This window comes from Bradyrhizobium nivariense, assembly GCF_029846695.2.
Lineage (GTDB): Bacteria > Pseudomonadota > Alphaproteobacteria > Rhizobiales > Xanthobacteraceae > Bradyrhizobium.
The window spans coordinates 1-46,558 of the sequence record NZ_JARWCR020000074.1 but is presented as its reverse complement, the minus strand read 5'-3'; the positions used below and the strand labels follow the sequence as shown (position 1 = coordinate 46,558).

The following is a 46,558-nucleotide window of genomic DNA, read 5'->3' as shown; positions in this document are numbered from 1 at the left end:
ATCAAGGCATTCCGGCAGCAACGTCGTCTGCTGGCGATCCACCCCTTGAACGAAACCCCGCATCAATTCCCCCCGCGATTCAGCAAGAGAATCATAGCATCGACGGAGTTTTTACACAGCCTGGACCAGTTACGGACTGGCCGGTTACGGTCTTGGGTCGCGGCGATGGGCAGCAGCGTTCAAATTGTTGCGCTCTGGTCCCTCTTGGTGCGCGCTTCGCCGGCGAGGCGGACCAGCATCTTGCGCAGCCCGGTGCCATCAGCCACCCGCTCCGGGAAGTCCAGCCGCAGCGCGGTCTGGCCGTCCTGCATGTCGAGGCCCTCCGGATCGCAACCGGTGCAGCGCCAGTCGCCCTCGGCCGCGCCGAGCAGTTTTGTGGCATAGAGGCCCATGGCGTCGCGGTGGTCGGCATTCATGTGCTCGACCGCCCCCTCCTCCGCCGCCAGCAAATCCTCGGCACCGGCGAGGTCCGTGAGGAATTGCTCCGGCTTGAGATCGACGATGCGGCCGAAGCCGGCGACCAGATGGGTTCCCGTGGGCCGGATCCGGAAGAAGGAGAAATCCTTAAAGGAAACAAATGCTTCCGCCGAGGGATGGGCATTGAGATACCGTCGCCGGAGCAGATCCTTGTCGGCACCGGCCGGCTCGGCGCGGCCGGACAGCATGATCCGGGCGCCTTCCAGCGGATCGCCCGCCGCGCGTTCGTCCAGCATCAGGGACACCCGGCTATCGGCCAGAATGTTCCTGGTGTGCACGGCCAAGCCTGAGATCAGCAGGATCGGAGAGCCATCCGGATGGCTGGCCAGGTTGACCAGGGAACAATAGGGATCGCCGCTGCCGGCCATCAGCGTCGCCAGCGCCCCCTGCCGGGACCGCCGCAGCAGCGATTTGGCGAGCCTTCCGGGGTCGAAATCGGCGGTCGGTTGCATCGGCTTTCTCGGGTCAGGTGGTTGCATGGAGGGCCTTTTTTCGGGTAAACCCGGGCCCGGTTATGGGTCGGGATGCGGCGAATCTGCCGTGTTTCGTGGAACTTGGTCACACTTCAGCCTAGCTTGCATTGCTCGGTGACAAGGTTCGAATGCCAACATCGGCACCCATGTATGCGGCGCATCAGTGGATTGCTCGCCGTTTTCAAGCCACGACCCAAACGGAAAGCAGAAAGCAGAGGCTCATGCCCACAATCGCTTTGGTCGACGACGACCGCAACATTCTCACATCCGTCTCGATCGCGCTGGAGGCCGAAGGCTACCGCATCATGACCTACACCGACGGTGCCTCCGCGCTCGACGGTTTCCGCACCACCCAGCCCGATCTTGCCATCCTCGATATCAAGATGCCGCGCATGGACGGCATGGAGACGCTGCGCCGGCTGCGGCAGAAATCCGACCTGCCGGTGATCTTCCTGACCTCCAAGGACGAGGAGATCGACGAGCTGTTCGGCCTCAAGATGGGCGCCGACGACTTCATCCGCAAACCGTTCTCGCAGCGCCTGCTGGTCGAGCGCGTCAAGGCCGTGCTGCGCCGTTCGGCGCCGAAGGACCCGACCGTCACGCCGAAGGAGAACGACGCCAAGGCGCTCGACCGCGGCCTGCTGCGCATGGATCCGGAACGGCATACCTGCACCTGGAAGAACGAGCCGGTGACGCTGACCGTCACCGAATTCCTAATCCTCCAGGCGCTCGCGACCCGGCCCGGTGTGGTGAAGAGCCGCAACGCGCTGATGGACGCCGCCTATGACGACCAGGTCTATGTCGACGACCGCACCATCGACAGCCACATCAAGCGGCTGCGCAAGAAGTTCAAGGTGGTCGACAACGAGTTCGAGATGATCGAGACCCTCTACGGCGTCGGCTACCGCTTCAAGGAAGCCTGAGGCGCACGCGCCTCCACGAAAGACTGAGAGCATCCTCGGTTCTGATTCCATCGGGACCGGGATGGCTCTAGGATGCGGGGACCTTCGCACGAGCTGTCCTAACGCGGGCGTGAGCATTGCTTGACCGAACGCAGCCTGACGAGAACCAGAACGCCGAGGACGTCACCGCCCGCGGCGCTCCGGATCAATTGGCCGAGGACAAGCCGGCCGTGCGAGGCTGGCGGCCGCTGAGCTGGCTCAAGCGCGCCGGGCAGTTCTTCTTCGCGCTGTCCTTCTCGAGCCTGACCCGCCGCATCGTCTCGCTCAACCTCGCCGGCCTCGTCGCGCTGGTGGCGAGCATCCTCTATCTGTCGCAGTTCCGCGCCGGTCTGATCGACGCGCGCGCGCAGAGCCTCCTGGTGCAGGCGGAGATCATCGCCGGCGCGATCGCGGCCTCCGCGACGGTGCAGACCAACGCCATCACCATCGATCCCGACCGGCTGCTCGACCTCAAGCCGGGTGAGACCTATGGCGGGTCGGACGAGTATTCACCGCTGGATTTTCCGATCAATCCGGAGCGCGTGGCGCCGGTGCTGCGCACGCTGATCTCGCCGACCAAGACGCGCGCCCGCATCTACGACCCGAACGGCAGCCTGCTGGTCGACAGCCGCAGCCTCGAGACCGTGGTGCGCTTCCCCCTGCCGTCGCTCTCCGCCGAGAAGCCGGGCATCGTCGAGCGCGGCATGGTCGCGGTCCGCACCTGGCTGAACCGCGGCGACCTGCCGCTCTATCGCGAGCTCGGGCCCGAGAACGGCAACGGCTATGCGGAGGTGGGCGACGCGCTCCAGGGCCAGAAGCGCTCGATGGTGCGGGTCAATGCGCGCGGCGAGGTGATCGTCTCGGTCGCGGTCCCCGTGCTGCGCTCGCGCGCCATCCACGGCGCGCTGATGCTGTCGACGCAAGGCGACGACATCGACCAGATGGTCACCGCCGAGCGCCTGGCCATCCTTAAAGTGGGCGGTGTCGCCGCCGCGGTCATGATCATGCTGTCGCTGCTGCTCGCCAGCACGATCGCAGGTCCGGTCCGCCGCCTCGCCGACAGCGCCGAGCTCATCCGCCGCCGCATCAGGACCCGCGTCGAGATTCCGGACTTCACCCGTCGTCGCGACGAAATCGGCCATCTCTCCGGTGCGCTGCGCGACATGACCAGCGCGCTCTACAGCCGCATCGAGGCGATCGAAATGTTCGCCGCTGATGTCGCGCACGAATTGAAGAACCCGCTGACCTCTTTGCGCTCCGCGGTCGAGACGCTGCCGCTGGCGCGCAACGAGAACAGCCGCGCGCGCCTGCTCGAGGTGATCGAGCACGACGTCAAGCGGCTCGACCGGTTGATCTCGGACATCTCCGACGCCAGCCGCCTCGATGCCGAACTACAGCGCCAGGATGCGATCCCGGTCGACCTGCGCCGCCTGCTGACGACACTCGTCTCCGTCGCCAATGAAACCAAGCTCGGCCATGACGTCGCGGTCGAAACGCGCTTCGAGGGCCGCAGCCCGACCGACAGTTTCGCCGTGACCGGCCACGATTCGCGGCTCGGACAGGTGGTCTCCAACCTGCTCTCGAACGCACAATCCTTTTCCGAACCAGGCAACAAGGTGCGCCTCACCTGCCGCCGCGTGCGCGGAGAGATCGAGATCGTGGTCGACGACGACGGCCCCGGCATTCGCGACGACGCGCTGGAACGCATCTTCGAGCGCTTCTACACCGACCGACCTCATCAGGGCTTTGGCCAGAACTCCGGCCTCGGCCTGTCGATCTCCAAGCAGATCGTCGACGCCCATGGCGGACGCATCTGGGCGGAGAACCGCCCCGGCCCGGCGGACGAGGACGGAGCGCCTACTGTTGTCGGCGCACGCTTCGTGGTGAGGCTGCCGGCGCTATGAGCGACGGCGGCCCCAGCATTCACGCCTCCGCGGTCAAGGTTGGAGATCTGGCGGTGCTGATCCGCGGGCCCTCGGGCTCCGGCAAGTCGCGCCTTGCCTTCGATTTGATCATGGCGGGACGCAGCGGCGTGGTCGAAAGGGCCGTTCTGGTCGGCGATGACCGTGTCCATCTGGCGACACTCGGCCGCGAAATTGAGGTCCGCCCCGCTCCGTTATTGGCCGGCCTGATCGAGATCCGGGGGCTGGGAATCCGCCGCTGCGACTTCGTGGAGCGAGCGACCGTCGGCCTCGTGGTCGATCTCGACGGAGCGGACGCGGAGCGGCTGCCACCGGCAGAATCCCTGAAAACAAGCATTTTCGGTGTCGAAATACCGCGAATCCCGGTCGCCCGCGACTATTCGCCCCTCCCTCTGGTTGTTGCGGCCTTGACCACTACCAAGAGTTAATCTTCCGTTAGCCCTTCAGGCGATTGTTTGAAGGGAAATGGTAACCATATGAACCCCACTATCGCGACCGAATAGACCGGCGCAGCTCCCCTCATCCATCCGTCTAGATTCAGGGAGATACGCAACATCCCCCCTTGCGCGGGGGCTCTGGATGGTCAAAGTGGCGCGTTCGTGCGGTGCACCAAAAGCGCCCGCGAGGAGTTTTCCGATGATTGGTCTAGTACTTGTGACCCACGGGCGCCTTGCCGACGAATTCAAGGCAGCGCTTGAACATGTCATGGGCCCACAAAAGCAAATCGAAGCGATCACGATCGGCGCCGAAGACGATTCCGATCTCTGCCGAAGCGACATCATCGAGGCGGTTAACCGCGTCGATTCCGGCGACGGCGTCGCGATCCTCACCGACATGTTCGGCGGCACGCCGTCCAACCTGGCAATATCCTGCATGAGCCGGCCGAAGGTCGAGGTGCTCGCGGGCATCAACCTTCCCATGCTGGTGAAGCTTGCCAAGGTGCGCGAGGAGCGTCCGCTGCCCGACGCGATCGCGATGGCCCAGGAAGCCGGCCGCAAATACGTCACCATCGCCAGCCGCGTGCTCGCCGGCAAATGAGCGACGAGGCGCCGCAAGCCGGGACGGGCGCGACCGCGGGCGCGATCTCCAAAGACCTCCTGATCATCAACAAGCGCGGCCTGCACGCGCGGGCCTCCGCAAAGTTCGTCCAGGCCGTCGAGCGCTTCAACGCACAGGTCTGGGTGACGCGCGGCGGCGAAACCGTCGGCGGCACCTCGATCATGGGCCTGATGATGCTCGCCGCCGGGCCCGGCACGACCATTACGGTCGCGGCTGCCGGCGATGATGCCGAAGCCGCGCTCGCGGCGATCACCGAACTCGTCGAGAGCAAATTCAACGAGGAAGGGATTTAGGCGGCTTCGCCTCGATCACTTCGCCGCCGGGCCGATGTAGATGTTCCAACTCATCGACGGACCGGCCTTGCCGTGGGTGAAGCGGCGCGTCGTCATCACGATGCGCTCGGCGTTCGGCGCAACCTCGGACACCCATTTCTCGAACGCCGGCAGGCGGCCGTCGGTCGGATCGAACACCCCGATGAAGCCGTATCTCTTGACGTCATCGGGCGAGGTCAGCCCGGAACCCCAGGCTTCGAGCGGCGTGAACGCGGCCGGATGATCCGGGCTGTAGAACACCATCGGCTGGATCGATTCCATGGTGCCGGCGACGACCGCCCAGCGCGAGGCGAAGCGCGCGTGCCAGGCCTGCGTCAGTTCGCGCGCGAGATCCGAGCGCGCGCCATAGGTCGCCGTGTTGCCGGCGTTGGCGGCCATCTCGCGCGCGGCGATCCAGGGCGAGGCAATGAGCGTGGCGACGCTGAGTACGAGCCAGATCGCGACAATGTTGAACAATGTCGCGCTCTGCACCCGCAACGCCGGGATCGCGACCAGCGCCAGCGGCACCAGGAAGAACAGCGAGATGCCCCAATCGGTCTTCATGTAGATGCTGAAAGCCAGCGCGCCGAGCGCGGGCCCGACCGCGACGATGATCTGAACGATCCAGACGTTGCGCGCCTGCGAAAGGTTCACGCTGGAATTCGCGCCGCGCGCCCAGGCGCGCGTGACGATGCGCAAGGGCGCACGCAGGAGCAGCCTGAACCAGTGCGGCACCAGCGCCATCGCCAGCGCGGCCAGCGCCACCGGCAACGCCAGCAGCGCGACATTATGCAGGGCATAGCCGGCCACGAGCTGATGCACCTGGCCGCTGTCCTCGAGGCTGTAGGTGTCGCCCGCATAGGTCAGCGGCACGAAATGCGCCTGCGCCAGCCAGACGACGTGCGGGATCATCGCCACGACCATCGTCGCGATCGCCACCCATGGCGCCGGCGACGACAGGAACCTCATTCGCTCCGGATGGATCAGCGCGGCAAGCCCGATGGCGCCGATCATGGTCAGCACCCAGTATTTGGTCATCAGCGCCAGCGCGCCGGCAAGTCCGAGCCAGACTCCGGATTGCCAGCTCCGCTTCTCGAACGCATTGAGATAAGCGAGCACGAGAAGCGGCAAGGTGACGAGCTGGAGCAGGTCGGGATTGTACTTGAAACCCTTGAAATTGAAGATCGGGTAGAGCGCGACCATCACCACGACCAGGAACGCGCGCCGCGCATCCACGACGCGCAGCGCGATGAGCCAGCAGATCACCATCCCGACGCTGACGGTCGCCATCGCCAGCGCATAGGTCGCCCAGTCGGTCGGCGGGAGCGCTGTGAACCAGAGGCCGGCGACCCAGCCCGACAGCGGCGGGTGCTTGCCATAGCCCCACAGCAATTTCTGCCCCCAGCCCCAGGCTTCTGCGACGTCCATGTGAACGTCCTGCGCGGCCTTCAGATTGATCAGGATGAAGGTCCAGAGCACCGCATGGAGGATGGCAAGCTGGATCACCAGCCACAGCCGCGCCTCGGGGCGGGTCGCGCTGGCAACCAGCCATGCCCGAAAGCGGGCATAGCTCACCCGGGTCTTCGCGCGCGCTCGGGCAGACGGGATCGAGGTCGTGGACATGGGCCGTTGCGTAGCGCGTTTTGGGCCTTCGTGGAATCAGCTTGGCGTGAACAAAGACCCTGAAATTACAGCAATATGGTTGCCGCACGGGGATGTGAGTGGTATCCCGCGCCCATGACGACCGTCCCCATTTCCAACATCCGCAATTTCTCCATCGTCGCCCATATCGACCATGGCAAATCGACGCTGGCCGACCGCCTGATCCAGATGACCGGCGGCCTCACCGACCGCGAAATGGCCGGCAAGGAGCAGGTGCTCGATTCCATGGACATCGAGCGCGAGCGCGGCATCACCATCAAGGCGCAGACGGTGCGGCTCGCCTACCGCGCCAAGGACGGCAAGGACTACATCTTCAACCTGATGGACACGCCCGGCCATGTCGACTTCGCCTACGAAGTCTCGCGGTCGCTGGCGGCCTGCGAGGGTTCCCTGCTGGTGGTCGACGCCAGCCAGGGCGTCGAAGCGCAGACGCTCGCCAACGTCTACCACGCGCTCGATGCGGGGCATGAGATCGTTCCGGTGCTGAACAAGGTCGACCTTCCGGCGGCAGAGCCGGAGAAGGTCAAACAGCAGATCGAGGACGTCATCGGCATCGACGCCTCCGACGCCGTAATGATCTCGGCCAAGACCGGCCTCGGCGTGCCCGACGTGCTGGAAGCGATCGTCACCCGCCTGCCGCCGCCGAAGGGCGATCGCGAAGCGACGCTGAAGGCGCTGCTGGTCGACAGCTGGTACGACGTCTATCTCGGTGTCGTCGTGCTGATCCGTGTCGTCGACGGCGTCATGAAGAAGGGCAGCCGGGTCCGCATGATGGGCACGGGCGCGGCCTATGACATCGAGCGCGTCGGCTTCTTCACCCCGAAGATGACGCAGGTCGACGAGCTCGGCCCCGGCGAGATCGGCTTCATCACCGCCGCGATCAAGGAAGTCGCCGACACCCGCGTCGGCGATACCATCACCGACGACAAGAAGCCGGTGACCGAGATGCTGGCGGGCTTCAAGCCGGCGATTCCCGTGGTGTTCTGCGGCCTGTTCCCCGCCGACGCCGATGACTTCGAGACCTTGCGCGCGGCGATGGGCAAGCTGCGGCTCAACGATGCCAGCTTCTCCTACGAGATGGAGACCTCGGCCGCGCTTGGCTTCGGCTTCCGCTGCGGCTTCCTCGGGCTGTTGCATCTGGAGATCATCCAGGAGCGGCTGTCGCGCGAGTTCGATCTCAATCTGATCGCGACCGCGCCGAGCGTGATCTACAAGATGAGTCTGACCGACGGGCAGGAAATCTCGATTCACAATCCCGTCGACATGCCGGACGTGGTCAAGATCGCGGAGATCCAGGAGCCCTGGATCGAGGCCACGATCCTCACCCCCGACGAATATCTCGGCAGCGTGCTGAAGCTGTGCCAGGACCGCCGCGGCTCGCAGAAGGAGCTGACTTACGTCGGCTCTCGCGCGATGGTGAAATACGATCTGCCGCTCAACGAGGTCGTGTTCGACTTCTACGACCGCCTGAAGTCAGTCTCCAAGGGCTACGCCTCGTTCGACTATCATCTCACCGACTACAAGCCGGCCGATCTCGTCAAGATGCAGATCCTGGTCAACAACGAGCCGGTCGACGCGCTCTCGATGCTGGTCCACCGCACCCGCGCCGAAGGCCGCGGCCGCGCCATGGTCGAGAAGATGAAGGAGCTGATCCCGCCGCACATGTTCCAGATCCCGATCCAGGCGGCGATCGGCGGCAAGGTGATCGCCCGCGAGACCGTGCGCGCGCTGCGCAAGGACGTCACCGCAAAGTGCTACGGCGGCGACATCACCCGTAAGCGAAAACTTCTGGAGAAGCAGAAGGAAGGCAAGAAGAAGATGCGGCAGTTCGGCAAGGTCGACATCCCGCAGGAAGCTTTTATTGCCGCGCTGAAGGTGGATAGCTGAGGCGGGGGTCCGCGCCGTTGCGACCAGGGTGACAGCAAGAGTTTCGGGACGAGACCGTTCCGACCCGAGCCTTTCGTGGTCGACAAACAAAAAAACGCAAAACAACCCCATGCACAGTAGGCATGAGGTTGTTTGCATTCAGTTTTTCTGATTACACGAAACCCGTTTTGACACGTCGGGCAAAACACGGGCAGAATGGCATCATGGCCGCGGCTGCGATCGGAAGTGGAATGCCCCGGGGCTGATTGGGCAGATCAGCTTGACGACGAACCATTCACGGCCAGTGAATTCGTAGAGAACACGAAGCTAAACAGCGAGATCGGGCGGCGGCTTGCGGAAGCTGGTCGCCTGCTCGAAGGCGAAGGCTAGGCGCAGCAGCTTGTGCTCGCTCCAGGCTGTCCCTGCGAGGGTGATGCCGAGCGGATAGTCGGGCGTGTCCTTGTCGTCGGTCCCCGAGACGAAGCCTGCGGGCACCATGACACTGGGATAGCCTGCTTTGGCGGCGATCGCTGCGCCCATAGCGCCGGGGAACAGGACAGCGTCCAGCTTGTGCTGCTTCATGTAGGCGTCCATACCACGCGTCTTAGCCGAGAGCAGGTCCATGGCGCGGGCTGACTTGTACTCGCGCTCGCTCAGATCGCCCCTCGTCCCGTCGGCGGCGAGGAACAGGTCCTGGCCAAAGCGCAGTGCCCTGCCGGCATTCGCCTCGTTGAAGGCAACCACATCGGCGACGCACTTGACGTCGGTGTCGGTCGCCCAGTCCTTCAGGTAGAGGTTGAGATTACGCTTAAGCTCATAGAGGAAAACAATCGGCCGTGCGACCGCATTGCCTTTGTTGCCGCTCAGAGGATTGCGATTGAGCACAGCCATGGTCGTGCCTGGTCCGCTCAGCCAGCCGGCCGCCGGCATGCTGGCCCGCACGATGCCGGCGCCCATATCCTCCAGCACCTTAATCACGCCGGCCATCAGCTTGGCCCCGTCCGGCGGCAACTTGCCGTAGTAGCAATCGTTCAGCGGATCGGCGGGGTCGCTCGGCACGCCGATCCGCGCGCCCTTCATCGCATCGCGCGCGAGATCGGCGGTGTAATCGGCCGGCCTACGCTGCCGCTCCGTCGTGGGGTCGAGCGGGTCCTTTGCAGCCAGCACGTTCAGCAGCATCGCCGCGTCTCGCACGGTGCGCGTCATCGGCCCCGCTGTGTCCTGGCTGTGCGAGATCGGCACGATGCCGGCTCGGCTGATCAGTCCGACCGTCGGCTTCACGGTGACGAGGCCATTCCGGCTCGCCGGATGCAGCAGGGAGCCGGACGTCTCGGTGCCAATAGAGGCCGCACACAGACCTGCCGCCACGGCGACCGCCGAACCCGAACTCGATCCGCCCGGGTCTATGAGCGGGATACCGTGATCGTCGGCGAGCGCCGGTACGTAGGGATTCCTGACCTGGCCGCCGAGCGACGAATAGCCCGAGGGCATGTCGATAGCGAGCATATTGGCGAACTCCGTCAGGTTCGCCTTGCCGAGGATCACCGCGCCTGCGTCACGCAGCAGCTTGATGAGGGTGGCGTCGTCCCTGGCGCGCGCGCCCTCCAGCGCCAGCGCGCCGGCGGTCGTCGGCTGCTTGTCACCGGTCGCAATATTATCCTTCAGCAGGATCGGAACGCCTGCTAGCGGCCGTTTGGCCGAAGGCTTCGTACCGTCGAGCCTGCCCGCCACCGTGAGCGCATCGGGATTGAGCGCGCGGACCGAGTTGAGCATGGGCCCATTGCGGTCGTAGGTCTCGATGCGCGCGAGATAGGCTTTAGTCAGCGCCGTGGCGGTGATCCGGCCTTCGGCCAAAGCGTCCACAATGTCGCGCATGGGCGCGTGCTCGAGCTTCTGCATGGGCGGCCCCTCGGCGTCGGCAGCAGCCGCGAAAACACGAACATTGCTGCGGGTTAGCTTCTTCATGACGTGACTCTGGGCGCCACCTCTGATTGTGCTACATTCTGGTAGCATTAATCCGGATTGCACGACCAGCGGATTGCCAAGGCTGCCGCGTAACTTCCGGTCTTGACCAGAGACTTCGCTGGAGCGATCCATGCAATGCACGATCCGGCCGGCGCGTGATGAGGACGCCGAGGAGATCAGCGGCGTGATCTTGCGTGCGCTCCGCGAAACCAATGCGAAGGACTATACGGACGAGATCATCGAGCGCATCGGACGGAGCTTCAGTGCAGACTCCGTGCTGCAGCTGATCGGGAAACGGGCCGTCTTCGTCGCCACTCTTGGCAGCCGCGTGGTTGGAACAGCAAGCCTTGACGGAAGCGTGGTCCGTACAGTCTTCGTGGCTCCCGACGTTCAAGCCAGCGGTATTGGCAAGCTGCTGATGGCCGCGATCGAGCGCACCGCGCGCGAGCGAGACATTGCCTCGTTGACTGTTTCCTCCTCGGTCACTGCCGAGACTTTCTATGCCTCGCTCGGGTTCAACGCCGTGCGCGACAGCTATCATGGTGACGAACGCACGATCATCATGGAGCGATTGCTCGATGACGCTCGTAGGATGGGTTGAGCTCTTGCGAAACCCATCGCTCTGGCGGGCGGACGTAGTATCATGACGTTTGATGGGTTTCGCTTCCGCTCTACCCATCCTACGATCCAGACCGATCGAAGCTGCGGAGGAAGCGAAGCTAAGATACCAAGGCCAGTTTCGCCTACCGCCGCGCGGCGAGCACGTTCGAAGGAGCCGTTTGCAACGCTGCGCGCCTCTCGACGAGGGCATGATCGAACAGTTCGAGCACCAGGCCAAAGGCTGCCAGTTCCTCCTCCTCGACGGCGCCGTCATCGTAGCAGCCGAGCGTTTCCTCGATGATGGCGTCGACCTCCTGCTGCATGGCCAGCAGTTCGTGATCGAATTCCGCGGTGCGCACCTTGGAAACCATGGCCAGAATTCTGTTGCGATGGCTGGTGTTCTCGTCCCTTTCATCCCGATTTAGATATTGACGCAGCCAAGCGCCGGCCGAACCAATCCCGGAGAGAAGCAGGAGCGCAAACCAGAAGTAGTCGCCATATCTGTCGAGGAAGGTGCGCTCAGTTCCGTCGATCACGGCCGCCGCTCCCCGGTGTACCGGCAGCTCGGCTTCTTTCTCGGTGTCCGGCTTGGTGATTTGCGCGGCGCCAGGCACTTGCCTTGCAATCGCCTGCCGGAGCGCGAATTGCTGGCGGTAAAACGCCGCCACTGTCGTTTCGGACAAGGCTTTCCGTGCGACGATCAAATGGCTGACACTGACAGTCTCCACCTTGTCATCCGGCCAGGCTGGACTCGCATTGAAAATGCTTGGCGGAATTTCCTCCGATTCATAACGCGGATGCTTCAAGGCGATTGCTTCCGATGCGTCGATCGCGAGAAATTTCGGCTCGCCGCGCCTCCGGGCGGTTGCGGCGACCGCGTCGGCGGTTATCTTGCTGTCGAGCGGGCCGACCGCCATGAAGGCGTCGAGGGTCGGGTCGCGCGCCAGTTCGTCGATTTGACCCGTGCCGAATTGGGTGACCGTGACCTTGTCCGGCTGCACACCGGCGGCGCTCAGGATGACTCTCAGCAACGCGGCGTTTGCCGGGGTCGCGCCGATCACCCCCACCTTGCGCCCGGCGAGATCGGCGACCTCCTTGATTTTCGGCGCGGGCTTTCGCTTGGAGCCCTTAGCCGCAGGTCCCGGAGAAGACCACAGCACGACGAAATTCTTGCGCAAGATGACGACTGTTTGCGCGTCCGCCGGCATCTCCAGATCGCCGCGACCGACCGCAAGGTCGGCCTTGCCGGCACCGAGCAGAGCGAGAGCTTCGGCCGCCCCGGCAGTCGCGATCGGAGACAGTCTCACGGTCCTGCTTTCGTTGGCAAAGGCCTCGGTCATCGCCTCGACCACTTTGTGATCGTTGCTTCCAGGCGGTCCGACGGCAATCCGGAGAGTTATCGGCCGCAGCGCATAATACAGTGTGCCCGCAGCGGCTCCGAAAACGAGAAATCCAATGGCCAAAATCAGCAGTAGGGTCTTCCCCCTTCTCCGCCCTCGGCGGGCTGCGTCAGTGCGTTTCATCGGGGCATCAGACGAGGACATTTGCCGCTGCCGGTTGGAGGCCAAAATCGCTGCCTGTTCTGGAAGAATATCATGTTCTTCTCAAAGGCGATAACGTCCGAGCGGCCGGACTTGTTTCTTGGGCCGGCGCGCGCTTCTGGAAGCTTGCGCCATCATCTCTGGATTCAGCACTTCAGGTTTGCGCTCCCCGGAATGGCGGCCTCACCACCTTGATCCTCCCCGCCAGATAGATCACCATCGCGTCTCTTGCCGCTCACGACAGAATGGGCGAGGAAACGCGCATGAACGCAACGCCCGGAGTTGGCCTCGTCGAACGTGCCCGCGCACTTGCGCCGCTCATTTCGGGCGAGGCTGACGAGATCGAGCGGACACGGCGGCTGACGCCGGCTGTCGTCGACGCGCTGATCGAGAACGGGCTCTATCGCGCGCTACTGCCGCAGAGTCTTGGTGGCGCCGAGGCTGCGCCGGAAGCCTTCATGCAGATACTGGAGGAGATCGCGAAAGCGGATGCCTCCACCGCCTGGTGCCTCGGCCAATGCAGCGTCTGCGCGATGATCGCGGCTTCGCTCGACCACGACACCGCGCAGGAGATCTTCAACACACAGCCCGGCATCCTCGCCTGGGGCGCGATTGCGCACGAGGCGCGGGCGGTCGAGGGCGGCTACCGCGTCACGGCGCGCTGGGATTTTGCCTCGGGCTCACGGCAGGCGAGCTGGCTTGGGGCGCATGTCCGAATTGTCGGCAGCGACGGCTCGCCGCGCAAGAATGCCGACGGGTCGGCGGAGGTGCGCACCATTTTGTTTCCTGCGACGAGCGCCGTGCTGCACGACGTTTGGCAAGCGATCGGGCTTGCCGGCACCGGCACCGATTCCTACGAGGTGAGCAATCTCTTCATTCCCGAACGTTTCACTGCGTTTCGTGACGTGCCGTCCGCGCTGCGCGAGCAGGGGCCGCTCTACAGGATCGGCACCGGCTCGGCCTTCAGCCTCGGCTTTGCCGCGGTCTCGCTCGGCGTGGCGCGCGCCACGCTGGATGCGGCGATCGCGCTGGCGCGTGGAAAGCATCCGTCGCTGGCGGCAAGCGCCATGCGCGACAATCAGGCGGTCCAGGGCCTGATCGGCCGCACCGAGGGTGATTTGCGTGCCGCGCGCGCGTACCTGTATGCCACAGCGAATGCGATGTGGCGCGATCTCGGCGCGACCGGGGAGTTCAGCGCGGCGCAGCGCAGCGCTATCAGGCTCGCCGCGACCTGGACCATCCACCAATCGGCAAAAGTGGTCGACACCGCCTATCACATGGCGGGTGCGACCGCGGTGTTCCGCAGTCATCCGTTCGAACGCCGGTTTCGCGACATGCACGCCATCGCCCAGCAGATCCAGGCGCGCGACACGCATTACGAGGATGTCGGCAGGGTGATTTTGACGAGCAATTGAAGGCCGGCGGGCTTGCTCAACCTCTCCCCGCTCTTTGCGGGGAGAGGTCGGATCGTCCCCGGCGATGCGAAGCATCGTCCGGCGCGATCCGGGTGAGGGGCAAGGCAACATGCCGACCAGAGCAAAGGTCGATCCGACGCGCATGATGGGCGCATATACTTCGAGCCGAGCTCGCGGAGGCGCCCCTCACCCCACCCTCTCCCCGTAAGAACGGGGCGAGGGAGTGAAAGAGCAGCGCGTCCCTTACCTTAGGAAATTCATGGCGAACTGCAGCATCACGCCACCAGCGCGGCGTCCTCGTCGTCCACGGCATCGATGCCGCGCTGCGCAGCCAGCAGGCTGACGATCTCGGCGTTCGGCCGGGCCTTGCTGAACAGAAACCCCTGGCCTTCGTCGCAGCCTTCGGCCCGGAGGCAACTCAGCTCGGCTTCGGTCTCGACGCCCTCGGCGGTGATGATGACACCGAGGCCTTTGCCGAGACTGACGATGGAGCGGATGATCGCCTGGGCCTCGCGGTTGGCGCCGAGATCGCGCACGAAGGACTGGTCGATCTTGATCTTGTCGAAGGGAAAGCTGCGCAAATAGCTGAGGCTGGAATAGCCGGTGCCGAAATCGTCCATCGAGATGCGCACGCCGAGCGCGCGCAGCGCATGCAGCGTCGCCAGCACCTGGGCGCTCTTCTCCAGCAGCAGCGTCTCCGTGATCTCGAGCTCGAGCCGCCGCGGCGGCAGGCCGGAATGCTTCAGCGCGTCCGTGACCACCGAGAGCAGATTGCCGCTGCGAAACTGGAGCGGCGACAGATTGACGGCGACGCGGACGTCGTCCGGCCAGGTCGCGGCATCGAAGCACGCGCGGCGCAGCATCAACCCGCCGAGCGGATTGATCAGCCCGGTTTCCTCGGCGACCGGAATGAACTCGGCCGGCGAGACCATGCCGCGCTCGGCATGCGGCCAGCGCACCAGCGCCTCGAAGCCGGTGATGCGGCCGCTCTGGAGGTCGATCAGCGGCTGGTAGTACGGCCGCAGCACGTCGTTCTGGATCGCGTCGCGCAGCTCGACCTCGATCTTGCGCCGGCTCTGCGCTTTGGCGTCGAGCGCGGCCTCGAAGAAGGCGAACGTGCCGCGGGCATCCAGCTTGGCGCGCGACAGCGCCATGCCGGCGCTCTTGAGCAGCTTTTCGGCATCATCGCCGTCGCCCGGCGCCATCGCGATGCCGATGGAGGCGCCGATCACCACGGAATGGCCGTCGAGCAGATAGGGATCGGCGATGGCTTCCAGCAAGCGCTTCGCCAGCAGCACCGCGTCCTCAGGGCGCGTCAGGCCGCTCTGCACGATCGCGAACTCGTCCGAGTTGAGCCGGGCCAGCGCGTCTTCCTCGCGCAAGGTCGAGCGCAGCCGCTTGGCGACGCCGCGCAAGAGCTTGTCGCCGACCGCGTGTCCCAGCGTGTCGTTGACCGCCTTGAAATTGTCGAGCCCCAGCATCAGCAGGGCGACCTTGTCGGTGCTGCGCCTTGTATGCAGCAGCATCTCGTCGACCTGCTGGCGCAGCAGATTACGATTGGGCAGGCCGGTCAGCCCGTCATGCTGGGCCATGAAGGCGAGCCGCGCCTCGGCGCGCTTGCGCTCGGTGATGTCCATCAGCGCGAGCAGCACCGCGGGCCGCTCGGCATAGGTCAGTTCGCGGGAATAGATCGCAAGGTCGATCAGAGCGCCGTCGGCCTTGACGTGCTTCCAGGTGCGCCCAGCCTGCTCCTCGCCGGTCGGATCGGTGGTCCAGGGCGGCTCGCTGTCGAAAGCCTGCAAGGAGCGGATTTTCAGCCGCTCGAAGTCGATCCGGCTGTAGCCGTAATGGGCGACCGCAGCATCGTTGACGCCGAGGATGCGCTCGTCGTCCAGCGCGCAGACGATCATGGGGACTGGATTGCCGTCGAACAGCAGGCGGAACGAGGCCTCGCGCTGCTTCAACTCGGTGATGTCGACGCGCAGGCCGACCACGCCGCCGTCCTCGGTCAGCCGCTCATCGATCAGGATGACGCGGCCGTCCGCCAGCTGCTGCTCGTGGCGCGCGCCGGGCTGATAGAGTTTTTGCAGCCGCTCGGCGATCCATTCTTCCTCGTGGCCGGCAGCCTCGGGATAGTCGCCGCGGGCGACACCGATGCGTAGCGTGTCCTCGAGGCGGGCGCCTTCCTCGAACAGATCGGCGGTCTTGCTGTAGATCTCGGCGTATTGCTTGTTCCAGAGGACGTAGCGGCCCTCGGCATCGAGAAACACGATGCCCTGCGGCAGGATCTCGATGGCCTGGCGCAGGCGCTCATGGGATTTGCGCGCTTCCGCGATCGCGGCCTCCGCCTCGGCGCGGCTCTGCAGAACTTCGTCGCGTTCGGGCCGAGGATGAGGCGCGCGCGCGAAGCGCGGCTTGCGCGGCCGTTGGCCGGTGTGGGCAAGCACGCTTCCGTTTCGTCGTTTTGTTCTTCGAGACCCCAAACTCAACTTCACTCGTCCCAGTCGCGCCCAGCAACCGCCAGTTTTGGAGCAAGTGTCTGAAAAAAAAGTAATCTTGGGTGGGTCGGCGTTGGGCGCACGGTCCGGCGGCCGCAAGGAAAGCAGCCCTTATTGCCCGTTTGCGAGGCTTGGCAGCGTCGACGGGCGCGCCAGGCGCATCGCGGCGTCGCCACCGGAGAACGAGATGGCACAAAATTGCGCGCTGCCTTGAATCATTTCCGAAATCGCGCGCGATTGCATGCAGAAGGGAATGAGTACGCATCCCACGCACGAATTTTGGTCAATGCGTGAGAGGGTTATCGCGTCGTTAAAAATCGGCCGGCCCCGCGCGAGGGAATTGCGACTTTTGGACGATATTTCAGCCGAAGGACGGTTTCTTAACCCTGACGCAGCGTTGGGATATAAGGATGTCAGCATGAGTCCCCGCCGCCTCGCCCCTCTCCTGCTCGTCATGACGCTCCTGGCCGCCGGCGACGCGCTGGCCCAGGACAAGGGCAGCGTCACCCCAAAACCGCTGCCGCCGCTCACCAATCCGAACGATCCCAAACTTGGCGCCAAGGAGCTGTTCGCACGAAAGCTGCTGCCGTCGAAGGGACCGGCGCATGTCATCGGCTCCTACGTCAAGGGCTGCATCGGCGGCGCCGAGCAGATGCCGCTCAACGGCGACAATTGGCAGGTGATGCGGCTGTCGCGTAACCGCAGCTACGGCCACCCCGAGATGATCGCGCTGATCAAGCGTCTCGCGGCCAGGGCGCACAAGGACGCGGGATGGCCGGGCATCCTGGTCGGCGACATCGGCCAGCCGCGCGGCGGGCCGGCGCTGTCAGGCCATGCCAGCCACCAGATCGGCCTCGATGCCGACATCTGGCTGACGCCGATGCCGGACCGTCGCTTGTCGCGTGATGAGCGCGAGGAGATGTCGGCGGTGATGATGGTGCGGCAGGACCGGCTCGACATCGATCCCAAGATGTTCACGCCTGGTCACGTGCTGGTGCTGCGCGACGCGGCGCAGGAGCCGGCGGTGCAGCGCATCTTCGTCAATGCCGCGATCAAGAAGGCCCTGTGCCGCGAGGCCAAGGGCGACCGCTCCTGGCTGTCGAAGGTACGGCCGTGGTGGGGGCACGACTATCACTTCCATATCCGCATGCGCTGCCCGGCGGGCGCCGGCGAATGCGAGGGCCAGCCGTCGCAATCCGAGGACGAAGGCTGCAAGCCCGCCGATCTCGCCTACTGGTTCAGCGACGCCGTGCTGCACCCGAAACCGCCGCCGGAGCCACCGAAGCCGAAACCGCCGATGACGCTGGCGCAGATGCCGGCCGCCTGCAAGGCCGTGCTGCACGCGGGCGATGCGAAGCCGTAGAGCCACTGCCGTCGTCCTGGCGAAAGCCAGGACCCATTACCCCAGGGAGAGGCTGTGGCGCGAAGCTGTCAATCACATGTCTTCGCTAAACTACTCCCTGGGGTAATGGGTCCTGGATCGGCGCTCGCTCCGCTCACTTGTCCAGGACGACGATAGCTGGTTCACGCCGCATGAATGCGATAGAATGCGCTGCCGCTGTGCCGTAAGCCCGCGGCATCCCGGGATGAGCATCCCTTTCAACGAAGCCTGACCGCCAGCCCGCGCCTGCGCGTGGCCAACGATGAGATTTCACATGCGCATCCTCGCCTTCCTCGCCGCGGCCAAAGGACGGCACGTTTGCCGGCTTCACTGGCATCAAGGCGCCGAAGGCCGGGCTCTACACGGTCAGCCTGTCCACGGGCGCGTGGGTCGATATGGTCCAGGACGGGCATTTCCTCAAGCCGGTGGCGTTCAGCGGCGCGACCGATTGCGACGGCATCCGCAAGATCATGAAATACGAGCTGTCGGCGCAGCCCGTCGTACTCCAGGTCAGCGGCGCGAAGGACAATTCGCTGTCGATCGCGATCCTGCCGGCGCAATAGGCGGATGTTGTTGTTTGCGCATGATCTTTTCGGAAAACCGCACCACACTTTCTCCGGCTCATGCGCTCGGTCGCCTTTGACCTGGCGCCCCAGCCTGCTATCTTCGCAGATGCGATATCCCGGCCGGCCGTAAGCCGCTGCGGGGACCCGTGGAACAGCGCTTCCGCCCGTCGCAACGCATGACCCACCCAACGCCAGATTTGCGCGTGCTTCTCGCGCGCGCGAACTCGCACGGAGCGCATCCATGATTCGAATTGCCGGACTTTTCACCGCCTTCGCGATCCTCGCGGCCGCAAGCTTTTCGCCTGCCGCCGCCGAGGACAAGACCATCACCGTGTTCGCCGCCGCCTCGATGAAGAACGCGCTCGACGAGATCGACGCGGCCTACACCGCCAGGACCGGAGTCAAGTTCAGCGTCAGCTATGCCGCGAGCTCGGTGCTGGCCAAGCAGATCGAGCAGGGCGCGCCGGCCGACGTGTTCGTCTCCGCCGACACCGACTGGATGGACTACGCGATCTCCAAGAAGACCATCAACGAGCCGACCCGGGTCAATCTGCTCGGCAACAGCATCGTGCTGATCGCGCCGAAGGATACAGAGATCAACAACGTCACCATCGCGCAGGGTTTTGATCTCGCAAAACTCGCCGGCGACGGCAGGATCGCGACCGGCGATGTCAAGTCCGTGCCAGCAGGAAAATATGCCAAGGCGGCACTGGAGAAGCTCGGAGCGTGGCAGGCGGCGGAGCCGAAATTCGCCATGGCCGAGAGCGTGCGCGCCGCGCTGACGCTGGTGGCCCGCGGCGAGGCCAATCTCGGCATCGTCTATTCGACCGATGCCAAGGTCGAGCCCGGCGTGAAGATCGTCGGCACCTTCCCGGCGGATTCGCATCCCGCGATCATCTATCCCGTCGCCGCGACCACGATTGCGAAGGGCGAGACCAGCGACTACCTCGCTTTCCTGCGCTCGTCGGCCGCCAAGACTATCTTGGAAAAATACGGTTTCAAGTTCCTGATCAGTCCCTCGACTTAGTTTCTGCGACGTGATGTCTGCGACTTGATGTCCGAGATTTCATCCGCCGAATGGACGGCGATCCTGCTCTCGCTCAGGGTCGCCGTCGTTGCAACGCTGGTGGCGACGCCATTCGGCATCGCGCTGGCATGGCTGCTCGCGCGGCGTGATTTCTGGGGCAAGTCGGTTCTCGATGCGCTGGTGCATCTGCCGTTGGTGCTGCCGCCCGTTGTCACCGGCTATCTGCTGCTGCTCACCTTCGGCCGCCGCGGCCTCGTCGGCGGCTTCCTCGCTGACACGCTCGGCATCGTCTTCGCCTTTCGCTGGACTGGTGCTGCGCTCGCCTGCGGCCTGATGTCGTTCCCGTTGCTGGTGCGTCCGATGCGGCTGTCGATCGAGGCGATCGACCGCCGGCTCGAGCAGGCCGCCGAGACGTTGGGCGCCGCGCCCTGGAAGGTGTTCTTCACGGTGACGCTGCCCTTGGCGCTGCCCGGCGTGCTCGCCGGCATGGTGCTGGGCTTTGCCAAGGCGATCGGCGAGTTCGGCGCCACCATTACCTTCGTGTCGAACATTCCCGGCGAGACCCAGACCATTTCGTCGGCGATCTATTCGCTGATCCAGACGCCGGACGGCGACGCCGCCGCGGGACGGCTCGTGATCGTCTCGATCGTGCTGGCGCTCGGCGCGCTGATCGCCGCCGAGTGGTTCGCCCGCCGCGCCACCGCGCGCCTGCACGGAAACTGATCATGCTGCGCGTCGACATCGAAAAACAGCTCGGCGAATTCTCGCTCACCGCCTCCTTCGCGAGCGAAGGCCGCGTCATCGGCCTGTTCGGCGCGTCCGGTGCCGGCAAGAGCTCGCTGGTCAACATGATCGCGGGGCTGCTGCGGCCCGACCGCGGCACCATCGTGATCGACGGCGAGACCGTCGACGACACCGCGGCCGGCATTCATGTCCCGACCTGGCGCCGCCGCATCGGCTACGTGTTCCAGGATGCGCGGCTGTTTCCGCATCTCAACGTCGCGCAAAATCTCGACTATGGAAGGCGGATGAACGGCCTCGCCTCCGATCCGGCACAACACAAACGCATCATTGACTTGCTCGACATCGGCGCCCTGCAGGGTCGCCGCCCCGGAAAGCTCTCCGGCGGCGAGCGCCAGCGCGTCGCGCTCGGCCGCGCGCTGCTGTCCAGGCCGCGGCTGCTGTTGCTCGACGAGCCGCTCGGCGCGCTCGACGAGGGCCGCAAGCTGGAGATCCTGCCCTATCTGGTGCGGCTGCGCGACGAGGCCAACGTCCCCATGGTCTATGTCAGCCACGACGTCGCCGAACTGCGCCAGCTCGCGACCCAGATCGTGATGCTGAAGCAGGGCCGCGTGACGTCGTTTGGCGGGGTGAAGGTGCTGACGTGAGGGGCTTGTGACGTGACCGGTCTTTTGCCCGTCGTCCCTCAGCTCGCGAACAGCGGCCGCGCGGCGTCGGCCAGAATGCCATGCGCCCGTCTGACGTTGTCGAGAAACTGTCGCACGCTTTCCTGCCAGGTGAAAGTCAGGGCATAGGCCCGGCATTTTTCGCGCGGCAGCTGCAAGGCGGCAAGCGCCGCGCGGCGCAGGTCGGCATCGAGACAGCCGCAGCCCGACGTGCCGATCACGTCGAGCGGCCCCATCACCGGGAAGGCCGCAACCGGCAGGCCGCACGCCAGCGCTTCGAGGATCACCAACCCGAACGTATCGGTCAGGCTCGGAAACACGAAGACATCGGCTGACGCGTAGACGTCGGCGAGCGCTCGCCCGGTTCGCGTGCCGAGAAAATGGACCTGCGGAAACCGCGCCTGCAGGCGCGCACGCAACGGCCCGTCGCCGACCACGACCTTCGAGCCCGGCAGGTCCAGGGCAAGGAAGGCCTCGAGGTTCTTCTCGACCGCGACGGCCGACATACAGGAACACCGGCCCCGGAAAGGTGAGTGGCTGCACGCTGCGGGGACGAAACAGCTCGGCATCGACGCCGCGGGACCACGGCATCAGGTTGCGGAAGCCATGCGCCTTCAGCGCCTGCTCCAGCGTCGGCGAGCCGACCATGATGCCGTCGCCGCTGTTGTGGAAACGGCGCAACGCCGCATAGCTCCACTTCAGCGGCACCGGCAGCCGCTCCGCCAGATATTCAGGAAAACGGGTGTGATAGCTTGTCGTGAACGGATAGCCGCGGGTCTGGCAGACATAGCGGGTGATCCACCCGATCGGCCCCTCGGTCGCGATGTGCACGGAATCCGGGCCCATGCTTTTGATCGCGCGCTCGATTCGCCCCACAGAGGCCAGCGCAAGGCGGATCTCCCGGTAGCCAGGCAGCGGCACGGTGCGGAAATCATCCGGCGTGAGGAAGCCGATCCTGGCGCCGAACGAAGGCGCTTCGCTGGCGAGATATTCGAGCGAGCGCACCACGCCGTTGACCTGTGGGCGCCAGGCGTCGGTTGCCACCAGCACGCGCATCAGGCGACCGCCCGTGCGAACGGCACCACGCTCGACGAGCCCGACATCTGCTGTGGCCGCGCCTCGACCCAGCGGATGATCTCGAACCGGCCGTCATGATGCTCGACGACACCGGTACAAGATTCCACCCAATCGCCGGTGTTGATGTAGCGAATGCCGAACTCGTCATGCATGGCCGCGTGGTGGATGTGGCCGCAGATCACGCCCTGCGCATCGTGCCGCCTTGCTTCCGACGCCAGCACCTCCTCGAAGCGGCCGATGTGATTGACCGCATTCTTGACCCGCAGCTTCGCCCAGGACGAGAACGACCAATAGGCAAGCCCGAACCGGCTCCGGATCCAGTTGAGCCAGACGTTGGAGGCAAGCGCCGCGCGATAGCCGACATCGCCGAGCAGCGCCAGCCAGCGGGCGTGGCGTACGACGAGATCGAAGTGATCGCCATGGACGACGAGATAAGCGCGGCCGTCGACGCCCCGGTGGATCGCGTGCTCAACCACCTCGACGCCGCCGAAGGTCGAGCCGACATAGTCGCGCACGAACTCGTCGTGATTGCCGGCCACATAGACGAGCCGCTTGCCGCGCCGCGCAAGATCGACGAGCTCCTGCACCACCGCATTGTGCGTGCCTGGCCAATACCAGCTCGACCGCAGGTACCAGCCATCGACGATGTCGCCGACCAGGAACACGGTGTCGGCGTCATGGTGATGGAGAAAGTCGATCAGCTGCTCGGCCTGGCATCCCCTCGTCCCAAGATGGACATCGGAAATGAACAGGCTCCTGACCTTGACGACGTCGGGCGGCAAAGCCGCCTCCCTGTCCAGGCGCTGCGCCGATCGGTCGCCGCTATCGCGCAGGAATGCCATCGCGGCAGCTTCCGCCAATCCCGCGACCGCCTTCGTCACATCGCGGTTGGCGCGGCGCCGGAAGATCGAGCGATGCCAATAGACGCCGACGGCAAGAACCAGGAGCGCGAACTGGGCGCCACGATGCCGCCCGTCGGACGCCGCGACGCCGAACTGAAGGCCGGCGAGCAGAATCAGCACCGCGGCGGTGAGGTGCTCAAGCGCGTGCGAACCGGACCGGAACCGGGACAACAGGGGTCTCATGCGATCTCCTCCACAGCCTTGGGGGCGGTGATGGCGCGCGACGACGCGAGGCGCGGCCGCGCGATCGCCCGCGCGTAAAAGCGAAGTCCGAGAATAATCGCGACCTCCACGGCGACGAGGATGGCGACCACCCAGAAGCCGATGCCGACGGGATCCTGGCCGCTGCCGCGCAACGCATAGCCAAGGCTCAGAAACGGCATGTTCCAGATCACGGTGCCGATCGCGGTGGCGGTGACGAAGGCGCGTGGCTCCAGCCGCAACACGCCGGCCGGCAACGCCAGATAGATCCGCACGGTCGGCAGCGTCTGGCCGATCAGCGTGACCCAGAAATGGTTGCCGCGGTAGGCGTTGGTGAGCTTCTGGTAGAGCGAGGGCCGCAGCAGCACGTATTTGCCGTAAGTCCTCACCAGTCGCTCGATCCGCTGCGAGCCGAGCGCGCGGCCAAGCCCGTACCAACCGATCGCGCCGACGACCGATCCAACACTTGTCGCCACGATGGTCATGGCCAACATCGCGCCGTCGGACACGGTGAGACCGAGCAGCATCAGCAGAACGTAAGACGGAAGCAGCGGAATGAATTTCTCGGCGATCGCCAGGCAACCGATGCCCAGCAGGCCGAAGTGCAGAAACATTGCGATCGTGCTCGACGTGTCCATGGTACCTCGATCACGCGTGGGGGGGACGGCGGCTGATCCGGTACACCGAGGCCGGAGGCAGGTTGCGATAGGTTTGCCCGATGCAGCTTGCCTGCAGGTCGAGGTGGTCGAGGATCTCATCAGGGACAGGACAGCGCGGACCGTAGGTGATCTGGTAGAGCGCGCCGCCCGGACGGAGATAGGCAAACGCGCCGCCGAGAATCGCCAGCACTTTTCCCGGCGGCATCGTGAGCAGTCCGAGTCCGCTGACGACGGCGCCGACCGGCGCCCCGTCGAACAGTTTTTCTCTCACCAGCCAGGCCGCATCCATCCACAGCACGCGCGCGCCGGGGAAGCGCTGCTGCAGCAACGGGATGAAATCGGAGCCGTATTCGACCAGCGTCAGATCCTGCTGCCGGACGCCGCGATCGAGCAATGCGCGGGTGAACACGCCGGTGCCGGGGCCGAGTTCGATGACGGGGCCGGTGTCGGCCGTGATCTCCTGCGCCATCAGCGACGACGCGGCGGGTCCTGACGGCGCAACCGCTGCGACACGCAGAGGATCGCGAATCCAGGCGAGGAAGAACGGCAGGATGTCAGCAGACGACATGCCAGCTCTCCCTCGTGATGCAGTCGATTTCGCAGACGGGAGTCAGTACCAAGGCCATTCAAATGTCTTTCGCTTGCTCGTGTCCGCCGTCGAATGCGGAGCCACGCGCGAGGTGAGCCATGTCGAGCCCGGCAAGATGATCAAGCCTGACCCGATAGTGGCTTCAGTCTCACGTCAACATTGCGAGAGTCTGTCGCGAATGCGCGTCTTTCAGAAAAACATCCGCGACGTTCTCGCTGGATGGAGCCGCAAGGTTGCCGCAATGATTTGGACAAAAAACCGGCAGCAACGAGCGCGAGGGGCGCAACACCGTTCGGTCGAGTGAAGATGCTGGCCTAAGGCGGCCGTAGCCCGGATGGAGCGGAGCGCAATCCGGGGTTCTGCTGCGCCGATGCGGTGGTCCCGGATTACGCTGCGCTCCATCCGGGCTACTCACCGTCATTGCGAGCGTAGCGAAGCAATCCAGAGTCTTTCCGCGGAGGCAGACTGGATTGCTTCGCTGCGCTCGCAATGACGTGTGGAGAGTTCAGCGTTTCCGCCGTTTCGGCTTCACGGTGCCGAACACATCCGTCAAATCCTCAGTTGCTGGCGTCGCATCGTCATCCAGATGCAGGCGGCTCTCCACATGCAGGAAATGCTCGCGAGACACGGCGATGGCGCGGGCGACGTCGCGGGCGCGAAGCGCCTCGACGATGGCGCCGTGCTCGTCGACGGCGCAGATCGAATCGGTGGCGGGCTCGTAGACCGAGACCATCACCGAGGACCGGCTGAGCAGATCGGCGAGGAAGTGCGACAGCTCCGCATTGCCGAGCGCCTCCACCAGATGAACGTGGAACGCGCCCGACAGCCGCACCGAGGCGGCACGGTCGCCGCGCGTTGCGGCGGCGCGCTCCTCGGCGAGATGCGCCGTCAGCCGCTTGATCAAGGCATCGTCGACATGGCGCACGAGTTGCGTCAGCACGCCGGCCTCGAGCACGCGATGCGCCTCGTAGACGCTGCGGACGTCGTCGAGCGTCGGGCGCGGCACGCGGGCGCCGCGATTGGGGATCATCTCCAGCCGCCGCTCGGCACCGAGCCGATGCAGCACCTTACGGATGCGCTCGCGCGAGACGCCAAATATCCCGGCGAGCGGCGGCTCGGCGAGCTTCGCCCCGGCCTTCAGCTTGCCCTCCAGCAGCGCGTGCAAGATGGCCTGATAGACCGCCTCGTCCTCCGCCGGATTGGCCTTGCCGTTTCTCTTGCCGTTTCCCTTGCCGTTTCGCCTGTGCTGCGTCGCCATGGCGGTAGCTAGGCCTAAAGGCTGCGCAGCGTCACCTCCAAAAAATGTGCACATTTGCCGCGCGGCGATGCAGGCCTCGTGCAGGTGTCAAAATCATCGTTTACTTAAGTTGTTGATTTATATCTATTTTCTGAAAATGTGCACATTTGGCATGGCGCTTGCTGCGTCTTCGTTGCAAGCTTTACGCACAACAAACGGGACATGCCCATGCACACCCCCTCCCGACGCAGCGTTTTGACATCCGGCGTGGCCTTGGCCGCGATCATCGCCGCCCCGGCGCGGCTGCGCGCCGCGCCCAGGGAGATCGTCGTCGGCGGCCCCGCGGGCGCCGCGAAATATTTCAACGCCGATTTGTTTCCGGTGCTGGAGAAGAAGCTCGACTGCAAGGTGCTCTACGAGGGCACCAACTCGCTGACCAATCTCCAGAAGATGCAGGCCGACAAGGCGGCGCCGAAAATCTCCGTCGTCATAATGGACGATCCGGTGATGCTGCCGGCCGCCGCCGACGGCCTGATCACCAAGATGTCGGCATCGTCCATCGCCAACCTCGGCAAGCTGGTCGACGGCTCGGTGCATCAGGACGGCATGTGGGCGAACTATCAGCGGCCCTGGGCCGGCATCGCCTATTCGACCAAGCGCATGAAGACCGCGCCCGCCAAATGGTCCGACCTGTGGGACGCGAAATACGCCTCCAAGGTGATCGTGCCGTCGCTGTCGAACACCGAAGGCTTCTGGACGCTGCTCGCGGCCGCGCATCTCGAGACCGGCAAGCCCTACAAGGAGGCGCAGTACGAGATCGACGCCGCCTTCAAGAAGGCGAAGGAACTGAAGGCCAACCTCTTGAACGTCTACACCAACGCGCCGCAGGCCATCAATCTGATGGAGCAGGGCGAGGCCTGGATGATCGGCGGCCAGTTCTCCGCCTACACACTGATCCGCAAGGCGGAGGGATCACCGGTCGATCTCGCCGTGCCCCAGGATGGCGGATTTGCGATGCCCTCGGGCATCGCGAAGGTGGCCGGTGCACCGGCCGGCGATCTTGCGGATGCCGTGATCGATTTCTTCCTGAGCCCGGAGGCGCAGACCATCCTCGCCGACAAGGCCTTTGTTGCGCCGACCAACAAGGGCACGCCGACGCCGGCAGGCTTCCCCGATCCCGCCTCGCTGTTCGCGCCGGACTGGGCCTTCGTCGCCAAGAACCGCGCCTCCTGGGTCGACCGCTGGAGCAAGGAGATGACATGAGCGAGAGCAGCCCGCATCTCGTCGTCCGCAGCGTCTCCAAAAAATACGGACCGACGACGGTCCTCGACCATATCGACCTGACCATTCGCCGCGGCCAGCTGGTGACGCTGCTCGGCCCTTCCGGCTGCGGCAAGACCACCCTGCTACGCGCCATTGCCGGCCTGGCGCAGCCCGACACCGGCAAGGTCGAGCTCGCCGGGCGCGACATCACCCACGTGCCGCCGCACAAGCGCAATGTCGGCGTGGTGTTCCAGAGCTACGCGCTGTTTCCGCATCTCACCGTCGCCGGCAACATCGCATTCGGGCTGAAGGTGCGCGGCGCGGCCAAGCGCGAGATCGACGCCGCGGTGGAACGCGCGCTGTCGCTGGTCAGGCTCGGCCATCTCGCGGGACGGCGCATCTCGGCGCTGTCGGGCGGCCAGCAGCAGCGCGTGGCCCTGGCGCGCGCCATCGCGGTCGAGCCTGACGTGCTGCTGTTCGACGAGGCGCTGTCCGCGCTCGATCGGAAATTGCGCGAGGAGATGCAGGTCGAGCTGCGCCGCCTGCTCCAGGACGTGAAGGCAACCGCGATCTTCGTGACGCATGACCAGGACGAGGCGCTGACCATGTCCGACCGCGTCGCGGTCATGAACAAGGGACGGATCGAGCAGCTCGCCGAGCCGCGCGAGCTGTATCTGCGGCCCGCAAGCCTGTTCGCACTCAACTTCGTCGGGCTCTCGACGCGGATTGCCGGCACAGTGCTGGCGGCTGGCAACGGCAAGGTCGAGGTCGAGACCAAGGTCGGCCGCTTGTCGGCGCTCGGCAATTTCCAGGCGGGTTCGCCCGTCATCGTCGCAGCGCGCCCCGAGCAGCTTCGGATCGGCGAGCAAGGCGAAGCGAATACGGCCGCGGGCCGGGTCCGCTCCGTGGTGTTCCAGGGCTCGCGCACGCTGGTCGAGGTCGATGCCGGGGCCGGCGAAAGCCTGCTCGCCGAACTCTCCGGGCGCGACGGCGCGATCCCTGATGTGCATGACGAGATCCGCCTGAGCTGGCCGGTGACCGAGACCTTTGCATTTCCGATGGAGGCGCAGGCATGACCGAGGCGGCCCTTCCGGCGCCTGTGGCAGCGCCTTCGATCGATCGCGAGCGGCTCGCCGCCATCGGATTCGTGCTGCCGTCCTTCGTCATCATCGCCGGCGTGTTCGCGCTGCCGCTGGTGCTGCTGCTCGGCGTCAGCATCGTCGATGCCAACGGGCTGACCTTCGCCAACTACAGGCGCCTGCTCGGCACGCCCTATTATCTGGGCGTGGTCTGGAATTCCTTGCGGCTCGGGCTGCTGACGACCCTGATCGCTTTCCTGATCAGCTATCCCGCCGCCTTCGCGCTGGCGCGCGCCCGCGGCGCCTTGCGCTCGGTGCTGCTGGCGACGCTGTTCCTGCCGCTGGCGGCCAGCGTCATCGTCAAGGCGTTCGCCTGGACGATCCTGTTGCGTAGCGACGGCATCGTCAACGAGACGCTGATCGCACTCGGCATCATCGAAGACCCGATCCGGATGATCTTTACCGAGACCGCGCTGATCGTCGGCGCCGTCAACATCTTTCTGCCCTTCATGATCCTGCCGATCTACGCGATCGTGGCCCAGCTCGATCCGCGCTATGCGGAAGCCGCCGCGACACTCGGCGCTTCGCCGCTCGTGACGTTTGTCCGCGTCATCCTGCCGCTGACCCTGCCCGGCATCATCGCCGGCGTGGCGCTGGTGTTCTCGCTCTCGGTCTCCGCCTATGTGGTGCCGACGCTCCTGATCGGCGAAAAATATCCGACGCTCGCGACCGCGATCGCAAAGGCCTATCTGCTGGCGCGCGAACCCGGCTTCGGCGCCGCTGCCGGCGTCGTGCTGCTGGCGATAGCGATTGCCGTCGTTGCGTTCAGTGCGCGGCTGTCGCGGGAGCCGAAGTGATGACACGCGCCGCGATCATCGTCTGCTGGGTGATGGCCATCGGGCTGGCCCTGTTCCTGATCGCGCCGCTGCTCGTGATCGCAGCGGCAAGCTTCTCGCCGACGCCGGTGTTCGACCTGCCGCTCACGGGTGCATCGACGCGCTGGTACGGCAAGATCGGCCGGCTCGACGGCTTCTGGCCGTCGCTGCTGCTGTCGCTTCAGATCGCGCTGCTGTCGACGGCGATCTCGCTGGTCTGCGGAACGCTGGCCGCGATCGCGATCGCGCGCGGAAAGCTGCCGGGCGCAAACATCTTTGCGACCGCGCTGGTTTCGCCGCTGATGATGCCGGGCCTCGTGCTCGGCATCGCGCTGCTGCAAGGTTTTCGCGCCGTCGGTTTCACCACGCCCTGGGCGACGCTGCTGGTCGCGCATCTCGTTATCACGCTGCCCTACGTCGCGCGCACGATGATCGCCGGTCTCGCGCGGTTCGACTTCACGCTGATCGAGGCGGCGCGGACGCTCGGCTGCACCTATCCCGGCAGCGTGCTGCGGGTGATGGTGCCGGCGCTGGCGCCATCGTTCCTGATCGCCGGGATATTCTCGTTCCTGGCCTCGTTCGACAATTATCCGGTGTCGATCTTTCTCGCCGACGTCCGCACCAAGACGCTGCCGATCCGCATGCTGCAATATATCGAGGAGGCGCCCGACCCGACGCTCGCGGCGCTCTCCACCCTCATCCTGTCAGGCACGGTGATCCTGCTGTTCGTCAGCGACCGCGTCGTCGGCCTGCATCGCATGGCCGGAACTTCGGACTGATCCATGAGCGAAGCGAATCAACCCGTCTCACAACGCGACTTCGCTGGTTATCGCGGCAAGCCGCCCAACCCGCACTGGCCGAACGGCGCGCGCGTCGCGGTGTCGCTGGTGGTGAATTTCGAGGAAGGCTCGGAGTTTTCCGTCAACGACGGCGATGCCGGCAACGAGGCGATCTACGAAGTGGTCCACAAGCTCGACGGCCCGGATTCCTGCATCGACAGTCATTTCGAATACGGCACGCGCGCTGCATGGTGGCGCATCATGGACCTGTTCGACGCATACGGTGTTAAGGCGACGGTGAGCTCCTGCGGCCGCGCGGTCGAACGCTCGCCGGAGCTGGCGCGCGATGCCATTGCCCGCGGCCATGAGGTGTCGGCCCATGGCTGGCGCTGGCAGAGCCACGCCGACATGGACGAAGTCAGCGAGCGCAAAATCATTGCCAGGACAGTGGTGGCGATCGAGCGCGCCACCGGGCAGCGCCCGGTCGGCTGGCACACGCGTTCAGCGACTTCACCGAACACGCGGCGCCTGCTGGTCGAGCACGGCGGGTTCCTCTACGACAGCGACGCCTATAATGACGACCTGCCCTATTACAGGGAGGTTGCCGGCAAGCAGCATCTGGTGCTGCCCTACGCTTTCGACACCAACGACATGCAGTACTACAACGCCTCGCGCTTCAACGGCGCCGACTTCGCCGACTATGTCATCGACGCGTTCGAGTGGCTGAGGCGCGAAGGCGAGACGGCGCCGAAGATGATGTCGATCGGCCTGCATCTGCGCATGATCGGCCGCCCCGGCCGGATCGGCGCTCTGGAGCGGATCCTTGCGCATGTCACCGGCAGCAGTGCCGCCTGGGTCGCGCCGCGAGCGGCAATCGCGCGACATTGGGTGACGGCGGTGCCGGCTGAGTGATCCTCGCCGACACCGTTACGGATAACCGCCACTACCAGCCGCGATCGACGTTACGCACCTCGCCCGTCCGGGCGTCCACGTAGACCTGCATCCAGCGGCCGGCGCGGTCGCGGCCTTCGATCTGCCATTCGTCGCCGAGGAACTCGGTGTGCGAGACAGTCATGACGCCGATATCGGTGGCGACATCGAGCGCGGCCTGCATCGATACCTGGTCGCCTGTATCATAAGCCATCGCCGGCGCAGCCGATCCGAGGCCGATCGCGACGATGGCCGGCAAGATGAGTTTTCGCATGGACTGCTCCTGTCGAATAGTTTGACCGTTACGCCCTAAGAACAAGCGGCACCGGCCGGCGTTCCGGCTATCCACTTCACGAAACAGCGGAAACTTTCGGCGGTTGCGGCGATTTGGTGGCGGTTCCCGCGCTGTCGCCACCGGTCTCCGCCGTCGTCCTGGCGAAAGCCAGGACCCATTACCCCAGGGTGGATTCGTTGGAACGGATCGTCACCACGAATCTTCACAAAACGGCTGCCGGTGGTAATGGGTCCTGGCTTTCGCCAGGACGACACTGGGGAGGCATATCGTTTCAACGACTCTCACAGCCACGACGCGCGAAACGCCGCTAAATCCCCGCCACCGAGGTCCACAGCTCCGCCAGCTTGCGCCGTAGCGCTTGCCTGCGCGTCAATACCGCGGGCGTTTCCTCGTCCTCCGGCAGGCGGAGGCCGACAACGTTGACGCGGCCGCCGGAGATGCTGCGCGCGACCAGCACGATCTCGTCCAGCGCAAGTTCGGCGCCCTCTTTCGGCGCCCGGTCGAGATGGACGTCGAAATAGTCGGCGAGCGTCAGCTTGCCCTCGTCCTCGCTCACCTTCACGCCGTAGATCTCGGCGAGCTCTGCGAGCGTGTGCTCGCCGGAGACCATGAAGTCGCCGAGCAGATGCGGATCGGGCGCGGTGCTCGCTTGCATGTCGACGAAGAAGCGGTCGAGCGATTCGGCCTTTTCCGGCGGCGCCAGCAGATAGATGTAGTCGCCGGGTGCGATCGGCTCGGCTTCCGTCGGCGTCAAAATGTTCTCGTTGCGGATCACCAGCGTCGGCTTCGACCAGGACGGGATCAGGCCGCGGCGGAAATACAGGCTCTTGGGCCGCACCGGATAGCCGACGAGCTGCTGCTCGAGCTGGCCGGGCAAGTCCAATTCGACACGCCGCGGGCCGCGCTCGGCGCGCGGCAGCGCCACATGCAGCTTGCGCGCGGCCGGCGCCAGGGTCCAGCCTTGCAGCAGGAGCGAGATGATGACGACGACGAAGGCGACGTCGAAATAGAGATAGGCCTTCGACAGTCCCACCAGCATCGGGATCGAGGCCAGGAAGATCGCGACCGCGCCGCGCAGGCCGGTCCAGGCGATGAAGATCTTTTCACGCCAGTTGAAGCGGAACGGCGCGAGGCACACGAACACCGCGATCGGCCGCGCCACCAGCATCAGCACGAATGCGACACCCACTGCCGGCAGCACGCTGGCGCCAAGCCGGCTCGGCGAGACCAGTAGGCCCAGCAGCAGGAACATCACGATCTGCGCCAGCCAGGTCGCGGCGTCCAGGAAGGCCACCACCTGATTATGTGCGCGCGTCGGCCGGTTGCCGATGATGATGCCGGCGAGATAGACCGCGAGGAATCCCGAAGCGTGCATGATCTGCGAGCCGCCGAAGATGACGAGGGCGGCCGTGGTAACGAAGGGCGCATGCAGGCCCTGTGGCAGCGCCACCTTGTTGAGCGCGATGACGACCAGACGGCCACCGAACACGCCGACGATGGCACCCAGCGCCGCTTCCAGCACGAACTCCATCAACACGTGGCCTGCCGTGCTCGATCCCAGCGAGATGTATTCGACCAGCATTAAGGTGAGGAAGATCGCAAACGGATCGTTGGTGCCGGATTCGGCCTCCAGCGTCGCTCCGACGCGCGGGCGCAGGCGCAGGCCCTGGGTGTGCACCAGCAGGAACACCGCGGCGGCGTCGGTCGAGGCCACCACGGCGCCGACCAGCAGCGCCTCCGTCCAGTTGAGGTCGAGCGCGTATTTGGCACAGGGCGCCGTGACCAGCGCGGTCAGCAGCACGCCGACGGTGGCAAGCACCACCGATGGCGCGAGCACGGTGCGGATGCTGGCAAAGCGCGTCTTCAGGCCGCCGTCGAACAGGATCAGTGCGAGCGCGACCGAGCCGACCAGATAGGTGGTGCGGACGTCGTCGAACTGGAGCTGCCCGGGACCGGAATCGCCGGCGAGCATGCCGATCGCAAGGAAGACGAGCAGCAAGGGCGCGCCAAAGCGCAACGCAAGCAGGCTTGACAGGATCCCCGCCAACACCAGGACGGCGCCGAGCAATATGGCGAGGCTGACAGAGTCGAGGGAGGCCATCCACCTTCCGGGTACAAATCGCTGGAATTGCATCCTTATCGTCGGCGGACTCCCGCGCCAACCCATTTTCTCCCGCTCGCGGCAATCCGCCCGCATTTTGCAGGCTTAACGCGCATCACATGCGGGTGTATCGGTGGTCCGGCCGCGCCCTTTGTGGGATTCTGCGGCGCCCTCGAATCAAAGCCTCCCGCCCGCTTCCCGACGAGACCGATGGACATGGACCTCAAAGACTTCATGGAGTTCGTGCAGACCACCGCGCGCAGCGTCGGGGCGGAAATCTCCTCGCCCTGGTTCTACCTGCAATTCGGGCTCATTCTGACCGCGGCCGGCATCGCCTATGCCGCGGAAGCCGCCGTTCGCAGCCGCGTCGACATGACCTCGCTGGCGATGCGCTGGCCGCTGCCGCTCCGGCACTTCGTCCGGGTGATGGTCTCCAGCGCCTCGACGGCGGCGTTCACCCTGCTCGTGATCGTCTCCCGCGTGGTGATGTACCACGCGACCTGGCCGAGCCGCAGCTATCTCTTGATGGTCGCCGCCAAGCTGGGCTTCGCCTGGCTCGCGATCCGGCTGCTGACCTCGGTGCTGCGCAACGCCTTCATCGTCAAGATGGTGTCGATCACGGCCTGGTTCGTCGCGGCGCTCTCCATCCTCGGCCAGCTCGATGCGACGGTCGACCTGCTCGATTCCTTCGCCATCGTGCTCGGCGGCCTGCGGCTGACGCCGCTGCTCGTGATCAAGGCCGGCGCGCTCCTGCTCATCGCGCTCTGGCTCACCAATATCGCCAGCAATTTCGCCGAGAGCCGGATCAACTCGACCACCGATTTGACCCCGTCGGTACAGGTGCTGCTGGGCAAGATCATCCGCATCGGCCTGCTTGCAGTCGCGATCGTGATCGCGCTCGGCTCGGTCGGCATCGATCTCTCGGCGCTCGCGGTGTTCTCCGGAGCGGTCGGCGTCGGCATCGGTATCGGCCTGCAGAAGATCGTGGCCAATTTCATCTCGGGGATCATCCTGCTCGCCGACAAATCGGTGAAGCCCGGCGATCTCGTCACCATCGGCGACAACACCGGGCGGATCAGCGCGATGAAGACGCGCTATATTTCCGTTGCCGCCGGCGACGGCCGCGAGTTCCTGGTCCCCAACGAGGACCTGGTGACGCAGAAGGTCGTCAACTGGACCTACACCGACAAGAACACGCTGGTGAAGATCGCCTTCGGCACCAATTACGACGCGGACCCGCGCCTGGTCTGCAAGCTCGCCGCCGAGACCGCCGCCGCTCATCCGCGCGCGCAGAAGGGCAAGCCGCCGAACAGCATTTTGACCGAGTTCGCCGAAGCCGGGATGAAGTTCTCGCTGACCTTCTGGATCGCCGACCCCGACGGCATGGACAACGTCAAGAGCGACGTGATGCTGTCGCTGTGGGACGCCTTCAAGCGCGAGGGCATCCGGGTTCCCTACCCCGTCCGCGAAATCCGCATCCGCGGCGGCGCCCTGCCGGTGGAAACCACCGTAGAAGTCCCGAATTAGGCCCGCTTGCGGACGCATGGCAGGCTTTGGCTTGCATGAAGGCCCGCGATCATTAAATTAGGGCCCGAAATCAAGCCTTTCCGCCGACATCGAAATCAGCCCGAGCCCGTAAAGACCGTATGATGAGCTACGTCGAAGCCTCCGATACCTCCCTGCGCAAGACCGGACAGATCAAGCTGCATGGGCCGAGCGCCTTTGCCGGCATGCGCAAGGCGGGAGCGCTGGTGGCGAAGTGCCTCGACGAGCTCACCGACATCGTCGGGCCCGGCGTTCCGACCGAGCGCATCGACCAGTTCGTCCGCGACTTCGCCTTCAGCCACAATGCCTATCCGGCGACGCTGATGTATCGCGGCTATCGCTATTCGACCTGCACCTCGCTCAACCACGTGGTCTGCCACGGCATGCCCGGCGACCGTCCGCTGAAAGAGGGCGACATCGTCAACATCGACGTCACCTTCATCGTCGACGGCTGGTACGGCGATTCCAGCCGGATGTATGCGGTCGGCCCGATCGCGCGCAAGGCCGAGCGCCTCATCGAGGTGACGTATGAAGCGATGATGCGCGGCATCGCCGCGGTGAAGCCCGGCGCCACCACCGGCGACATCGGCCACGCCATCCAGAGCTTCGTCGAGCCGCAGGCCATGAGCGTCGTGCGCGATTTCTGCGGCCATGGCCTCGGCCGCATGTTCCACGACGAGCCGAACATCATCCATATCGGCCGCCCCGGCGAGGGCGTGCAGCTCAAGCCCGGCATGTTCTTCACCATCGAACCGATGATCAATCTCGGCAAGCCGCACGTGAAGATCCTGTCCGACGGCTGGACCGCGGTGACCCGCGACCGCTCGCTGTCGGCGCAATTCGAGCATTCCGTCGGCGTCACCGACACCGGCGTCGAGATCTTCACGCTGTCGGAGCGGCACGGCGAGAAGCAGATCGGGTGATCCCGGGCTGACCTTCGGGGTCGTCGGCTGGCGTGAACCGGATTTGCCGCCGCAATTGACGGTTGCAAAAACGCCGATCCGCGGCAATGCTGGCGGCCGATGCCCGCCAAGACCGACCACGACAAGAGCAAGCCTGAGGAAGCGCCGCACTATCTCGGCCATCGTGAACGGCTGCGCGAGCGCTTCTACAGCGCCGGCGCGGACGCGCTCAGCGACTACGAGCTGCTGGAGATGGCATTGTTTCCGGCACTGCCCCGACGCGACACAAAGCCGCTGGCGAAGACACTGATCAAGACTTTCGGCTCATTCGCCGAAGTCGTCCATGCCCCGGTGGCGCGCCTGCGCGAGGTCGACGGCGTGGGCGAGCCCGCGATCCACCAGCTCAAGCTGATCGCAGCGGCGGCGCACCGCGTCGCCAAGGGCGAGGTCAACAGCCGCAACGCGCTGTCGTCCTGGAACGAGGTGATCGACTATTGCCGCACCAGCATGGCGTTTGCCGACAAGGAGCAGTTTCGCCTGCTGTTCCTCGACAAGCGCAACCAGCTCATCGCCGACGAGGTGCAGCAGACCGGCACCGTCGACCACACCCCGGTCTATCCGCGCGAGGTGATCAAGCGCGCGCTTGAGCTATCGGCGACCGCGCTGATCCTGGTGCACAACCACCCCTCCGGCGATCCCTCGCCGTCACAGGCCGACATCCAGATGACCAAAGCGATCATCGACATCGCCAAGCCGCTCGGGATTGCCGTGCATGACCACATCATCGTCGGCAAGAGCGGACATGCGAGCCTGCGCGGGATGCGGCTGATCTAGGAAAGCATGGCCTTTCAACGCACGACAGAGATGCCACGTCAAACGCGATAGGGCCGATCGCTCAGTAGCAGTATCGCGGGTCGACCGGGACGTAGGAGCCGTCCCGGCGCTGCATGTAGCAGCCGCGCTGATAGGCGTAGTAGCCGGAGCGGCGGCGTTCGCCCTCAGAGGCGATCGCGGCGCCCGTGCCGGCACCGACGACAGCGCCGATGGCGGCGCCGCGGCCACCGCCGATGGCGCCACCCACGATCGCTCCACCGACGCCGCCGAGGATGGCACCGCCAATCGCGTCCTGCGCCACCGCCTCATGCACCGGGGCCGCGATCGCGACCGCCAGACACGCCGCCATTCCAAGACGTCCAATACGAAGACCTCGAAGCATGCTCTCGCCCTCCCTGTGGTGGAGCCAGTCATAGCGCCGGAACAGGATTCGGACCAGACAAATTGCCGACGCCGCAACTCGCGACGCTCCGCGATGGCGTCGGAAGCGCAGCGCGAAGACGGCTCAAACCGCGCTGCGTGCGATGCACGCGCCGGTCAGCTCCATCAAGCATCGACCCAGCGCTGCACGGCCTCGGCGGTGTCGGCGGGCGTGGTGTTGAAGCAGATCGCGGCGTCAGGCGCCAGGCGGTGGACGAGGTTGAGCACCTTCTCGAACAGCAACAGGCGCTCCTTCGGTTCGCGCAGGCCCGCGCCGATCACGACGCAGTCGAAGCGCTCGTCGCGCAGCGCGGCCGTGACGGCGGCCTCCGCTGCGGCGTCGAGATCGATCAGGCAGCTCGTGACCTCGTAGCCGAGATCGCGCAAACGCAAGAGCTGCGCCTCGATATAGCCGCGCACGAGGTCCGGCGTCAGTTGCGGGAATGCGCTGTAGTCGGCACTGCCGGGCTCGATGCCGATCGCGAGGACGCGCTTGGTCATACAGGGCTCCTTGCAGGGCTCCTTGCCGGACTGCCTCGCGTCGCTAACGGAGGAACAGCCCCGCCGGTTCCCTCGCGGGCGGTCGCCCCGATCCCGGTCCTGCCGCCCATTTTCCCGCCAAGGCTGTAACCCAGTTCACACGCGACGTGCCGGTGGCCTGCCAGATTTGCGGGAGATCACGCTGGCGTCACGTCCTGATCACGGCACCTGGTTCACCTTGACTGACACGGAGTTGCGATAATTCATCAATTGCGGGAGCGGAAAATGGTCTCATTCGAAAATCTGAAAAACGAATACGAGCGGAATTGGGCCAATCTCGAGATCCGGCCTTCACGCCTCTCCGACGCGAACGCGGTCGCACGCAAGGCCATCAACGGCAAGGCGACCTATCAGCAGATCGAGCGGTCGACCGGCGTCCCCTGGTATTTCGCCGCCCTCTGTCACTACCGCGAGTCCAATTTCGATTTTGACACCTATCTCGGCAACGGCGAAACGCTTCATCGCGTGACGACCGTCGTTCCGAAAGGGCGCGGTCCGTTTGCCACGTTCGTGGACGGCGCCGTGGACGCTTTCAGAATCGAAAATTTCGTCGGCGCTCACGATTGGGGGATTGCACGGATTCTGTTTCGGCTCGAAGCGTTCAACGGCTTCGGCTATCACGCCAAGGGCTGCAATTCGCCCTATCTCTATGGCGGTTCGACGCTGTATGGCCCGCCCGAGGCAAGGGCCGGCAAATTCGTCCGCGATCATGTGTTCGACCAGAACCACGTCGATTCCCAGCTCGGCACCGCGGTGATCCTGCATGCGATGATGTCGCTCGATTCCTCGATCACCCTCGACGGCAGCCCGCAATTCGCGACCCGCTCCGAACCGGAGGACGACGCGGCGTCGACGATCGTTCTCATGCAGCAGGCGCTCAACAAGCTCGGCGCCAATCCGCCGCTGGCCGAGGACGGCATCAGCGGAGCGAAGACCAGGGCCGCAGTCTCGCAGTTTCAGCAGCAGAGCGGCCTGAGGGATACCGGACTTCTCGACGGCGCCACAGTAGCCGCCCTCACGCGCGCGGCGCAGTCGGGGCCCACCAGACCGACCGGCGATGTATCCCAGATCATGAAGCGGCTGGAGGACCTCGCGCAATTGCTGCGTCCGCCGGTCGGCGGTGTGACGCCGGGAACCACGACATTGGGCAACACGCTGCCTGCCACCAGCGATCCGATCAGCCTGTTCGAACGGCTCTTTTCCCTCGTCAACAAGACAGCCCCCATGCCGGGACCAGTCACCCCGACCAGCCCCGCCCCCGTCGATCAGTTGAAGCAGGTCGTCGACCTGCTCAGCACTTTGCTCAGCAAGGACGGCAAGCCCGTCCTCGGCCAGGTCAATGGCGCGCTCGGCGACACCCTCGGCAAGCTGCTTGACGGCAAGAAGACCGCGCTCGGCATCGGCGGCTCGCTGATCACGGCGCTGCTCACTTCGGTGACGGCGAGCCCCAACGCGGGCGGTCTTGCCGGATTGCTCGGGACGATCGTGTCCGCCGTGCCGGGCCTCGGCCAGTTCGCGATGCCGATCTCCCTCGCGCTCACGGCCTGGGGCGTGCTCGGCAAGCTGGAGAAGTGGGCGCAGGGCACCGCGCCGCCGCCGAAGCCGACGACTTAGAGACGCTCCCCGCGTAGGGCCGCGGCACGGCGTTCCATCAGCGCGCGTTCACGTCCGTTGGTGGCGAGATGCGCGGCGGCTTCGAAAGCCCGCCGCGCCTCTGCGAAGCGCCCGAGCTTTTGCAGGAAGTCACCACGAACCGCCGGCAGATGGTGATAGGCCGCAAGCGCCGGCTCGCCGGCGATTTCGTCCAGCACGTCAAGCCCGGCTTGCGGTCCCTCGGCCATCCCGACCGCGACCGCGCGATTGAGCTCGATGACCGGCGAGCGCAACAGCCGCGCCAATTCGGCGTAAAGCTGCGCGATGCTCCCCCAATCGGTGTTTGCGACCGACTCCGCCGTGGCGTGATGCGCCGCGATGGCGGCCTGAAGCGCGTAAAATCCTTTCGCGCCGCCGAGCTCGCCGGCACGGTCGAGCGACCGCAGGCCACGACGGATCTGCAATTGATCCCAGAGCGTGCGATCCTGGTCCATCAGCAGAATGGGATCACCATTCGCATCGGTGCGCGCATGCGCACGCGAAGCATTCAGGTCCATCAGGGCGATGAGGCCGTGAACTTCCGGCTCGTCCGGCGCCAGACCGACGAGCACCCGGCCCATGCGCAACGCCTCGTCGCAGAGCTGCGGCCGCAACCATTCCTCTCCCCGCGCCGCGAGGTAGCCCTCGTTGAAGATCAGATAGACGACCTCCAGCACCGAGGCGAGACGCTCTGACAACGCTTCGCCGCTCGGCGTCTCATAGGCGAGGCCGGATCCTGACAGGGTCCGTTTGGCACGGACGATGCGCTGGGAGACGGTTGCTTCCGGCACGAGATAGGCGCGCGCGATTTCTGATGTGGTCAAGCCGCAGATCATGCGCAGCGCCAGCGCCGCGCGGGCCTCGCGTGACAGGATCGGATGACAGGCCGTGAAGATCAGCCGCAACAATTCGTCGCCGATGTCGTCGTCGAGCGCGGCATCGAAATCCGGCACGGCCGCCTGCTCCTGCAACATGTCCCGCGCCAGCATGTCGTGCTTGTCCGCGAGCATCTTGCCGCGGCGCAGATGATCCAAAGCGCGGCGCCTGGCGATCGTCATGAGCCAGGCGCCGGGATTTTCGGGCACGCCGATGATGGGCCAGGATTCCAGCGCCGCAACCAGCGCGTCCTGGGTCAGCTCTTCCGCCAGCGGCACGTCGCGCAGCATCCGCGACAGCGTGGCGATCAGCCGCGGCTGCACGACGCGCCAAGTGGCGCGGATGACGCGATCGATGTCGGTGTCGGCGGCCGTCATCGCCGCCGAAAGAGACGAGCGGTGCTGTCCATCAGGCGTGGGCGGCTACCCCTGCACGCGCGTTGACCTCACAGGCCACGTCCATACCCGGCGTGGCGAATGCCCGTAATTCGCAGGTGCCTTCCCAGCCGGGCATGTGGTCGAGGTGCAACTGCATGAATTCCTTGGCCATCGCCAGGGCCTCGTCCTTGTCGCGCAATTCGAAAATGGCATAGCCGCCGATCACCTCCTTGGCCTCCACGAACGGGCCGTCGATGACGCTGAGCTCGCCGTCCGCGACATACACTCGCGCGCCGGTCGCAAGCGGCATCAGGCCGCCATTGTCGAGCATCCGGCCGGCCTTGATCTCCCGTTCGGAGATCCTTTGCATCGCCTCCGCCAGCGCCGGGGACGGCCCTGCCAGGGGCTTCGGGGAAGTAACGATGTACATGAAGCGCATGCAAAACTCCTGTTGAGGCGAGACGCGGCCGGTTCGGCCGCGAAATCAGCTCGCTATTGGGATGACGATCCAGCCGGCGCCGGATCGACATCAGCAACGGAAAAATTGCGAGGCCGGGCGAACGCTACTGCCGCAGCATGATCAGGGGATCGGCGGTGTCAGGGACGCGCCGCCACTGCGCGTTGTCGTCGGCCTCGAACTGCCAGGCCTCGCCGGCCTTCGACAGCAGGATGATCTGGCCGCGCTCGAGCCGCCATTGCGTCGGGTTGAATTGCGCGATCGCCGCATCGCATTTCGGCTTGAGGAAGACCTGGAAATTGTCGGGCCCGGCTTCCGTGTTGGTCAGCGTCAGCCCGCAGACCGGCTGGCCGTTGCCCCGCACGATCGACCAATCGCCGATCATCTGGTCCATCGACTTCGCCATCGAGCGGGCTGCGGCGAGGTCTTGCAGGATGTAGACGCCCTCGCCTTGCCGCAGGCCCTCGAAGATGCCGGCCTCGACCTCGGTGAAGTCGATCACGGCTTCACCGGTCGCATCCTGCAAACGGACGATGTCGAGACCCTTGACGCTCCAGGCCACGATATCCTTGGTGAAAGGCAGCGCGGCCTTGCAGGCCGGCTCCAGTTCGAGCTTGAAGCCTTGAGCCGCGGCGTCGGCCTTGAGCGTGACGACGCAGGTCTTGCTGCGCTCGGTGGTCGAGAGCTCCCACTGCCCGGGCATCTCCTTCTTCAGGGTCGTCGTATCCTGCGCACGCGCAGTGGTGATCGCGGCAACAGCCGCGATCATCAATGTAACGACCCGAAGAGCTCTCATCAGCGCCCCTTGAACGGCGTTTCCGCAACCGGCGTCAACGGCGCCTTGCCGGCGAACCATGACTTGAGGTTGTCGACCACGAGCTGATCCATCGCGTTGCGCGTCACCACCGAGGCCGAGCCGATATGCGGCAACAGCACGACGTTCTGCATGGTCTTGAGCTCGTCCGGCACGTTCGGCTCGGCCGCGAACACGTCGAGACCAGCGGCAAGAATAGTGCCGGACTTGAGCGCCTGGACCAGCGCCGGTTCGTCGATCACAGAGCCGCGCGCGACGTTGACCAGCACGCCGCGCGGGCCGAGCGCCTTCAGCACCTCGGCGTTGATCATCTTTTCGGTAGCAGCGCCACCGGGGACGATCACCATCAGCGTGTCCACCGCCTTCGCCATCTCGATCAGGTCAGGGTAGTGCTTGTAGGAGACCTCCTTGGACGGATTGCGGGTGTGATAGACCACCGGCACCAACGAGGCGTCGAGCCGGCGCGCGATCGCCTGGCCGATCCGGCCCATGCCGACGATGCCGACCTTGCGGTCGCGCAGCGAGCCGACGCTGAGCGGATAGTTCTGCGTCTGCCAGAGGCCGGAGCGCACATAACGGTCGGCCTTGATGAACTCGCGCACGGTGGAGATCAGAAGGCCCATCGCGACGTCGGCGACCTCCTCGGTCAGCACGTCGGGCGTGTTGGTGACGATGATGTTGTGCTCGGCGGCGTATTTGGCGTCGATGTGGTCGTAGCCGACGCCGAAGCTTGCCACCATCTCGATCTTGGGCAATTGCGACAGCGAATCCTTGTCAGCGCGGACGGTGTGATAGGTCACCGCCACGCCGCGGATCTTTTCGCGGACCGCCGGTGTCAGCCGCTCGAGATCGCCCCGCGTCTCCGCCTTGTGCACGACGAAATGATCGGAAAACCCGTTATCGAGGATCGGCCGGACCGGCCCATAAATCAGAAGGTCGATCTTTTCGGACGAAATCGAACCGGTGGTCATCAGTTGTCCTTTCCAAGCGCGCTCTCATGCCAGCGCCGTAAAACGAGGTGGGAAACTAGCGCCAGCACCCCATAGATGACAATCCCGGCCAGCGACAACAACAGCAGCGCTGCGAACATGCGGGGTATGTTCAACCGGTAGCCGGATTCGGCGATCCTGTAGGCGAGCCCGGAGCCGGCGCCGGCCGTTCCCGCCGCGATCTCGGCCACGACCGCGCCGATCAGCGACAGGCCGCCGGCGATGCGCAGGCCGCCGAGGATATAAGGCAGCGCCGCGGGCAGCTTGAGAAAGCGCAGGGTCTGTTGTGGCGAGGCGCCATAGAGCTGGAACAGGCCTGAGAGGTTGCGATCGACCGAATTGAGCCCGAGCGTGGTGTTCGACAGCACCGGGAAAAAGGCGACGATGAAGGCGCAGACCACGACCGCGGTCTGCTGCTCCAGATAGATCAGCAGCAGCGGCGCGATCGCGATGACAGGGGTGACCTGAAGCACCACGGCATAGGGGAATAGCGATGCTTCCACCCATTTCGACTGGTTGAACAGCAGCGCCAGCGCGATGCCGCCGATGCTGGCGGCGACAAAACCTTCAAGCGTGGTCAGCAGCGTCGCGGCGAGCGATTGTGACAGCACCTCCCAGTCCTTGACCAGAGTCAGGAAAATGACGGAGGGCGCCGGCAGCACGTAAGGCGGGATGTCCTTGATGCGGACCACGAGCTCCCAGGCGAGAAGTCCCGCCGCGAACACGATGACGGGCAGCACGAAGCGCAACGCGCGTTTTGCGCCGGACGGCTTCGCAGTGACGGTAGCTTGCGCATTCATAGCGTCGACTGCCCTGAATAGGACGGCGCCAGCGCGGCCGACACTTTCCGGCAATAATCGGAATAGGCGACTGAAGTACGAAACTCCTCGCCGCGCGGCTCGACAGTCTCGATGCGGATGTCGGCCTGGATGCGGCCTGGCCGCGCCGTCATGACCACCACGCGCTGCGACAGATAGACGGATTCGAACACCGAATGAGTGACGAAGATGACGGTCTTGCGAAGGCTGCGCCACAGCGCAAGCAAATCGTTGTTGAGGCGGAAGCGCGTGATCTCGTCGAGCGCCGCGAACGGCTCATCCATCAGGAGGATATCAGGATCCGTGACGAGCGCGCGCGCCAGCGACACCCGCATCTTCATGCCGCCGGAGAGCTCGCGGGGGAAAGCCTCGGCGAAATCGGCAAGCCCGACGCTCGCCAGCGCCTCGTCGGCACGCGCGCGCGCGTCCGCCTTCGGCACGCCTGCGAGCCTCAGGGGCAGCCGCACGTTCTCGCGCACGCTGGTCCAGGGCATCAGGGTCGGCTCCTGAAACACGAAGCCGATGCCGTGACCTGGCTGAACATGGCCCGGCAGCGCCGCGCCCTCGTGACGCGCCAGCCTCACGATACCGGATGACGGCGCGCTGAGCTCGGCGATCAGCCGCAGCGCGGTGGACTTGCCGCAGCCGGACGGCCCCAGCAGCGAGATGAACTCGCCCTTGCGCACGGCAAGATCGAGCGGGCCGAGCGCCATCACGCCGTTGTCATAGACCTTCGTCACGCCGCGCAGGCTGACGGACAGGGCCGTCAGGCCGCTCTCGACCCCCGCGGAAGTTTTGACTGGCGACATCGACTTGCGCTACGGCTTGCTCGGGCGCAGCTCGACGCCGACGCCCTTGTTGACGAAGCGCAGCGTATAGGACCTGCGGAAGTCGAGGTCCGGCTTCACGACGCCCGCCTTCACCATCTTGTTGAAGAAGGAGGTGTAGCGCTCGTCGCTCATCGCGCCGATGCCGTTCTTCAGCGACTCGCCGGAATCGACGATACCGTATTCCTTCATCTTGGCGACGGAATAGGTCAGCAGCTCGTCGGTCATCTCCGGATTGAGCTTCTTGATCATGGCGTTGCCCGCGGAATTGTCACGGTAGATGTAATTGTACCAGCCGATCATGGAGGCATCGACGAAGCGCTGCACCAGGTCGGGCTTCTTCTCGACCACGTCGCGGCGGCTCTCGATCAGGGTCGAATAGGTGTTGAAGCCGTAATCGGCGAGCAGCAGCACGTTGGGCTTGAACCCGGCGGCCTTCTCGACCGCGAACGGCTCGGAGGTGACGTAGCCCTGCATCGCGCTCTTGGGATTGGCGATGAAGGGCTGCGGATTGAAATTATAGGGGCGAACGTTCTTCTCGCTGAAACCGTATTCGGACTTCAGCCACTGGAAATAGCTGGTCATGCCCTCCTTGGAGACGAACAGCGTCAGCGGCTTGAGGTCCTCGATCCTGGCGACCTTGGCGTCGGGCTGCGTCAGCATCACCTGCGGATCCTTCTGGAAGACCGCGGCGATCGTCACGACCGGGACGTTGTTGGCGATCGCGTCGAACGACATCAGCGTGTTCGCGGCCATGAAGAAATCGATCTTGCCGGCGATCAGGAGCATCCGGTTGTTCTCGTTGGGACCACCAGGAACGATGGTGACGTCGAGCCCGTAGCGCTTGTAGGTGCCGTCGGCGACGGCCTGGAAGAAGCCGCCATGCTCGGCCTCGGCGACCCAGTTGGTACCGAAGGTGACCTTGTCCAGCGTCTCGGCACGCACGGGCAGGGCCGCGAGAGAAGCGGCCACCAGGGCCCCCGTTAACGCTCGCCGCGGATGGATGGGGCGCATGATTGGACTCCGTCGATCGTTCCGGCCCATGATAAGCAAGAAATTTCGGGAGACGCGGCCGGCCGGGCAGCGTCCCCCGAAGAGCTCCAAATTACGTTACAAATCGGCGCAAAGAAACCTCGATGAATTCGTCCCTGCCCCGCGACTGGACCGACATCAACTGGAGCGAGATCGCGCCCTCGGAACCGTCGCGCTGGATCGCGGTGCTGCCGCTGGCGGCGACCGAGCAGCACGGCCCGCATCTGCCGCTCGAGACCGACGTGCTGATCGCGGACGCCTATCTGGCGCGCGTGCGCGAGCTTCTGCCCGAGAGCATTCCGGCGATATTCCTGCCCGTTGAACCGGTCGGGATTTCCACCGAGCATATCGACTATCCGGGCACGCAGACGCTGCCGACTGAAATCGCGCTGAAGCGATGGACAGGGATCGGCGAGGACGTCGCGCGGCGCGGATTGAAGAAGCTCGTCATCATCACCAGCCATGGCGGCAACAGCGCGGCAATGATGCTGATCGCCCAGGATTTGCGCGCGCATCACAAGCTGCTCGTGGTGACGACCTCATGGTCGCGCCTGTCAGGTGCGGACAAGCTGTTTCCGGCGGACGAAGTGCGCCACGGCATTCATGGCGGCGCGGTCGAGACCTCGATCATGCTGGCGCGCTATCCCGAACAGGTGCGCATGAATGCAATCGCGGATTTTCCCGCGAGCAGCATCGCCATGGAGCAGCAATATCGCTGGCTGTCGACGCAGCGGCCCGCACCGTTCGCCTGGCAGGCGCAGGATCTCCACGCGAGCGGCGCTGTCGGCAACGCGACGCTGGCCGTCCCCGAGAAGGGCGAGCAGCTGATCGACCAGGGCGCCCGCGCCTTCTGCGAGCTGCTTGCCGAGGTTGATAACTTCGACGTGAACAGGCTCGCCAAAGGCCCGCTCGGCTAGCTTGCATCTCATTGTAATCATTCAGGAAGGAGTCGAACTTCACGACTGGATTCGCGGCCTTCGAACCAGATTCGAGGAGCCTCCGTCCAACTGGGCACGCGGGCCACAACGGACCGCCTCAACCCGGATGGAGTTTCAAATGTCGATCAAGACCAAGATTTTCGCTGTTGCCCTTGCTGCGCTCACCCTGACCGGCAGTGTCGTGGCCACCACCTCGCAGGCGCAAGCCAAGCAGCCCGGCTGGGGCTGGGGTGTGGGCGCCGGCATCGCCACCGCCGCAATCGTCGGCACCGCGATCGCCGCCAGCAACGACCCCTATTACAACGGCTATCACCGCTGCGGCTGGGTCGCCCAGTACAACGCCTTCGGCCAGTACGTTGGCCGCGTTCGCAGCTGCTACTGATCTGGGTACCTGAGGCCGATCTCACGTGGATCCTGCGTCCGACACGGGCGCCTCATCCACCCCGTGTCGTGCCCCGAC

The 46,558-nt window shown here is 65.1% G+C and carries 43 protein-coding genes and 2 pseudogenes; 24 read left to right on the top strand and 21 right to left on the bottom strand.

The window, feature by feature from the left end; genetic code table 11:
• Nucleotides 1–179: 179 nt before the first annotated feature.
• A complete protein-coding gene (locus QCM77_RS37890; RefSeq protein WP_279690407.1) occupies nucleotides 180–929 on the bottom strand; it encodes a HugZ family pyridoxamine 5'-phosphate oxidase in 750 nt (249 codons plus the stop codon).
• Between the two features lie 242 nt (nucleotides 930–1,171).
• Between QCM77_RS37890 and QCM77_RS37885 the strand changes: the two genes are divergently transcribed.
• The 5 genes from QCM77_RS37885 to QCM77_RS37865 all read left to right on the top strand — a co-directional run bounded on the left by QCM77_RS37885 (nucleotide 1,172) and on the right by QCM77_RS37865 (nucleotide 5,165).
• Nucleotides 1,172–1,873 carry a response regulator transcription factor gene (locus tag QCM77_RS37885; RefSeq protein WP_007597749.1) on the top strand — a complete coding sequence of 234 codons (702 nt, stop codon included), beginning with the start codon at nucleotides 1,172–1,174 and terminating at the stop codon, nucleotides 1,871–1,873.
• A gap of 116 nt (nucleotides 1,874–1,989) precedes the next feature.
• Entirely contained in the window at nucleotides 1,990–3,795 is a 1,806-nt protein-coding gene (locus tag QCM77_RS37880; RefSeq protein ID WP_280096287.1) for a sensor histidine kinase, read from the top strand.
• The gene (locus tag QCM77_RS37875; protein ID WP_279690405.1) at nucleotides 3,792–4,241 is read left to right on the top strand and encodes an HPr kinase/phosphorylase; all 450 of its coding nucleotides are present in this window, start codon (nucleotides 3,792–3,794) and stop codon (nucleotides 4,239–4,241) included. Before QCM77_RS37880 ends, QCM77_RS37875 begins: the two co-directional genes overlap by 4 nt.
• 208 nt (nucleotides 4,242–4,449) lie before the next feature.
• Nucleotides 4,450–4,851, top strand: coding sequence for a PTS sugar transporter subunit IIA (locus tag QCM77_RS37870; protein WP_007597752.1), 402 nt, complete (start codon nucleotides 4,450–4,452; stop codon nucleotides 4,849–4,851).
• Entirely contained in the window at nucleotides 4,848–5,165 is a 318-nt protein-coding gene (locus QCM77_RS37865; RefSeq protein WP_280096286.1) for an HPr family phosphocarrier protein, read from the top strand. The genes QCM77_RS37870 and QCM77_RS37865 overlap by 4 nt, the downstream gene beginning before the upstream one ends.
• Before the next feature lie 15 nt (nucleotides 5,166–5,180).
• Here the strand turns inward: QCM77_RS37865 and QCM77_RS37860 are convergent, their stop codons facing one another.
• Nucleotides 5,181–6,806: a glycosyltransferase family 39 protein gene (locus tag QCM77_RS37860; RefSeq protein ID WP_280096285.1), complete on the bottom strand. Its 1,626-nt coding sequence runs from the start codon at nucleotides 6,804–6,806 to the stop codon at nucleotides 5,181–5,183.
• 114 nt (nucleotides 6,807–6,920) lie between these two features.
• On the opposite strand from QCM77_RS37860, the gene lepA reads away from it, so the two are divergent.
• On the top strand, nucleotides 6,921–8,732 hold the full coding sequence (gene lepA, locus QCM77_RS37855; RefSeq protein WP_280096284.1) for a translation elongation factor 4: 1,812 nt from the start codon (nucleotides 6,921–6,923) through the stop codon (nucleotides 8,730–8,732).
• A 306-nt stretch (nucleotides 8,733–9,038) separates the two neighbouring features.
• Here lepA and QCM77_RS37850 read toward each other — a convergent pair whose 3' ends face one another.
• Entirely contained in the window at nucleotides 9,039–10,676 is a 1,638-nt protein-coding gene (locus tag QCM77_RS37850) for an amidase family protein (RefSeq protein WP_280096283.1), read from the bottom strand.
• 130 nt (nucleotides 10,677–10,806) lie between these two features.
• Between QCM77_RS37850 and QCM77_RS37845 the strand changes: the two genes are divergently transcribed.
• Entirely contained in the window at nucleotides 10,807–11,277 is a 471-nt protein-coding gene (locus tag QCM77_RS37845; protein ID WP_279666120.1) for a GNAT family N-acetyltransferase, read from the top strand.
• Between the two features lie 142 nt (nucleotides 11,278–11,419).
• Here the strand turns inward: QCM77_RS37845 and QCM77_RS37840 are convergent, their stop codons facing one another.
• Nucleotides 11,420–12,820 carry a TAXI family TRAP transporter solute-binding subunit gene (locus QCM77_RS37840; RefSeq protein ID WP_279690401.1) on the bottom strand — a complete coding sequence of 467 codons (1,401 nt, stop codon included), beginning with the start codon at nucleotides 12,818–12,820 and terminating at the stop codon, nucleotides 11,420–11,422.
• A gap of 260 nt (nucleotides 12,821–13,080) precedes the next feature.
• On the opposite strand from QCM77_RS37840, the gene QCM77_RS37835 reads away from it, so the two are divergent.
• Entirely contained in the window at nucleotides 13,081–14,232 is a 1,152-nt protein-coding gene (locus QCM77_RS37835; RefSeq protein ID WP_280096282.1) for an acyl-CoA dehydrogenase family protein, read from the top strand.
• A 275-nt stretch (nucleotides 14,233–14,507) separates the two neighbouring features.
• On the opposite strand, the gene QCM77_RS37830 is transcribed toward QCM77_RS37835, so the two are convergent.
• Nucleotides 14,508–16,679 (bottom strand): putative bifunctional diguanylate cyclase/phosphodiesterase, encoded by a 2,172-nt coding sequence (locus tag QCM77_RS37830; RefSeq protein WP_280096281.1) that lies wholly within the window; start codon nucleotides 16,677–16,679, stop codon nucleotides 14,508–14,510.
• A 469-nt stretch (nucleotides 16,680–17,148) separates the two neighbouring features.
• Here QCM77_RS37830 and mepA point away from each other — a divergent pair, with 469 nt between their 5' ends.
• The 5 genes and pseudogenes from mepA (at nucleotide 17,149) to modC (ending at nucleotide 21,092) form a co-directional block, all read left to right on the top strand.
• The gene (gene mepA / locus QCM77_RS37825) at nucleotides 17,149–18,093 is read left to right on the top strand and encodes a penicillin-insensitive murein endopeptidase (protein WP_280096280.1); all 945 of its coding nucleotides are present in this window, start codon (nucleotides 17,149–17,151) and stop codon (nucleotides 18,091–18,093) included.
• Between the two features lie 314 nt (nucleotides 18,094–18,407).
• Nucleotides 18,408–18,674: pseudogene (locus tag QCM77_RS37820) on the top strand (hypothetical protein); the annotation flags it as partial.
• Nucleotides 18,675–18,918: 244 nt separating this feature from the next.
• On the top strand, nucleotides 18,919–19,704 hold the full coding sequence (modA, locus tag QCM77_RS37815; protein ID WP_280096279.1) for a molybdate ABC transporter substrate-binding protein: 786 nt from the start codon (nucleotides 18,919–18,921) through the stop codon (nucleotides 19,702–19,704).
• A 27-nt stretch (nucleotides 19,705–19,731) separates the two neighbouring features.
• The gene (modB, locus tag QCM77_RS37810; RefSeq protein ID WP_280096278.1) at nucleotides 19,732–20,427 is read left to right on the top strand and encodes a molybdate ABC transporter permease subunit; all 696 of its coding nucleotides are present in this window, start codon (nucleotides 19,732–19,734) and stop codon (nucleotides 20,425–20,427) included.
• A gap of 2 nt (nucleotides 20,428–20,429) precedes the next feature.
• Nucleotides 20,430–21,092: a molybdenum ABC transporter ATP-binding protein gene (gene modC / locus QCM77_RS37805; protein ID WP_279666111.1), complete on the top strand. Its 663-nt coding sequence runs from the start codon at nucleotides 20,430–20,432 to the stop codon at nucleotides 21,090–21,092.
• 38 nt (nucleotides 21,093–21,130) lie between these two features.
• Here the strand turns inward: modC and QCM77_RS37800 are convergent.
• The 5 genes and pseudogenes from QCM77_RS37800 to QCM77_RS37780 all read right to left on the bottom strand — a co-directional run bounded on the left by QCM77_RS37800 (nucleotide 21,131) and on the right by QCM77_RS37780 (nucleotide 25,796).
• Nucleotides 21,131–22,166, bottom strand: a pseudogene (locus tag QCM77_RS37800) (glycosyltransferase family 4 protein).
• Entirely contained in the window at nucleotides 22,166–23,029 is an 864-nt protein-coding gene (locus QCM77_RS37795) for a UDP-2,3-diacylglucosamine diphosphatase (RefSeq protein WP_280096288.1), read from the bottom strand. Before QCM77_RS37795 ends, QCM77_RS37800 begins: the two are co-directional and overlap by 1 nt.
• Nucleotides 23,030–23,268: 239 nt before the next feature.
• Complete coding sequence (locus QCM77_RS37790) at nucleotides 23,269–23,928, bottom strand: DedA family protein (RefSeq protein WP_279690386.1); 660 nt, start codon at nucleotides 23,926–23,928, stop codon at nucleotides 23,269–23,271.
• A 10-nt stretch (nucleotides 23,929–23,938) separates the two neighbouring features.
• Nucleotides 23,939–24,517: a class I SAM-dependent methyltransferase gene (locus QCM77_RS37785; RefSeq protein WP_280096277.1), complete on the bottom strand. Its 579-nt coding sequence runs from the start codon at nucleotides 24,515–24,517 to the stop codon at nucleotides 23,939–23,941.
• A 526-nt stretch (nucleotides 24,518–25,043) separates the two neighbouring features.
• Entirely contained in the window at nucleotides 25,044–25,796 is a 753-nt protein-coding gene (locus tag QCM77_RS37780; protein ID WP_280096276.1) for a GntR family transcriptional regulator, read from the bottom strand.
• A gap of 207 nt (nucleotides 25,797–26,003) precedes the next feature.
• Between QCM77_RS37780 and QCM77_RS37775 the strand changes: the two genes are divergently transcribed.
• From QCM77_RS37775 to QCM77_RS37755, 5 genes are read left to right on the top strand one after another with little or no spacing between them, the layout of a single operon-like run.
• On the top strand, nucleotides 26,004–27,038 hold the full coding sequence (locus QCM77_RS37775) for an extracellular solute-binding protein (RefSeq protein ID WP_280096275.1): 1,035 nt from the start codon (nucleotides 26,004–26,006) through the stop codon (nucleotides 27,036–27,038).
• On the top strand, nucleotides 27,035–28,114 hold the full coding sequence (locus QCM77_RS37770; protein WP_280096274.1) for an ABC transporter ATP-binding protein: 1,080 nt from the start codon (nucleotides 27,035–27,037) through the stop codon (nucleotides 28,112–28,114). Before QCM77_RS37775 ends, QCM77_RS37770 begins: the two co-directional genes overlap by 4 nt.
• Complete coding sequence (locus QCM77_RS37765; protein ID WP_280096273.1) at nucleotides 28,111–28,974, top strand: ABC transporter permease; 864 nt, start codon at nucleotides 28,111–28,113, stop codon at nucleotides 28,972–28,974. Before QCM77_RS37770 ends, QCM77_RS37765 begins: the two co-directional genes overlap by 4 nt.
• The gene (locus QCM77_RS37760; RefSeq protein ID WP_279666100.1) at nucleotides 28,974–29,771 is read left to right on the top strand and encodes an ABC transporter permease; all 798 of its coding nucleotides are present in this window, start codon (nucleotides 28,974–28,976) and stop codon (nucleotides 29,769–29,771) included. Before QCM77_RS37765 ends, QCM77_RS37760 begins: the two co-directional genes overlap by 1 nt.
• A 3-nt stretch (nucleotides 29,772–29,774) precedes the next feature.
• On the top strand, nucleotides 29,775–30,683 hold the full coding sequence (locus QCM77_RS37755; RefSeq protein ID WP_280096272.1) for a polysaccharide deacetylase family protein: 909 nt from the start codon (nucleotides 29,775–29,777) through the stop codon (nucleotides 30,681–30,683).
• A gap of 31 nt (nucleotides 30,684–30,714) precedes the next feature.
• Here the strand turns inward: QCM77_RS37755 and QCM77_RS37750 are convergent, their stop codons facing one another.
• Both QCM77_RS37750 and QCM77_RS37745 read right to left on the bottom strand, forming a co-directional pair.
• Nucleotides 30,715–30,975 (bottom strand): PepSY domain-containing protein, encoded by a 261-nt coding sequence (locus QCM77_RS37750; RefSeq protein ID WP_279666096.1) that lies wholly within the window; start codon nucleotides 30,973–30,975, stop codon nucleotides 30,715–30,717.
• Nucleotides 30,976–31,303: 328 nt separating this feature from the next.
• Nucleotides 31,304–33,097: a potassium/proton antiporter gene (locus QCM77_RS37745; RefSeq protein WP_280096271.1), complete on the bottom strand. Its 1,794-nt coding sequence runs from the start codon at nucleotides 33,095–33,097 to the stop codon at nucleotides 31,304–31,306.
• Between the two features lie 210 nt (nucleotides 33,098–33,307).
• On the opposite strand from QCM77_RS37745, the gene QCM77_RS37740 reads away from it, so the two are divergent.
• The 3 genes from QCM77_RS37740 to radC all read left to right on the top strand — a co-directional run bounded on the left by QCM77_RS37740 (nucleotide 33,308) and on the right by radC (nucleotide 36,378).
• The gene (locus QCM77_RS37740; protein WP_280096270.1) at nucleotides 33,308–34,624 is read left to right on the top strand and encodes a mechanosensitive ion channel family protein; all 1,317 of its coding nucleotides are present in this window, start codon (nucleotides 33,308–33,310) and stop codon (nucleotides 34,622–34,624) included.
• A gap of 122 nt (nucleotides 34,625–34,746) precedes the next feature.
• A complete protein-coding gene (map, locus tag QCM77_RS37735; RefSeq protein WP_279664944.1) occupies nucleotides 34,747–35,565 on the top strand; it encodes a type I methionyl aminopeptidase in 819 nt (272 codons plus the stop codon).
• 99 nt (nucleotides 35,566–35,664) lie between these two features.
• Nucleotides 35,665–36,378, top strand: a complete 714-nt coding sequence (radC, locus tag QCM77_RS37730; protein ID WP_279690375.1) for a RadC family protein — start codon at nucleotides 35,665–35,667, stop codon at nucleotides 36,376–36,378.
• A 61-nt stretch (nucleotides 36,379–36,439) separates the two neighbouring features.
• Here the strand turns inward: radC and QCM77_RS37725 are convergent, their stop codons facing one another.
• Both QCM77_RS37725 and QCM77_RS37720 read right to left on the bottom strand, forming a co-directional pair.
• Nucleotides 36,440–36,760: a YMGG-like glycine zipper-containing protein gene (locus tag QCM77_RS37725; protein WP_279664937.1), complete on the bottom strand. Its 321-nt coding sequence runs from the start codon at nucleotides 36,758–36,760 to the stop codon at nucleotides 36,440–36,442.
• A gap of 164 nt (nucleotides 36,761–36,924) precedes the next feature.
• On the bottom strand, nucleotides 36,925–37,299 hold the full coding sequence (locus QCM77_RS37720; protein WP_280096269.1) for a hypothetical protein: 375 nt from the start codon (nucleotides 37,297–37,299) through the stop codon (nucleotides 36,925–36,927).
• Nucleotides 37,300–37,563: 264 nt separating this feature from the next.
• Between QCM77_RS37720 and QCM77_RS37715 the strand changes: the two genes are divergently transcribed.
• On the top strand, nucleotides 37,564–38,952 hold the full coding sequence (locus QCM77_RS37715) for a peptidoglycan-binding protein (protein ID WP_280096268.1): 1,389 nt from the start codon (nucleotides 37,564–37,566) through the stop codon (nucleotides 38,950–38,952).
• Here QCM77_RS37715 and QCM77_RS37710 read toward each other — a convergent pair.
• The 7 genes from QCM77_RS37710 to QCM77_RS37680 all read right to left on the bottom strand — a co-directional run bounded on the left by QCM77_RS37710 (nucleotide 38,949) and on the right by QCM77_RS37680 (nucleotide 45,142).
• The gene (locus QCM77_RS37710; RefSeq protein ID WP_279664932.1) at nucleotides 38,949–40,223 is read right to left on the bottom strand and encodes an RNA polymerase sigma factor; all 1,275 of its coding nucleotides are present in this window, start codon (nucleotides 40,221–40,223) and stop codon (nucleotides 38,949–38,951) included. The genes QCM77_RS37715 and QCM77_RS37710 overlap by 4 nt on opposite strands.
• Before the next feature lie 31 nt (nucleotides 40,224–40,254).
• Entirely contained in the window at nucleotides 40,255–40,662 is a 408-nt protein-coding gene (locus QCM77_RS37705; protein ID WP_279664930.1) for a YciI family protein, read from the bottom strand.
• A gap of 124 nt (nucleotides 40,663–40,786) precedes the next feature.
• Entirely contained in the window at nucleotides 40,787–41,476 is a 690-nt protein-coding gene (locus QCM77_RS37700; protein ID WP_279690370.1) for an AprI/Inh family metalloprotease inhibitor, read from the bottom strand.
• Nucleotides 41,476–42,465 (bottom strand): 2-hydroxyacid dehydrogenase, encoded by a 990-nt coding sequence (locus QCM77_RS37695; RefSeq protein WP_279664927.1) that lies wholly within the window; start codon nucleotides 42,463–42,465, stop codon nucleotides 41,476–41,478. Before QCM77_RS37695 ends, QCM77_RS37700 begins: the two co-directional genes overlap by 1 nt.
• Nucleotides 42,465–43,283, bottom strand: coding sequence for an ABC transporter permease (locus tag QCM77_RS37690; RefSeq protein WP_279664926.1), 819 nt, complete (start codon nucleotides 43,281–43,283; stop codon nucleotides 42,465–42,467). Before QCM77_RS37690 ends, QCM77_RS37695 begins: the two co-directional genes overlap by 1 nt.
• Nucleotides 43,280–44,110 carry an ABC transporter ATP-binding protein gene (locus QCM77_RS37685; RefSeq protein WP_280096267.1) on the bottom strand — a complete coding sequence of 277 codons (831 nt, stop codon included), beginning with the start codon at nucleotides 44,108–44,110 and terminating at the stop codon, nucleotides 43,280–43,282. The genes QCM77_RS37690 and QCM77_RS37685 overlap by 4 nt, the downstream gene beginning before the upstream one ends.
• A gap of 9 nt (nucleotides 44,111–44,119) precedes the next feature.
• Nucleotides 44,120–45,142, bottom strand: a complete 1,023-nt coding sequence (locus tag QCM77_RS37680; protein WP_280096266.1) for an ABC transporter substrate-binding protein — start codon at nucleotides 45,140–45,142, stop codon at nucleotides 44,120–44,122.
• Nucleotides 45,143–45,264: 122 nt separating this feature from the next.
• Here QCM77_RS37680 and QCM77_RS37675 point away from each other — a divergent pair, with 122 nt between their 5' ends.
• Together QCM77_RS37675 and QCM77_RS37670 are read left to right on the top strand one after the other, a co-directional pair.
• Nucleotides 45,265–46,077 carry a creatininase family protein gene (locus tag QCM77_RS37675; protein WP_280096265.1) on the top strand — a complete coding sequence of 271 codons (813 nt, stop codon included), beginning with the start codon at nucleotides 45,265–45,267 and terminating at the stop codon, nucleotides 46,075–46,077.
• A 139-nt stretch (nucleotides 46,078–46,216) separates the two neighbouring features.
• The gene (locus tag QCM77_RS37670; RefSeq protein WP_279664922.1) at nucleotides 46,217–46,480 is read left to right on the top strand and encodes a hypothetical protein; all 264 of its coding nucleotides are present in this window, start codon (nucleotides 46,217–46,219) and stop codon (nucleotides 46,478–46,480) included.
• Nucleotides 46,481–46,558 lie beyond the last annotated feature (78 nt).

Coding starts and splice junctions, on each gene's coding strand:
- QCM77_RS37860 (WP_280096285.1), bottom strand. CDS start 6,806: ATGTCCACGACCTCGATCCCGTCTGCCCGAGCGCGCGCGAAGACCCGG.
- QCM77_RS37870 (WP_007597752.1), top strand. CDS start 4,450: ATGATTGGTCTAGTACTTGTGACCCACGGGCGCCTTGCCGACGAATTC.
- QCM77_RS37890 (WP_279690407.1), bottom strand. CDS start 929: ATGCAACCGACCGCCGATTTCGACCCCGGAAGGCTCGCCAAATCGCTG.
- QCM77_RS37765 (WP_280096273.1), top strand. CDS start 28,111: ATGACCGAGGCGGCCCTTCCGGCGCCTGTGGCAGCGCCTTCGATCGAT.
- mepA (WP_280096280.1), top strand. CDS start 17,149: ATGAGTCCCCGCCGCCTCGCCCCTCTCCTGCTCGTCATGACGCTCCTG.
- QCM77_RS37745 (WP_280096271.1), bottom strand. CDS start 33,097: ATGGCCTCCCTCGACTCTGTCAGCCTCGCCATATTGCTCGGCGCCGTC.
- QCM77_RS37840 (WP_279690401.1), bottom strand. CDS start 12,820: ATGTCCTCGTCTGATGCCCCGATGAAACGCACTGACGCAGCCCGCCGA.
- QCM77_RS37760 (WP_279666100.1), top strand. CDS start 28,974: ATGACACGCGCCGCGATCATCGTCTGCTGGGTGATGGCCATCGGGCTG.
- QCM77_RS37675 (WP_280096265.1), top strand. CDS start 45,265: ATGAATTCGTCCCTGCCCCGCGACTGGACCGACATCAACTGGAGCGAG.
- QCM77_RS37725 (WP_279664937.1), bottom strand. CDS start 36,760: ATGCTTCGAGGTCTTCGTATTGGACGTCTTGGAATGGCGGCGTGTCTG.
- QCM77_RS37790 (WP_279690386.1), bottom strand. CDS start 23,928: ATGGACACGTCGAGCACGATCGCAATGTTTCTGCACTTCGGCCTGCTG.
- QCM77_RS37775 (WP_280096275.1), top strand. CDS start 26,004: ATGCACACCCCCTCCCGACGCAGCGTTTTGACATCCGGCGTGGCCTTG.
- lepA (WP_280096284.1), top strand. CDS start 6,921: ATGACGACCGTCCCCATTTCCAACATCCGCAATTTCTCCATCGTCGCC.
- modC (WP_279666111.1), top strand. CDS start 20,430: ATGCTGCGCGTCGACATCGAAAAACAGCTCGGCGAATTCTCGCTCACC.
- QCM77_RS37710 (WP_279664932.1), bottom strand. CDS start 40,223: ATGACGGCCGCCGACACCGACATCGATCGCGTCATCCGCGCCACTTGG.
- QCM77_RS37685 (WP_280096267.1), bottom strand. CDS start 44,110: ATGTCGCCAGTCAAAACTTCCGCGGGGGTCGAGAGCGGCCTGACGGCC.
- QCM77_RS37705 (WP_279664930.1), bottom strand. CDS start 40,662: ATGCGCTTCATGTACATCGTTACTTCCCCGAAGCCCCTGGCAGGGCCG.
- radC (WP_279690375.1), top strand. CDS start 35,665: ATGCCCGCCAAGACCGACCACGACAAGAGCAAGCCTGAGGAAGCGCCG.
- QCM77_RS37720 (WP_280096269.1), bottom strand. CDS start 37,299: ATGACCAAGCGCGTCCTCGCGATCGGCATCGAGCCCGGCAGTGCCGAC.
- QCM77_RS37770 (WP_280096274.1), top strand. CDS start 27,035: ATGAGCGAGAGCAGCCCGCATCTCGTCGTCCGCAGCGTCTCCAAAAAA.
- QCM77_RS37885 (WP_007597749.1), top strand. CDS start 1,172: ATGCCCACAATCGCTTTGGTCGACGACGACCGCAACATTCTCACATCC.
- QCM77_RS37690 (WP_279664926.1), bottom strand. CDS start 43,283: ATGAATGCGCAAGCTACCGTCACTGCGAAGCCGTCCGGCGCAAAACGC.
- QCM77_RS37670 (WP_279664922.1), top strand. CDS start 46,217: ATGTCGATCAAGACCAAGATTTTCGCTGTTGCCCTTGCTGCGCTCACC.
- QCM77_RS37740 (WP_280096270.1), top strand. CDS start 33,308: ATGGACATGGACCTCAAAGACTTCATGGAGTTCGTGCAGACCACCGCG.
- QCM77_RS37875 (WP_279690405.1), top strand. CDS start 3,792: ATGAGCGACGGCGGCCCCAGCATTCACGCCTCCGCGGTCAAGGTTGGA.
- modA (WP_280096279.1), top strand. CDS start 18,919: ATGATTCGAATTGCCGGACTTTTCACCGCCTTCGCGATCCTCGCGGCC.
- QCM77_RS37715 (WP_280096268.1), top strand. CDS start 37,564: ATGGTCTCATTCGAAAATCTGAAAAACGAATACGAGCGGAATTGGGCC.
- QCM77_RS37700 (WP_279690370.1), bottom strand. CDS start 41,476: ATGAGAGCTCTTCGGGTCGTTACATTGATGATCGCGGCTGTTGCCGCG.
- map (WP_279664944.1), top strand. CDS start 34,747: ATGAGCTACGTCGAAGCCTCCGATACCTCCCTGCGCAAGACCGGACAG.
- QCM77_RS37780 (WP_280096276.1), bottom strand. CDS start 25,796: ATGGCGACGCAGCACAGGCGAAACGGCAAGGGAAACGGCAAGAGAAAC.
- QCM77_RS37680 (WP_280096266.1), bottom strand. CDS start 45,142: ATGCGCCCCATCCATCCGCGGCGAGCGTTAACGGGGGCCCTGGTGGCC.
- QCM77_RS37750 (WP_279666096.1), bottom strand. CDS start 30,975: ATGCGAAAACTCATCTTGCCGGCCATCGTCGCGATCGGCCTCGGATCG.
- QCM77_RS37755 (WP_280096272.1), top strand. CDS start 29,775: ATGAGCGAAGCGAATCAACCCGTCTCACAACGCGACTTCGCTGGTTAT.
- QCM77_RS37795 (WP_280096288.1), bottom strand. CDS start 23,029: ATGGCATTCCTGCGCGATAGCGGCGACCGATCGGCGCAGCGCCTGGAC.
- QCM77_RS37695 (WP_279664927.1), bottom strand. CDS start 42,465: ATGACCACCGGTTCGATTTCGTCCGAAAAGATCGACCTTCTGATTTAT.
- modB (WP_280096278.1), top strand. CDS start 19,732: ATGTCCGAGATTTCATCCGCCGAATGGACGGCGATCCTGCTCTCGCTC.
- QCM77_RS37785 (WP_280096277.1), bottom strand. CDS start 24,517: ATGTCGTCTGCTGACATCCTGCCGTTCTTCCTCGCCTGGATTCGCGAT.
- QCM77_RS37850 (WP_280096283.1), bottom strand. CDS start 10,676: ATGAAGAAGCTAACCCGCAGCAATGTTCGTGTTTTCGCGGCTGCTGCC.
- QCM77_RS37865 (WP_280096286.1), top strand. CDS start 4,848: ATGAGCGACGAGGCGCCGCAAGCCGGGACGGGCGCGACCGCGGGCGCG.
- QCM77_RS37845 (WP_279666120.1), top strand. CDS start 10,807: ATGCAATGCACGATCCGGCCGGCGCGTGATGAGGACGCCGAGGAGATC.
- QCM77_RS37835 (WP_280096282.1), top strand. CDS start 13,081: ATGAACGCAACGCCCGGAGTTGGCCTCGTCGAACGTGCCCGCGCACTT.